Here is a 53,415-nt window from a genome sequence, read left to right on the forward strand (position 1 = left end):
GTTCATCCGTTTCTCAGCAACGGCGGGGTGTCCGGTTTAGCGGGGGCAACTCCAGAAACGGCCTTTTTTTCAACGCGCTGCTTGGGTTTTCTTGGACACCAACTTGGACGTATGGAACGGACGTCCTGGACGTCGAAGACCCACTTCCAACGGACTGCTAAGGACCGCACTGGTCTGATTGACGGGCAGCTATTTACCCCGTCAGAGGAGACCGGAATGAACGTCCTGGGCTGGTATGAATCGGGAGCACCGCAGGAGATGGCGGCCCCGAGGCGAAGCTCCCAGCATCGACTGTCCGCGAGAAGCCGAACGCGTTCCTGCACAGCAAACTTTACACGCTGTTGCAGGATAACAGGCTCCTGGAGTACCATGAGCCTACGTGTTCCATTTCTGCTCCCGCAACGGCCTGTGCAGCATGGACGACATAAGTCCGCGCCAACTCACCGAGCAGGTGCTCATGTTCCGACAGTGCAAAGACAAGAGAGAGAAGCTGAAGCAACTCGTTGAGTTACTGAAGCAGCATGAATTGGCTGCGCAAGCAAAACCCATCCAGAGACGGGATGAGCGTATTTATTGATTTAGAATACAGAATATAACTATTAAATTATAAAACAAATTTTGCAATTTAAATTCGGACACAACATGCAATACGCCTGCTTAATGCGCCTTTACATCAACACACGCCAGCACATACAGTGTCAAATGTTGTTTACATCTGTTGCATACCATCGAATGGTGAGGGCGTTGAAAGGTTCTCAAGACTTTCAGAGGTTTTATACTCTTGCCAAGCATGCATGATGCGGGCTACATATTTTACGGCAACGTCTCAATTCATTATTTACGAACTGCACTAATGCCGTCCAAGCCTGTGCGGATTTAAAGGGTTATTCTGGTGGCTTTAACATCCAAGACCTGCCAATCTCTGGTCTTTATGATCCTAATCGGTTGCTCCGCATGCCTTTCAGGCCTTGCGTACCGTGCATTGAATGCCTCAACGATCTCCTTTCGAGAAGGGGAGTCCCTATGGATGAATGGGCGCGAAGTCGAGGCGCTGGCCGCCTTTCGCCGTGCTGCCAACGCCGGAGCCCTTCGGCCAGGAATGGCCCTCAAGCTTGCCGCAGCAGCCTTTGCCGCAGGGGACAAAGCAACCGGGCAGTTCGTGCTTTCCCGCTTGATCAGCTCGGATGTTACCTTGACACCCGAGACCCTCAATGCCGTGGCCGGCGTCTTCGATCAATACGGCATGCCCCTGAAGGCCCTGAATGCACTGAACAGGGCGGGGGATGCCATCCTGCGGTCGGAATCCGCCGCCACCTATCTTGCGGACCTCAAGGCGCGTTCCGGGGACACCACGGGGGCGCAGCGGCTCTATCGGGCAGTGCTCGCCAGATACCCCGACAGCCTGACTCCGGCGCTGGGCCTGGCCCAGCTCCTGGCCTGGAGCGGCAGCACACAGGAGGCCGAGGCCCTTTGCCGCTCCGTGCTCACCCGTAACCCGGACGACCGGCAGGCCAGGATCGTCCTGGGCAGGGTTCTAACCGCCGCCGGACGCTTCGAGGAAGCCATCGTCGAATACCGCAAAGCCCTGGAGAAGACGTCATGACCGACCGCATGAAAAGGGCGTCTGGCCCGGCCGCGCTCCTTCTGGCTGTCTTGCTGCTCACGGCGGGGTTCGCTTCAGCCCAGACGCCCGTTGCGTCTCCATCGACGCCCCCGGCCGGCGTCGTGCAGTCCTCCGGCGACATACCCGACTGGATGGCCCGGCTGGAGCTGGCTCGGCTCCTGAGCTACGTCAAGCGGTATGGCGAGTCTGTGGACGAATACCGCAAGGTACTGGCCGCCAAGCCCGACATGACCGAGGCCAAGGCCGAACTGGCCAGAGTGCTCATGTGGAGCGGCAAGGCAGACGAGTCCCGGGCGCTCCTCGATTCGATCGCGCCGGGTGAACTCTCCGGCGAGGATAGGATGCTGATGGCGGACCTCTTCGTCATGCGCAAGGAGTACGGCAAGGCGGAGGCCATTTACCGCGAACTGCTCAAAACGACGCCGGACGATGCCGCCGTCAGGATGCGCCTGGCGGAGGTGCTCAGCTGGACCAAGCGCTACGGCGAGGCCATCACCCTGTACGAAAAGGTCCTGGAAGCGCTTCCCGGCGACGTTCAGGTGCGGCGCAGATACGCCCAGGTGCTCTCATGGGCCGGAAGGCAGCAGGACGCCATTCGGGAATACCGGCGTTCCTTGGGGCAATAAGGCGCGGCGCTCCATGATCTCCAAAGCGCTTTCCATCCGTAAGTCGCATGGATGCCATGACGGCGCTCCGGCTGGGACGCCCATGGCTCGCTGGATGCTGCGCAAGGCGCTTTGGCGGGCAGTGGTCCTTGCCGTCGCGGCCCTGGCGGTGCTGTGCTCCCTGCCGGAGGCGTTCGCCCAGCCCCCGAATCCTGCCCCGGCCGCAGGCGGCATGACCGATGCCGAAGCGCGCCTGGAGCTGGCCCGGCTGCTCTCCCGGCAGCAGTCCACGCTGGACCAGGCCGAAACCGAATACAGCCGCGCCCTGGCCTCGGCGCCTGGGGACGCCCGGATCATCCTGGAACTCGCCGAGGTCCTGGTCAGGATGCGCCGCTACCAGGAGGCGCTCAACCTGCTGGAGTCGCTCGCCCGGGCGGCCCGTCCCAGGCCGGAGGTTCTTGCCCTCCTGGGCGACATCCGGCTCTATTCGGGGGACGTCCCCGGGGCGGCCATGGCCTACGGCCGGGCTTACTCCGTCAGCCCGGCGCTGCCCGGGCTGGAGCTGAAGCTGGCACAGGCCTTGAGCTGGTCCGGCAAGCCGCGCGAGGCGCTGCCCCTGCTCGAACGACTGAACGCAACGCGGCCGGACGACGCCGATGTCGCCGTGCTGTTCTCCCAGGCCCTGGCCGCCGCCGGCAAGCGGGAGCAGGCCGCAAGGCTGGTCACCGCGCTCCTGGAGAAGACCCCCGAGGATGCGGGCCTCCTGCTGGCCGCCGCGGACATCCAGACGGAAGCGGGCCGCGCCCGGGAGGCCATCGGACTCTTCGAGCGCGCGCAACGCAATGATCCCACGGGAAAGGCCCGGGCGGCCCATGGCGACCGGTCCGTCACGTGGGGCGATTTCTACCGGGCCGAGGACGCGGTGCGCGCCGCCATCGCCGCTACGGGCACCACGCGCGAGCTGACCCTCAAGCTCGCTTCGGTGCTGACCGGGGCGCAGCGCTACGAGGAAGCCGCAGAGCTCTACGAGAAGCTGCTCGCGGAGCGCCCCGGCGACGATCAGGCGTTGGCGGGGCTCGCGCGCCTGCGTCTCCAGGAGAAGAACCCCGCCACCGCCCTGGAGCTGGCCGGGCGCATCTCCCGGGACGCTTCGGGATCCCTGGAGGCACTGCGCCTGAAGGCGCAGGCCCAGGCGGATTCGGGCAACCTGGACGCCTCCCTGAGCGCGGCGCGGGAAGCGGCCGGGAACCCCGGCGCGACATCCCGGGACTTCACGAAGCAGGGTGACCTTCTCCACCGCAAGGGGGACAAGGAGCAAGCCCGTGAGGCCTATCGCCGTGCCGCCACGATGGAGCCGCCCGACCCGTGGGCGAAGTGGCGGGCCTCCGGCGAGGAAGAGGCGGCGCTGCCATCCGACGCCGCGCAGTTGGCGGAGCTGGCCTCCAGGCTGAAGGAGGCGGGCCGCTTCGAGAAGGCCGGACAGTTTTACCGCAAGGCGCTGGCGCAGGATGCCGGTTGTTTCCCCGCCAGCCTGGGCTTGGCAGAACTGCTCGCGGCCACCGGCTGGCGCAGGGAAGCTCTGACGATTCTGGACCGGCTGGCCGGGGACTACCCCGGGGTGTCCAAGGTGCTCCTGACCAGGGCGCGCGTGCTGGGCTGGGCCAAGCGCTACGACGAGTCCCTGGCCGCATACGAGGCGCTGCACCGTCTGCGGCCCGAGGACCCCGTGCCCCTGCGCGAGGCGGCACGGGTCGCCTTTTGGGGCAAGATGCCCCAGCGCGGGGCCCGGCTCTATGCCGCGCTGGAAGACGGCGACTACCCTCGGAAAGTGCGGGAATCCGCCGCGCTGGAGCGGATCGCCAAAACGGAGGGGTTCGACAGCCGCTTCAGCGGCGCGATCAAAGCCAATGACACGCTCCTGGCCGCCGAACCCGGCAACCAGGAGGCCCTTTTCGACCGGGCCCAGGCGGCCTGCGCCCTGGGGCTTTGCGACCAGGAGGAGGCCACGTACCGCCGCCTGCTGGCGATCGATCCCCTGCACACGCTGGCGGGGCAGGCCATGGATCGCCTGCGCTGGCGCAACGCGCCTTCCCTCAGGACCGCCTTCTCCGTGTGGGACGAGGACGGCAAGGGGGGGCGTCTGGCCCAGATAACCCGCTACCGCTGGGACGTGGAAGCCACGCTTCCCGTGGAGGGCCACTTCTACCTGCGCGTGGCCCAGCATTTCTGGCTGGAAGACCCCAAGACGCCCCAGGAGGCCCAGCAGAACCAGGGGGGGCAGGGACAGGCCAGGCTGCCGGTCCGCCGTTTCGACGGCTCGTACTGGGCCGAGGGGCAGACGCTGGGAGCCGGAGGACGGCTGAACGAATGGCTTTCGGGCGACTTCGCCTTCACCAACAAGCAGTACTTCGACACCCGGCTGCGCCCCCTGTATTCGGGGCTGGCGCGCATCGAGGCCAATCTGCGCGACGTGGCGCGGCTCGCGGTCTTCTACCAGCGCACCGACGAGATAACCAACGACCTGAGCCTCGCCCAGGGCATCCAGATCGACAACTGGGGGGCGTCGTTGCGCCTGCAGCCCGTCCGGCGCGTGGAGCTGTCCTTTCAGGGCCGCCACCTGAACTACAGCGACGGCAACCAGGGCGCATACCTCCGCGCCGACGCCGGATTCACGCTCACCGACCATCCCCACGAGCTGAAGCTCACCGCCACCGGCGAATACCGCGACACCCGCGAGCTGAGCAAATACGTCTCCGTGGAAGGGACCCTCGTCACCATCATCCATCCCTACTGGACCCCGCAAAACTACTCCGCAGGGGCGCTGACGCTGGGCTGGCGGCACGATCTGTCCCGGGAATTCTTCTGCGGGGCGCGGCAGCATTTCTACGGCATCCAGGTGTCCGGCGGCACGGATACCGACAGGAACCCCTTCTGGCGGCTGGAGACGGAGTACGGCAACGACCTCACCGACAGATGGTCGGTCTCCCTCAAGGGGCTCATCCACCGCTCGCAGCAGTGGGACGCCCTGGGGGCGTGGACCGGCCTGACCTACAGGTTCTAGGAGACCGCGTGGCCAAGAAACCGGCGATACTCGCCCCCGTTGTCGGCATGGGGCTTCTGGCGTGCATGGTCGCAACGTTCTTGTACCTCATCGTGCGCACGGCGCTCTTCCTGGAGGCCGACTACCACTGGTACGAGAAGATCCTGGCGTTTTTCCTGCTGCTTGCCGAAATCTTCACCATGACCCACGCCTTCGGTTATTTCCTCAATCTCTTCCATGTGATCGCCAAGCCTTCCGGCCCCAAGTACTCCATGGAGGACGTCCCTCCCCTCGAGAGTTATCCGCCGGTGGCCATCGTCGTCTCCTCTTACCACGAGCCCCTGGACATCATCGAGGACACCCTCACCTGCTTTTACAACCTGACCTACCCCAACAAGCGCATCTATTTTCTCGACGACACCCGCTACGGCCTGTCCGGCCAGGATGCGGAAGCCATGGCCGCCTACCGCGCGGACGTGGACGCGTTGTGCAAGCGCATCGGCGTCAATTTGTTCCGGCGCAGATGGCACGGGGCCAAGGCGGGCATGATCAACGATTTCCTGGCCTTCCTCGAAGGGAGAGAGGTCGAGGGGTTCGTTTTCCACGGCTTCGAGGACGGCCCGAAGGATCGCGACGAGAAGTACATCATCATCTTCGACGCGGACCAGAACCCCTTCCCGGATTTCGTCGAGCCCATGGTGGCCTTCATGGAGGCCAACTCCAGGCTGGCGTTCATCCAGACGCCCCAATACTACACGAATTTCGAGTCCAACCGGGTTGCCAGGGCCGCCGGGCTCCAGCAGGCGATCTTCTACGAGTACATATGCGAAGGAAAAAGCATGCAGGACGCCATGTTCTGCTGCGGCACCAACGTCATCTTCCGCCGAGAGGCCCTGACGTCGGTGGGCGGCTTCGAGGAGCATTCGGTCACGGAGGATTTCGCCACGTCCCTCAAGTTCCATCTGGGGGGCTGGTCTTCGGCGTACCTCAACAAGGTGTGCGCCTTCGGCATGGGGCCGGAGGATCTGGGCGGCTACTTCAAGCAGCAGTTTCGCTGGGCGCTCGGCACGGTGGGGTTGTTCAGGGAAATCCTGGCGGGCTTTTTCCGCAATCCGCACAGGCTGCCGGCGGGCAAATGGTGGGAGTACTTCCTGTCCGGAACGCACTACTTCGTGGGCTGGGTGATGTTCATCATGATCCTCTGCCCGGTGCTCTACCTGTTCCTGGATGTGCCGAGCTTCTTCGCCAGGCCGGAAATCTACTTTTTGTTCTTCTTCCCCTACATACTGCTCACGTTCACGCTCTTCATCTACACGCTTACGAAGCGACGGTACGGCGTGATGGAAATGGGCGTGGGCATCGTGCTCCAGGCAATCACGTTCCCGGTGTACATGAAGGCCTCGCTCCAGGGGCTCCTCGGCATCCGGGGCAGCTTCGGCGTGACGCCCAAAGGAGGGAGCACGTCGCTGCCGCTGCACATGCTGTGGCCCCAGGTCCTCACCTGCATGGCGGCCGCAGGGGCCGTGACGTACGGGCTCAATCGCATCTATTACGAAGGCGAGCCCTTGGACGCCATCCTGGTCAACTGCCTGTGGTGCCTGTACCATCTGGCGATCCTCTCCACCGTGCTCTACTTCAACCATCCGGAGGAGCCGAGGCATGGCTGACCGCTGGAAGAAGCTCTGCTCCGTCCTGGCCGTGGCGGCCCTCCTGCTGCCCGCGCTGGGAACGCCGCGTTCCGCGCTCGGCGAAAGCCGGGTGCCCTTCGGTTTCGTGCTGGACGGCTACCCCATAGAAGCCGCCCGGTTGAAGGCCCTGCGCGAGCAGACGGGCGTGGACTTCGCCATGGTGACCTTCTTCCTGCAGTGGCCGCACGAGCCCTCGGGGGGTCATTTCCCCATGGACACGCTCAAGGCTGTCGACGGAACCGGGGCGCTGCCCTGCATCACCTGGGAGCCCATGACCATCCTGAACGGGAAGGAATCCGCCATCGACGCCAAGGACATCCTTTCCGGGCGCTACGATCCCTACATCGACCGCTTCGCCCGGGGCGCGAAGGAGTATGGCAGGCCGCTCTTGATCCGCTTCGCCCACGAGATGAACCTCGAACGCTACCACTGGGGAGGCCCGGCAGGCTTCTACGGACCCCAAAGCCCTGCCCTCTACCGCCAGATGTTCCGCCATGTGGCCCAGCGGTTCAGGGCGGCCGGGGCCACCAACGCGCTGTTCGCCTTCTGCCCGAACGCGGAATCCCTGCCTCACCCGGAGCGCGACAACGCCCGCTGGAACGTGGCCCGGGCCTACTATCCGGGGGACGACGTGGTCGACGTGGTCGGCATGGACGGCTACAACTGGGGAACGACCCAGACCAGAGACAGGCACGGCTGGAACAGCACGTTCCGGAGCTTCCCGGACATCTTCGGGCAGATGCGCGCGGAGCTAGCCGCCATGGCTCCGGCGAAGCCCATGATGGTGTTCGAGATGGCCTCTGCCGCCCAGGGCGGCGACAAGACGGCCTGGCTGCGCGAGGCGCTTGAGACCGCGGCGTCCTGGAATCTGGTTGCCCTCAACTGGTTCGAGGCCGACAAGGAAGTGGACTGGCGACTGGCGGCGTGCGCGGGCCCGGTATTGCCGGCGCTCCTGCGGGCGAAAACCGCGCAAGGCCCGTCCGGCGTTGCCGCAGCGCTCCAAGCGAGAAAACAATGACCGCAGATTCGGCCGCAATCTCCCGCAAGGCCACGGGCCCGGCGCGGGTGCTCGTGGTGGATGATTCCAGGACCATGCGCAACCTGATCCTGGAACTCCTCATGGGCCCGTTCGAATGCCTCCCGGCCACGGACGGCCTGGACGCCTTGGAGCAGTTCACGGCCTTCAAGCCGCATATCGTCCTGCTGGACCTGGACATGCCCCGCATGGGCGGCCTGGATGTCATCCAGCGGATAAGACAGGGGCTGGGAGATCACGACACCTTCATCATCGTCCTCTCCGGGCACGAGGAGAACGCGCTCAAGGCCGAGGCCCTGAACCGGGGCGCGAACGATTACCTCACCAAGCCGTTCCACCCGGAAGAGCTGAAGGCCCGGGTGGGCGTGGCGGAAAGGCAGGTGGCCCTCAACATCGAGCTTCGCGATGCGTACTCGCGCATTTCCGAGGAGATAGCCCTGGTCGCCACACTGCAAGGCCAGCTCCTGCCCAGCCGGGAGATCCAGGTCGAGGGGCTGGAGCTCACGAGCCTCTACCGTCCTTCGGGCCAGGCCAGCGGCGACTACTACGACTACTTCCCCCTGGAGGACGGGCGCATCCGGGTGGTCCTGGCGGACATCGCCGGGAAGGGGGCGCGGGCGGCGTTCCTCATGGCCATGCTCCACGTCTTCTTCCGGATGGGCAAGCAGGAGGGGCACTCCCTGGAAAAGACCGTGTCGCTCATCAACAACCATTTCATGGAGATAAGTCCCTCCGGCTGCGACTTCGCCACGCTGTTCACGGGGGACATCGACCTCGCCGCCGGAACCTTCACCTACATCAACGCCGGGCATTGCCCGGGGCTAATGCGCCAGCCGGACGGCGGCACGGCCCGGCTTGAGGCGCTGACCTACCCCCTGGGCTTCCTGCCGATCAGCTTCATGCCCGAGAGCGTGCCGTTCGAGCCGGGAGCCGGACTTTTTCTCTATTCCGACGGCATGTTCGAATGGGAGGTGGCCCCCAACAGGATGCTCTCCCTGGAGGAGTTCCTGACCCAGGCGGAAGACGCCTTTTCCGGGCCGGGGATGTTCCTGGACAAGCTCTCCGGCAGACTCAAGGCGCTGGCGGAATCCCCGCCCGTGTACCTGGACGACCAGACCGCCCTCTGGATCCGCAGGCCCGGGCCTCATGGCGCATGAACAAACAGCATAAAGGTATCTGCAGACATGGAAATCAAGGCGACGCTCACAGATGGGGTGCTGGTGGTCGAATTTCTCGGTCGCAGGCTGGACGCCTCCAACGCAGGGGGGTTCAAAAGCAGGATGGTCGACCTGATCAACCAAGGCAACTTGGTGTTCGCGCTGGACTTCAGCGGCCTGGAATTCATGGACAGCACGGGGCTCGGCGCACTCGTTTCCTGCTTGAAATCCCTCGGGGGCCAGGGTGATCTCGTATTGTTCGGGCTGAGCGAAGGCGTGCGCAAGGTTTTCGTCGTCACCCGCCTGGACAGGGGCGTCTTCAGGATCTTCCCCGGCAAAGAGGACGCGCTCCGGGCGCTCTCGGAGAAGGCGACATGATCCCGGGCGACGCGCGCGTCATCACCATCCGCATGGAGGCGAACCTGGAGAACGTGGCCCTCGCGGGGGCTGCGGCGTACGCCATCTGCGCGAGGGAGAGCTTCAGCCAGGACGAAGCGGCCCTGGTTGAGCTGGCGGTCTGCGAGGCGCTCAACAACGCCATCATCCACGGGCTGAAAATGGACCCGGGCGCATGGGTGGAGATGGAGGTGGCGGTGCGCTCCGGCCGCATCGCCTTCCGGCTGTGCGACTGCGGGGAGGAAATGCGCGAAGACATCTCCAGGCTCGGCCGGGATGCCGTCGATCCTTTGGCCACGGGCGGCAGGGGCGTCGCGATCATACGGGAGATCATGGAGACCGTCCGTTATGAACGCAGCGGGGGGAGAAACATCCTGACCATGGAAAAGGTTGTCCGCGAAGAACCGCTTCCCACCACATGAACACCCTCACCGACAGGCGTGAAGCCCGCCTCCCCATCGAGTCTATCATCTTGCCGTTTTTCGGTTCAAGGGCCTCGGACTATCAGCCTTTCGAGTACATCCTGCAGGACGTGAGCCCCGGAGGGGTGAAGATCCTCATCCCCAGCTGGGTGGCGGGCCGCGAGCGGATCAACAAAGGCGAGCGAATCAACCTGCACGTGCCCTTCGAGCTCGGAGGGAAGGTACTCTATTCGGGCTCCGTCGCCTGGCAAAAGCCCGACGAGGACGGGCAGGGACAGATCCTGGGCGTCACCATGGACCAGGGACGGCCGCTCAGCTACCCGGTCTTCTTCACGTCCGACTCGCGGCAGCTGGCTATCGATCTCAAGGGATTCTCCGCCAGCGGGCAGCTGCTGGCTAAGCTCGCCAAGGACGCGCTCCTGCTCAAGAAGGGCTGCCTTATCTATTTCAAGCATCTTTCCGCGTTCTTCTCCCGGCTCTCAGACCTGACCCGCGAGGAATATGAGGCGTTCCGCAGTTTTGTCTTCAATGACATCCTCGCCAGGACGCAAAAGAACGTGGGGTTCTTCACGGCGTTTCACGCCCATCTTGCGGAGTCGGGCGATTCTCTCGAAACCGCCTGCGCCAAGATGGACATCGCGGAGTTGAGGCAGGCCGTAGAGCCTGAGATGTACATCGAGCTTTTCACGGGAGTGTACGAGGGAACGTTCGCAATGCAGTATCTTTATGCAGTCAAGGAACTAGAGGGAAAACTGTTTCTGGCATACAACACAACCGTTATGGTGTATTGCAGCGTGTTGTAGCGTTGCCTCCAGTCTGATTTCCCCTCATCGTGTGAGGATCCTAGAGGACCCGGAGCGCCGCCATGAATACTTCTCCTACCTCCACACCCGGCATTCATTCTGGGAACATGAGGCGAGTGCGGCCTCGTTCCATATTTGTTTCAAAGGGATTCCTTTCCGCGTGCAGCATCTTTCTGGTGTGCCTGGCAATGTCCGTGCTGGGATGGCGCTACTCGCTCCAGACGTCGATGAACGAGGCCATGCAACGCTTCATATACAATGCCTCGGAGATTGAAGAGGCCATACGAAAGCGTCTCGAGGCCTATGAGCTGGTGCTCCAGGGCGGAGTCGCCCTTTTCGTCTCCGCCCATGACGTCGACGTGGCGATGTGGCAAAAGTATGTCAAAGAACTCATGCTGGACAAGCATTATCCTGGGATTCAGGGTATGGGGTTCGCCCATTATGTCACGGCAGAGCAAAAGCATGGATTCCTCGAAACAGTCCGCAAGTCCGGGCGCTCCACATACGACATACAGCCTTCCGGCGACCGGGACATCTACACTCCAATCCTCTATCTGGAACCGAACAATGCCCGGAACCAAAGAGCCGTGGGCTATGATATGTTCAGCAATTCCGTGCGCCGTACTGCCATGGAATTCAGCAGGGACACAGGGGAAACCTCCATTAGCAACAAGGTGAAGCTGGTCCAGGAAACGGACACTGACGTTCAGGCCGGATTTCTCATGTACCTGCCCTTTTATGCCCCCGGCGCCGCCTTGGACTCTCTCTCCGACCGTCGTTCAGCACTGCGGGGCTTCGTCTACAGCCCGTTTCGCATGAACAACTTCATGCGCGGCATCATGGGCAACCGGGAACTGGGCACGGGGCTGGAGATATTCGACGGGCAGGCCCTTGATGAAGCCGACCTCATGTTTGACAGTGATTCGTCACGAAACGCGCCCGCCGGAGAGCCACATCCGCTGTTTGAACACACTGTCCGGCTGACCATCTACAATCAGGTCTGGACGCTTCGTTTCAAGTCGACCCCCGTCTTCGCGACCACCATCGACAGGAAGATGCCCAATCTGGTTCTTGCAACCGGCTTGAGCATCAGCGTGCTCGTGTTCCTCATCGCCCTGTCCCTGGCGAGCACTCAGAATCGCGCGCTTCTCCTGGCCGACCAGATGACGGCCGCTTTTCGCGAGAGCGAGGAGAAGACGCGCCTCATCCTGGAATCCACGGGAGAGGCGATCTACGGAGTGGACGCAAACGGCGACTGCACCTTCTGCAATCCCGCATGTCTGCGCGTGCTGGGGTACTCCCAGGCCGAGGAACTGCTGGGGAGAAACATCCACGCGCTCATCCATCACACCCACCCGGGAGGGGAGCCTTACGACGTCCACGACTGCCTGATTTACCGTGCACTTATCGACGGCACGGGCAGGCACGTCGATGGGGAGGTGTTCTGGAGGCGCGACGGCACCAGTTTTCCCGTCGAATACTGGGCGTACCCCCAGGTGCATGACGGCGTCGTGGTCGGCGTCGCGGTGGCGTTCCAGGACATCACGGAAAAGAAGCGTGTGCGAGAGGAGCTTGAACGACTGTACGAACGCCTGGAACTGGCGGTTCAATCCGGTGAGATCGGCGTGTGGGATTGGGATGTGGTGAGCGGTACCCTGGTGTGGGACAAGAGGATGTACGCGCTCTACGGCATCCGGAAGGAGGACTTCAGCGGAGCGTATGACGCTTGGACGCACGGCCTGCATCCGGAGGATCGTGACGAAGCGGAGTCCGCGATCCGGATGGCCTTGAGCGGCGAAAAGGAATTCGACACCGAATTCAGGGTGATCTGGCCGGATGGCCAAGTCCATCATCTCAAGGCCTACGCCCGTGTGGTGCGCGATGCCGACGGACAGCCTTTGCGTATGGCGGGCGTGAATCTCGATGTCACCGCGCAGAAAATGTTCGAACAGGACCTGCGCGAAAGCGAGGAGAAGTTCAGGGCGATGAGCGAATCCTCCCACGACGCCCTGATCATGATCGACACCGACGACAAGGTGATGTTCTGGAGCGCCGCAGCCGAAAGGCTCTTCGGGTACACCAGGCAGGAGGCCCAGGGGCGGCGGATGCACGAACTTATCACATCCCCTGAAGACCAAGCCAAGGCCTACGCCGGCATGGCGGAATTCGCCCGCACCGGTACCGGACCGGTGATCGGCGGGATCAAGGAATTCATGGCGATCCGCAAAGGGGGAGGCCAAGTGCTGGTGGAACGGTCCGTGGCCTCCTTCCAGATGCGGGGGAAGTGGTACGCGGTGGGCTCCGTTCGCGACGTCACCGAACGCAGGAAGATGGAGCGGCTCAAGAAGGAATTCATCTCCACGGTCAGCCATGAGCTGCGCACCCCCCTGACCTCCATTCACGGCTCTCTCGGGCTCATCCTGGGGGCCATGTCCACGGGCCTTCCGGAGCAGGTCAAGAAGCTCCTCAGCATCGCCAGCAGCAACACCTCGCGGCTCATCGGCCTGATCAACGACATCCTGGACCTTGAGAAAATCGAGTCCGGGAAGATGCAGTTCACCATGGAACAGCTCGACCTGGAGGAGGCCGTGCGGACTTCCATCGAAGAGAATCAAGGGTATGCGGCGAAGTATCAGGTCCGGCTGGAGAGCCGCTTTCCCGGCGAGCGCCTGCTCGTCAAGGCGGACAGGGTCCGTCTGGCCCAGGTTATGGCCAACCTCATTTCCAACGCGGCCAAGTTCTCCCCCGAGAGAGAGGCCGTGGAAGTGGGGATCGCCCGTGCGGGCGGGACCGCCAGGGTCTGGGTGCGCGACAGGGGGCAGGGCATACCCGAAGAATTCAGGGACAGAATCTTCCAGAAATTCGCGCAGGCGGACTCCTCGGACACCCGCCTGCGCGGCGGCACCGGCCTGGGCCTCTCCATCACCAAGCTGATCGTCGAGTCCTTCGGCGGGACCATCGGCTTCGAATCGGAGACGGGCAAGGGCTCCATGTTCCATTTCGACCTTCCGCTCGCAGTCCCGGGGGATGCCTTGGCGTCGGAGGAGTCGCCCGCCCAAGAAGTCCGGCGGCAGGTCCACCCGGGAGGGGCCAAGCCTCGGGCGCTTCATGTGGAGGACGACCGGGACATCCGCGACGTGGTGGCCCTGGCCCTGAAGGAGAGTGTCGAAGTAACCCAGGCCGCGACGATTGCCCATGCGAGGGAACTCCTTTCAACCAACCGCTACGACCTCGTGCTCCTTGATATTGTGCTCCCGGACGGATCGGGCGTTGAACTCCTGGACGAGATCGGCGAGACTCCCGTACTCGTTTTCGCGGTCGAGGGCCTTCCGCAGGAGCTTCTGGGCCGCGTGAGGAACGTGCTGCTCAAGTCCAAGGCGGACAACGCCATGCTGCTTGCCGAAGTGAACAAACTGTTGGGGCGGCCCCCCGTCTGACGCCCTGGAGAGGCTACCATGGAATTGCATCGGATACTCATGGCGGAGGATGAGGCCGACATCGCTACCGTGGCCTCAATGGCCCTCGAGGCCGTGGGAGGCTTCACGGTGGAGGTCTGCACCAGCGGATCGCAAGCGCTGGAGCGGTTCGCGCTGTTCAAACCCGATCTCGTCCTGCTCGACGTGATGATGCCCGGTCAGGACGGGCCGACCACCCTGGCCGCGCTGCGGCGGCTTCCCGACGGCCTCGACGTTCCCGTGGTGTTCATGACGGCGAAGGTGATGCCCAACGAGGTTGAGGAGCTCATGGCCTTGGGAGTGCTGGGGGTCGTGGCCAAGCCCTTCGACCCGATGACCCTGTCCGACACGTTGCGCGGCTTGTGGGACAGGTTCCAGGCGTCACGGTGAGAGCCCCGCGCCGCTGAGGTGCGGTCGGCTCACCTCCCGGCGGTGTCTCCCGGACGCGTTGCGGGGGCTCACATTCCAGCAAAGGTCAGGCCGAAAAGGCTGATGTCGTCTCCCGGCTCCGCTCCGCCGCCGAATCGGTGAAGGGAAGCCCAGACGCCTTCGATCACCTCGTCGAGCGGTTTCCCCGCCAAGGCTCGCAACTCGTCGAGAAGGCGTGTCTCTCCGTATGGTTCTCCCCGGGGATTTTCGTAATCCGTGACGCCGTCCGTGTAGAGCACCACCACATCTCCCGGATCCAGCACGGCTTCGCCCTCCTCGAAGGGGACTGGGACGCCCAGACCGATCAAGGACCCTCCCTTGTCCAGCATGGTCAGCCCACCGGTTTTCTTCAGGAGAACCGCCGGGGGATGGCCCGCCGAACTGTAGACAAAGCGCCCCGTCGAAGTGTCCACCACCATGTAGAAGATGGTGAAGAACTGGTCGTATCTCTGCATGGGGAATTGTTCGTCCAGGCGGGCAAGCACCGTGGACGGCGGCACCGGGCGGGCCTCGTCCCGGAAGCGGGCGGAGAGGTCGAGGACGGTCCCGGCGTGGGGCTGAAGGGCCTGGAAGGCCGATGCCGCCACCAGGGCCGAGGGAACCCCGTGGCCGCTGACGTCCAGGATATAGAAGCTGACGTGTCCGCCGGGCAGTTCGATCAGGTTGAAGATGTCCCCCCCGAGGTTGAAGCTGGGCCTGAATTTCCAGGCGATGTCCACGGGGCCCGATCCGGCTTTCCGGTTGGGCAGCAGGCTATGCTGGATGCGCCCGGCCGCCTCAAGGTCCGCATCGATCCGGGCCTGCTTGCTTCTGAGTTCGGCGTTGGTCCGGCTGAGTTCTTCCGTAAGACTCTGGATTCTCAGCTGGGTGCGCACTCTGGCCAGCACTTCTCCCGGGTCGAAGGGCTTGGCGACGTAATCCGCCCCCCCGGCGTCCAGTCCGGCGATCTTGTCCCGGGCCTCTCCCTTGACGGAGAGAAAGATCACCGGGATGCCCATGAAGGCGGGGTCCTCCTTCATTTTCCTGCAGACGGCCAGGCCGTCCTGCCCGGGCATGACGATGTCCAGGAGGACCAGGGACGGAGGGGACCGGCGCATCTGGGAAATGGCGGCCTCGCCGTCCTCCGCTTCCAGGACCTCATGCCCGTCCGAGGAGAGCAGGAGCTTGAGGTATTCCCGGCTGTAGAAATCGTCGTCGACGATCAGGATCTTCTGGGACATGAAATCCTTCGCTGGCTGGTCATGACAGCCGGGAGGCGTACCCGCGCTGGATCTTGACCGTGTTGCGCCCGGCGTTCTTGGCTTCGTAGAGGGCCATGTCCGCGGCGGCGTTTAGGGCGAACTCGTCGGTGAAGTCTGGGTAAAAAGCCATCCCGCAACTGAATGTGGCCCGGACTTCGCCCCACGCGCCGGAATGGACGATGGCCGAGAATTCCTCGCGCAACGTATCCATGACCCTCCACGCGGCGGACTCGGATTCCACGTTGTGCAGCAAGACGGCGAACTCCTCGCCGCCGACCCTGCCGATCACATCCGAACGGCGCAGCCGTTGGGTAAGGAACCGCGAAAGGTTCTTCAGGACCACGTCGCCAGCGTGATGGCCGTAGGTGTCGTTGATCGACTTGAAGCGGTCCAGGTCCAGAATGGCCAGCGCGACGATGCCACGTGTGCGGCCGGCGCGCTCCAGGTCCAATTTAATCTGCTGCTTCATGTTGGTGTGGTTGAGCAGCCCCGTCAGGCCGTCCCGGATCATCATGGACCGGACGGCCCTGTAGCGCTTGATGCGGTCTCGCACGGAACGGATCAGGTCCTGCGGGGTTATAGGCTTGGTCAGAAAGTCGTCTCCGCCACGGCTCAGGGCAAGAAAGTGCGCGGCCTGTTCCGTCTCGCCAGAGAGGAACACGATCGGCAGGCCGAGGTGTTCAGGCTTCTGGCGGATGACCGCAGCAACCTCGGAGCCGGAGCACCCGGGCATGTAAATGTCCATCAGGATGAGGTCGGGCAGAAAATCGTCGAGAGTCTCCAGCACCTTCATGGGGTCCGAGAGCACTCTCGTGGCCATGCCATGGTTTTGCAGGATCAATTCATGTCGTTTGGCCACCAGTTCATCGTCATCGACGATGAGTACCCGGCCTTCCTCGGAATCCTCCTGGATGTCGAGGAATTCGAGGCGATCGAGCAAGCGGCTGAAGTCAACCGGCTTGACGAAAAACTCGCTGGCCCCGGCGCGTGCAGCCTCAAGCCTGGCTCCTATGTCTCCACGGCTGGAAAGAAAGATGAGGGAGGGGACGCACGCAGTGTGATCCTTGGCCAGGACGTTCACCATGACCCCGCCGGGGAACACATCGCAGTCGAGCAGTACGGCCAGCACAGGACCGGCCGTAAGCAGCCGGTCGAGAGCTTCCAGATTCTCCGCTCTCGTGCAGGCGTAGCCGAAGGGAACTAGGTTCGAGGACAGTTGCGCTGCGAGCGAGTCTTCGGCGGTGACCAAGACGATGGCTCGTCGCGGGCGGGGCTGCAGTCCCATGCGGTCAGGACTTTCCGGGGCTTTTTGCCCCGCATCATCCCGCTCCGATGCGTTGGACGGCGCGGGCGTGGATACGTGGCGCATCTCCCGAACAAGATTCAGGAAGAGTTCCTGGACACGTTCGAGATCATCCTGTGGTTTTGAGTCCTGCTTGTGCAGGAAGTCCTTGAGGCTGATCTCGAAGTCCCTGGCAAACGCGCTCAATCTGTCGAACCCGAACGAACCGCCAGACCCCGCCAGCGAGTGGACGTTGCGGTGCAACCTCTCGAGCACGTCGGGGTTTGCTGTTTCGCGAAAGGCTTCCCAATCTGCTGCGATGGCTTCGAGCTTTCCCTCTAGATCGGATGCAAAGCGTTCGCGCAACTTGAAGAGTTCCCGCTGGAAGGCTTCGATAGCATTAGTCATGTCATGAATTACTTTCAAATACTTTGTGGATTTATTACCTTTTCCACCAGGGGTTCGAGATGCACCATCAAACATGGACGCACGCCGCGTCAAGGCATGCAAGAACTTACGGATCGCCAGGATTCTACTCAAGGAACAGGCAGGGTCACTGCGATGGACCACATCGTGTCTAGAATCTCTGCCCCTCCTGGCACGGGTTGGCAGAAAAAGAAAGACCTAGCAAGATGTTTGACTCTGTCTGCCATGAGTGTCACTTTTGAAAATCGGGGTATTATGAATGAAACGTGCTAGCTCCCGCCCAAGCAAAATCTCGTCTAGGGTTCCACCGAGAGAAAGGGGTGGATTGCCCAAATGAGTGGGTACCCCGCCTGGTACCCCGCCCACCACATGTCCCAGGATGCATCTGCAAGCATCTCTGTACACAGGCAACCAGCCGAAATCATTGGGTGGTTCTGGCCCTGGCGAATTCTCTCACGCCGCTAGCATGGGTTCAAATCCCCTTGGAGACGCCAATGAATTATGAGACTTGCAGCAACACAGCCGCAAGTCTTTATTCTTCCCCACGCCCCTCCCCACACCCCCCGTCTTTTATATCATGGTGAGCATACATGTTGGGACAGGCAAAATGGTGTATGAGAGTCGGGTTGGCGGCTGGGTTTGTGGCGTTTCACCGTGCATGCGGGCCGATTCGGATCGATGCGCGCAAGGGGCCAAGGTGGGTTCCCTCTGGGCTCGATTCGCGGCGGGGCCAGGGTTACCGGGAGGGCGAGGGTCGGTAGGGAAGCGGTGGGGAAAATGATGGTTAGAGTCGCGGGCAGCGAACCCGGCCTGGCAGGGTCGGGAAGGCGAAGGGCAGGCCCACCCCTACCCCCGGGGCACCCGCAATTCGCACGGGTCCCATCCGCCTGGGAGAGGGGGCCTTTTCAAACACGGGTCAAATTTTGGCGAAAACCATGTCGAAACGGCCCGTCAGGATCGTGCTCCCCCAGTTCGGGTAGCGGGCCTGGGTCACGCCCTTAGGGCGCTTCCTGGCCGAAGCTGAAGCTAAAAGCGCCCGCCTTGCCGGTGCTGGCAGGCGGGCGCTTTCGTAGTCCCTCGGCTGGAGATTCCGAAGGCGCGCCGAACCATCACGTTGGTGACGGCCAGGAACAAGTACGTAGCGCGGAGGCCATCGTGCACGCCTCGGATGTTTCTCTCAGCCGCCACTTCTTTTCATTCCACCGGACTCGCCAGCGCCGCCGGTGGCCGACGATCCGGCGGGCGGCCCTGTCAGGGCTCGACGCTCCACGCTCCACAACAATGCCTAGCCAACCGTGGCCGTAGTCTTCGGAGCGGCGGACCTTCCACGAGACGCCTTGCACCTGGACCACCGCCAGCACCGCGCCCACCGGCTCCGGGGCGCAGCCGGTGGCGTGCTTTGTGCGCCATACCAACGACGCACCTGCCGCTGACTCATCGCGGGCTCCTTAATGGGCGCGGACCCCAGGGGCATGTAAGCCGTCATCGAGACGCCTCGACGGCCGCAAGTTCCTCTTGCTCCCACATCTACCCTCGCACGAAGTTGATGAGTTCGGGGTATCGCTCCTGGCACGCGGCCAACTCGGAAGTGTTGGCGAACCTGCCGATGTAGGAGTTCCATCCGAAGTAGAACCTATTCCGTATCCCGTGGCGGTGGTCGCGGGCGGTGGCCACGATGTTGATCCAGCCGGTGTCGCTGGACTCGATCTCTTGGTGAAAGTCCCAAGCCCGGCCGTCGTCCCCGTAGTGCACGTCGACCCATTCCCAACAAGCAGCGTCGAGAGTCTTCATGGCCTCTTCTCGACCTCGCGCGCCGGGTGCGCGAGGTTGAAGGATATCGTCTGGAAGGCAGACCACAACAGTGTTGGTGTGGTCCACGGTGTGGTCCCCGGAGGGGTGCGCGCGGCGCACCCGCATCCCCGTAGGGGAGCTTTTTGCGCACTGCGCGCATCCAGCACTGGCGCGGGTGCGCAGTCGTTTGCGCCAAAACAACGGTGCGCGCTGCGCGAATCGGACTGCGCACCCGCATGAATCCTCAATTTCAGCTCTGCGCACCCTCTGCTTTGCGCAAAGTGCGCGTGCGCGGGCTCTTGATCCCGATAGGCGAAAATTCGGCTCTCATGAATCATACTGCGTTCGTTTTTGAGAGCCGAAACGCTTCGGGGTCGTAGGGCAATGTTAGTCGTCATGCGCTGAGCCCGCCGCGTCAGGCGGTGGTCGGCTCCCCCGCAGCCTCGATGCACAGCGCACCGTGCTGGACGAATCGCAGCTTGCCCGCCTGCTCAAGCTCCTTGACCGCCTGTTCCAACGCACGCTGGCTGACTTTCGGGAGCCCTGCCCGAATCCAGGCCTTGGGCTGATCCCGGCAAAAGTCCCTCGCCCTGACGTGCTCGCCTCCGCGCCGAGAGATTTCGGCCAGGATCATCGCTTCCAGGTTGGCGGGCTCAGAATGAGTCTTGGCCACCGGGATGAAGGGGGCCAGTCCGCCGTCTTCGGTGCGTGTCAGGTAGACCTCGCGACCGTCCGCCGCGTAGCTGTTCTTCGCAACCCTGAGGTACGCGAGTTTTGCGCTCTGGCCGTACCCGAGAGCCTGGTACGATTTCACAGGCACCCCAACCATGCCGACGGCCGCCCGGGCGTTGTCGCAGAAGGCGCTTGCGCCACGCGCCGCAGTCGCTTCGGTGGCGCTCTTCCAGTGCGAACGATCCCGCCTATCAGCCGTCTGGCTGGCCTTGTTTGCATGGTGAAGGGCCACCACAGCACAGCCCGACACCCTGGAAAAGCGTTCCAGCAGGCTGATAGCCTCCGCTGCCAGGGCGTTGTCTGTCTCCGCACCGGGCAGGGCGCGCGACACCGTATCAATCACGACCAGCTTTGGGGCGATGCTCTCTACGGCGCTCAACGACTCCTCGAAGAACCGAGTCGGTTTCAGGCCCAAAGGGGTGGCGCGCGCAAGGGCCAGCCCCTCCCCGGCGAGGCTGCGAACGATGAGATTTTCACGGAACCGCCGCTCCACCGTTGTCCAGTCCTCCTCGGACCCAAAGTCAACGGCGTCCTGCCGCCGACTCTCAAACAACCGTTTTAGGTGGCAGTGGAGGACGTTCTCGGGGTTTTCGAAGTCCAGGTAGACGACAGGCCCTTGAGCACGAACGTCAAGAATGCCTCGGAGCAGCTGTAGGCCGGTCGCAACGCTCACGGCGAGGCTGAGCACCAGGGATGACTTGAGGCTGGCGTGCGGCCCGAACAGCAAACTTACGCAGTTTTCTGGGATGCATTCGGCCAGCATCCTTATTGTAGCGGCGATGGTGTCGAGGAACCTCCCTGCGCTAAACTTGGACCAGTCGTAGGATACGGGCTCGTGCGCCGCCTCGGGGGCGGATGCGAAGGCATCCAGCGCGTCGTCATCCTTGAAGGGTTCGATCAGAAGGCAGCGCCCGCCCGCCTCCCCCAAGGCGTAGCTGTAGGCATTCGCAACCTTTTGCGCCAAGTCTGCGTGGCTCCAGGGGGGGAGACACTTTCCGTTGTAGTTGTGTTCCAGGAGCGCCACGGCTTCTTCCTGCGTCGCGCCGTGGTCGCGCAGGATGCAAGCCACTTTGTAGGTGGTGGCGTCACCTCCAGAGCCTTCGATGGCCGGGGGCGCATCCTCCTCCAGCCAACGAACGAATTCGTCATGGTCCGATTTTCTAGGCCCCAGGAAGGACTGGTGCGACATGACTGCCGTGCGAGTTTGCCCGGCAGAAGCGTCCAGGGACAAACCTGGCGCTTCTTGAGCAGACAAGGCAGCGTTGACGGGCCGCAAAGACGCCCTGGCGGCATCCTTAATGCGCTCGAATTCAGCTTCCTCCTCGCCACTCAAGTCCGGGAAGCACACGCTGGTATCCAGGTAAGGCTGGTCATCGTTGAGGACTGTCGCGGCCGGGCGGCGCACGCAATAGCAGTGTTCCACTGCTTTCCTGGAGAACCAAGGACGCCCGGCGAAGATCTTTCGAGCTGCCTGGAACACTGTGGGATCCAGCAGGCTGTGCCGGATGACGCTCCCATTGGCGGAAGTCCGCCAACCCGCCTCGCCAGCCAAGACCAATCGTTTGAAGATGGCTGCCCCGGCCCGTTCCAGGTCGGCCGCCTCTTCTACCATGAGGTACAGGTGTTGACCTTGTTCCCCCCGAACTTCGGCCCACTCCCCTTGCCAGATATGACTTGATGCGCTGGAAGTCAGGACGGCGGGGGCGGTCGACAACCCGGGGAATACCCGGCAAAGCTTCTCCCAGAGTTCCTTGCGGCTCAGGCCGGGACCATCCTTGTCCAGCAAAAACAACCCAGGACCGCGTGGGCTGGCCAGGCACTCCTTCGTGACGGCGATAATGCCGTCCGCCTTGCCGTCGCGCCTGAGTCTAGCCAACCTCCGCTGGTATGTAACGGTGGCCGTCTCTCGGTCCGCTACCCCCAGGGTCAAAAACTGGGTCGGCTTGAGCTTGCTGAGCAGGAGGGCCAGCTCGGACGGGCGCGCGACGGATATTGTCTTGTAGATCCCGGAGGTCATTTTTCCGCCGGGTTTCCTCACAAGGCGGCTACCCTCGTCCAGGGCGTACCCTTTGGACACTGGGCCGTCTGTGGACTCGAACAGTCCGCAACGCGGCTCTTTGTTGACGTGGGGCTCCTGGGCTGGCAATATAGGAGTACGCGATTCCTGATTGCCCATGCCTTCGGAGCCTCCGACTTTCGCGTCGGGGGCTCTTCTCATTCCAAGCCCCCCCTACGCAGCCACCACAACGCGGTGACGGTCAAGGTACGAATCCAAGTCATCGCGGTGGTAACGGACGCTCTTACCCATGCGGATGTAGTTCGGGCCGCGCCGCTCAAAGCGCCACTTCTGGACGGTTCTCCGACTGACGCCCAGGTAACTGGCGGCGGCCGACTCACTGAGGATGTGGGATGTCATGAATCCTCCAAGGGGTTTCACCACGTCGCGTGATTGCGACGGATGAACCCTGGAGTACGAAAAAAGCGCGCGTGCAGGGCCGCGCGAGAAGACAAGGAAACCGCGTGCGGTTTTCTAGAGTTTTATGCCTTGAAGTCTGGATACATCATCCAGCAATCTCCGCACGGAATCATCGGAAACAGGACATCCCAAATCCTCCGTTCGACGGGCGAGTGCCGTCGATACCCCACGCTCGCCCAATTCAAGTCGTTTCGCGGCCTTCGGCTTGAGGGCCGCAGCGAGCACGACCAGATAGGTTTGTTCCTTCCGAGGCGCGTGAGGCCTCGCCCTGAGCTTGGCGATTTCTTCTCGGGCGGCTTCGAGTTCTTGACGGAGACTCGTTGACTCTTCTGCCTGCGGCCTCAGCCCGGCTGTTTCTTGGCGGGCAGACGCAAGGTCTAGGATGAGGTTGTGTTTCTCCGCTTCAAGCACTGCGATCTGATCATGGGCGGCGCGGAGGTCTGCTTCCAGGGCTTCGCGCAGGGCCTTCCCCTGCGCCCCTGCATGGGCAGTCACGTCTTCGGTCGCGTCCAACACCTTGCGAAGGTGGTCCCGGTCCTCGCGCATTTCCTCCAGCGCCGTGGCGCTGGCGACCAACTCCGGTTGCCCTGAGTCGCGCAAGCTCTTGATGGTTCGCTCGATCCGTTGAGAAGGCGTGAGCCTGGGTGCCGGAGAAACGGACGGTGCGCGGTCCTTCGACCGCCTGTAGTGGGCCAGCATTGCCCGTTCGTCGTCGGTCAGGTGGTCCTGTCCCTGGTCGTCAGCATTCATACGCACCCCCTGCGCGTTCCCCCTGTGATGAAATCCCCGGCCAACCCGTCAGGGGGTACGCGGCTTGTCGGGGCGGGGGATCAGCCCGCCCTTAGGCCGGGGAAGCATGAGGTCAGGCGTAGACTTGGCGGCAAAGCTCACGCACGGCAGGCGTCAGCATCGTGGCGGCGTTGCGGAGTGCGGGGCTCAGACCGCCATCAAAATCGAGGTTGCGTTCATGCCCCAAAGCCAGCGCGTTGATGGTCGCTTGCGCGGCGAGGATGCCATCCAATGCCCGCTTGGCTTCGGTGGTCGGGTTGATCTCGGTGGTGTTTTCAATCAAGGTTTCGTCAGCCATACAATTCCCTCCAGGGTTGATGGTCAGGCCGGGCCGGGCCGGGCCGGGAGTCGTGACCTCTCGGCCCGGTCGCGTTTATACTGTCGCGCCACCGTGGTGCGGCTCAGCCGTTGCGCTTGGCTTCCAGGTTCACCACTTTGCCAGCCTCACCCTGGCTGCTACTCAACCGGTCGAAGATTTCACCGGCCACGTCCGCCGCGCGGTGCAATGCGTCATCCCTCAGGTGGGCATAGCGTGCGGTCATGGCCGCGCTCTTGTGCGTCATGAGCTTTTGCAGGGTGTACATGTCCACCCTGCCGGAAGAGGCCAGCATGGAGGCGTAGACGTGACGCAGGCCGTGGAAGGCCCGGAAGTTCTTTGGGAGCCCGGCGCGGTCGCGGATGGCGTTGACGTGCCTTTGGATGAACACGCGCCGCCCCCCTGCCCTGCCAGGGAACACATATTCGGCGTCTCGCGGCATGGCTTCCAGCACTTCGCGGGCCGGGGCGCTCATCGGGATTTTCTCATCCTTGCCGCTCTTGGCGTCGGGCAGGTGGATGAAGCCGTTGCGAAAGTCTAGGTCCACCCAGCGGAGCTTGAGCATTTCCGACTTGCGGAGCCCCGAGAACAAGGCCAGTTTCATCATGGGACCGGCATGGGGGTGCGTGTCTTCGTCGATGGCCTTGAGGAGCGCCACCATTTCCTCGGGGGCTAGGTCTTCCGTCTTGAGGCTTTGGGCCTTGGGCAACTCCAAGGTGAAGCCCGGCCCTTCGCACAGGTTCTTTTTGCAGCCGTAGTTGATGATCCGGCGCAACAACTCCAGGACGTTCTTGACCGTGCCCGGCTTGCGGGTCTTGAGCAGCTTGACCCGGAGGCGATCCACATCCAGGGCGATGATCTGGCGGGGTTCCTTCGAGCCAAAGGCAGGGCCGATGAAGTTCTTGAAGCGGTTTTCGTCGGACACCAGACCCTTGAGCCCCGGCTTGCTGGCTTTGTATTCCTGCCACAAGCGCTCAATGGTCCAGCGGTTGGCCGCGGCATCCTTGGCAGCCTGCGCCTTCTCCCGGCGCACGGCGTTGGGATCGTCGTCACCCTGGATGCGGCGGGCGCGGATGGCGTTCGCCTTGGCCGGGGTCATGTCATCCCGGCGCTGTGCGCCGGCTTTCTCTTCGATCTGCCGTCCGTTCTTCCGGTAGATGATGAAGAACACCTTTTCCGGCCTCCCGTCAGCCCCCGTACCCAGCGTGTAGACCACCCCGGGGTAGCCCGTCTTGAACCGTTCCTGTCGTGGCATGTTCGCCCCCCTCCCCAGCATTTCCCCAGCACTATCCCCAGCACATGAGGGCGAAATACAGGGTACATGAGCGCAAATCAAGCACAATCAGCGCCTCGGGTGCGAAGAATTTTACACTTGTTTTCAAGCTAGTTGTGCACTTCTGTGCGTGCTGGGGAAAAGGGGGCGTAAACCGTGCGAGGGGCGTGATTCTAGTTCTCATAACCCGAAGATCGTGGGTTCAAATCCCACCCCCGCAACCAAGGGCACAAGGGCCGACGAAGCGATTCGTCGGCCCTTTTCCTTTAGCCCACCCACCCCGCTCCATCCTGGGGCCGGAACCAAGGGCAGACTGCCGAGTTGGTCTGAGCGCTTCACCACAGGACATGTCGGCTTGACTTTCCTCGCAACATGGACTCAGTTAAGAGTTGCAACAATTGGAGAACTGATCGCCATGAACAATGCAAAACAATTGTACGACGAAATCAACAATCTTCTGACCCAAAGCAAACTTGACGAAGCAGAGGCCATTGCAACCGAAGCAAGGAAGATGTTCCCTGGATACCACTCGATACACGAAAGACTTGCGTATGTTCAATTACGCAAAGGAAATCACCTTGATGCCGAACAAAATTACAAGGAAATCATCTCTAAATGTCCTGACAAGGTGCACCCATGGATTGGCCTGATAAATTCACTGCTGCTGCAAGGAAGAATCATCGACGCGGAGTACGTTGTTCGTGAGGCAACAACCCTGTTTCCGGAGGAATTCTCCGTCCTTGAGAGAACTGCACACGTGCAGCTTCGCAAGGGCATGTACAGTGAAGCCCAAAAGTCTTACGAAAGCATCCTCGACAGGTTTCCAGACAAGACACAGGCCTGGGTTGGCCTTACGAACGCTTTGCTGTCGCAAAACAAGATCAGCGATGCGGAGAGGGTTGCTGGCGAGGCAATCATTGTGTTTCCAGGCGAATTTTCTGTCCTGGAAAGATTCGCGCACACGCAGCAGCGCAGGGGAATGCACTGTTACGCTGAAAGAATCTTCAAGATCATCATCGAGCGATTTCCCGACAAAGCACCAGCCTGGATTGGCCTGACAAACTCCTTGTTGTCGCAAGACAAACTGAACGAAGCCGAAGGCGTGGCAGGCAAGGCAAAGACCCTGTTCCCAGACGACTTCTCTGTCCTGGAAAGATTCGCGCACATACAACACCGTAAAATGGTGTATCTTGATGCTGAAACGGCTCACAGGATGCTGTCCGAACGTTTCCCGGACAAAGTTCAGGCTTGGACAGGACTGACAAACGCTCTACTGGCGCAGAACAAAATGGATGATGCGGAGAGTGTGGCAAGAAAGGCTGCAGCTTTGTTTCCACAAGAGTTTTCCGCAATGGAAAGATACGCCCATTGCTGCCTGAAGAACAACAAGCTTGACGACTCTCGCAGGGCATACAGGAGCATCGACCGAACGCTCATGACTCCCGCGCAATACAATGACTATGCGTCCGCACTAGACAAGCTCGGTGAACATGAGGAAGCTAAAACAATCTACGGCTTGGCATTGAAAAATTTCGGAGACCACCATCTCCTGACCAAGGGCTTCTCGAATTTCTTGTCACGCATAGGAGACCATCAGTCACTGATGGATTTCATTGACAAGACATACATTGACCCGGAAAAAAAAACAGCGCTGGTCATCGGAAACTGCCAATCAGCCGCCATGTCCTCCATTCTGGAACTGCACGACGAGTTCACATCCGAATACTCGATCATCAAGGCCCTTCCGCCAATACAGGACATGTCCATCGAGTTGCAACACTTCGTGGCCGACATGCTGCTGCCGAGGATTGACCTTCTTGTCACCCAAAACCTCGTGAACCCACTCTTTCCACTGCAAACCAACGTCGCAAGGGGCACCGCGCGGTCAACGATCGTCTTTCCAACGTTTCATTTCGCAGGATATTTTCCGGACATGGTGCTCCTAAAGATAGACGACACCCCCCTGAGGGACGCCCATCTCACCAATTACCACTCGGCCCTGGTCATAACATCCTATATTGACGGGATTACCCCGGAGGAATGCGCCAGACGCCTAACATCCGGGGACTGGATCGAAAGAGGCTATGCTGCCTATCTCTCCTCTTTGTTTGAGGAACTACACCTCAGGGAAAGGCTATGGGATGTCAAATGCACGGACCACCTCTACCAAAACTACAAGAATGGAGTCTTATTCCATACATTGAACCATCCGAATGCATGCCTGCTTCACAATGCAGCCAATTCTCTTCTCGGAATCCTGGGAATGGGCAGACTCTCTCCGTCATCTGTCAATGCAACATCCGAGATCCTCTGCGATATTCAATGGATCGTCAACGACAACATTAGAGACGCACTTTCACTTGGCAACAATGGAAGCGGATGCTTCACGATCAATCGCGCCAAAATGTCTGCCATTGAATTCGTTCTAGCACACTATCAGCACTACGAATCTAACATTTCGACAGTGCAGGAGACCATAGCGACCTGTCGAAATGCCTTGTATAGCTGGCAAGAAGAAGACACGATGCGTACAGGAATTGTTGGCTGATCCCACGCAACCATGCGCGATGCGCTCATCACCGAATCTCTGTTCACACGACTCCAATTCTCCGCACACCGTTCATCTCGGAACCGTTGCCTCCGGCTCCGGGAGCGCCTGCCCGTACGCTGGCATGCCTCGCCGGTTGAGCGAATTGAGGGCTGCAATCGACCGGATTTGAAGGGGTTGATGGCGCAAAATTCCCATCGAAGCACACGGAAGAGGATGCAGCAAGGCTGGCAATCACTCCTTGAACCGATACCCCACCCCCGTTTCCGTGTGCAGGTGCCGGGGGCGGGCAGGATCAGGCTCGATCTTCTGGCGCAGCTTGTGGACGTGGATGCGCACGTAGTGTTCCTGCCCATGGCTGTGCTTGCCCCAGACCTCCTTGAGGAGCTGCCCGTGTGTGACCACCTTGCCCGCATGGCGCGCCAGGAAGGCCAGCATCTTGAACTCCGTGGGGGTCAGGTGAACCTCCTCGTCGCCCAGATGGACCACATGCGCCTCAATGTCGATGGACAGGTCCCCGAATCGGTAGCTGGCCGGGGGCGGGGCGTCCGCCGTTGCCCCGCGTCGCAGGAGCGCCCGAATCCTGGCCGCCAGCTCTGCCAGGCTGAAGGGTTTGGTGAGGTAGTCGCTCGCGCCCAGGTCCAGGGCGGAGACCTTGTCCTGCTCCCGGCCCCGCGCGGACACCACGATCACCCGCGCCCGGCTCCAGGGCGGCAGCGCCTGTATGATCTCCTCCCCGTCCATGTCAGGCAGCCCAAGATCAAGCAGGATGACCTCCGGCCCGTGGGATGACGCCAGGGCAAGGGCCTCGCGTCCGGTGCGCGCTTCAAGCACAGTGTAGCCTTCAGCCTGGAGAAAGGGCTTCAGGAAACGAAGGATGGCCGCTTCGTCGTCCACGACCAGGATGGTGGCGCCCTTGTTACTTGTCATGACTGGTCCTGGAGCGGGAGGGTCATGGTGAAGCGTGCCCCGGTGGGGGCGTTGTCGCGCGCCGTGATGCTTCCGCCGTGAGCCCGGATCACGGCCTTGCAGATGGCCAACCCCAGGCCGTAGCCCTCGGCGGCGTGCCCGGCGTCCCGCCTGTCGCCGCGCTGATAGCGCTCGAACAGCCTGGCGTGATCGCCCGGAGGCAGCCCCGGCCCGGTGTCGCGCACCTCGATCACGGCTTCGCCCCGGTGCGTGTCGGCCAGGATGGCGATGCCGGTCCCCGCCGGGGTGTATTTTGCGGCGTTCTCCAGAAGATTCAGGAACACCTGTTCCATGAGCACCTCGTCCATGGGGATGGGCGGCATGTCCGCAGGGACGTCCACCCGCACGGGGTGCCCCGCCAGGATGGACTCCAGCCGCGCGAGCGAACTGCCGATGACCTCCTCCAGCGGCACGGGCTTGAGTTCCGGCACCACGGCCCCGGACTCCAGCGCGGCGATGCGCAGCAGGTTGTCGGCCAGCCGCTCCAGGCGCGATGCCTCGGCGGCGATGTTCTCTTCCAGCGCGCGGCGGACTTCGGGGCTGGCGGATTGTCCAAGGGTCATGAGGCTCTCGGCGGAACCGGAGATGGCCGCCAGGGGGGTCTTGAAGTCGTGCGTCACCGTTGAAAGCAGGGCTGAGCGCAGCTTCTCGCGCTCGGCCTCCATGAGGGTGGCCCTGGCCTTTTCCTCCAGCCGGTCCACGTCCAGGGCCATGGCGGTCTGGTGCACGAAGGCGTCCAGCAGCCGCCTCCTGTCCGGCAGCAGCAGGGAATCGCGCGCCTCCTCGTCCAGCGGCTTAAGCCCGATCACCCCCAGAACCTCGTCTGTCCCCGGCAGCGGCAGGAAGAGGATGTCGGAATCCGCCAGTGTCTGGGTGGACAGTCCGGCAGGCTTCTCGTTGTCGAAAACCCACTGGGCCACGCCGTGGTCCTTGCTGGAGAGCAGTTCCTCGTCGCTTTGCATGAAGGCCGTCTCCAGCTTGCCGGATGCTCCGGGCAGCAGCACGAAGGCCTTGCAGCCGAACACGGCGGCGATGTGGTTTCTGGCCACCTGAACCAGACGGGCAGTGCCCCGGTTGGCGGCCAGGTGCCTGGAGAGGCCGCTCAACTCGGAGGCCTGCCGTTCCAGTTGGCCCGCGCTGTCCGCCTGGGCCTTGATGCGCGAGGCCATGCCGCTGATGACCAGGGCCACCAGGAACATGACCAGGAACGTGACCAGATAGGCCACGTCCGTCACCGCGAAGCTGAAACGCGGCGGCACGAAACAGAAATCGAAGGCCAGTACGCTCAATCCCGAAGCAAGGGCCGAGGCTCTCCGGGGCAGCCAGAAGGCCACCGCCATGACACCCACCAGATAGACCATGATCAGGTTGGCGAGCTCGAAATACGGGAACATGGCGAAGCAGGCCGCCGTGGAAGCCGCCACCACGCCCAAGGCGGCGGCATAGTCCTTCAGGCGGTGCCTGGGAGGGGCTCCTGGCTTGGCCGGGCGCTTCGTCCCGGTGTCCTGCCCCTTGATGACGTGGACGTCGATCTCCTCGGAAAGGCGCACCAGCTGATCCACGGGGCTGCCCCGCAGCAGGTCGGTGAAGCGCCGGTGCAAGGGCTTGCCCACCACGATGCGGGTGACGTTGTGCTGTCTGGCGAAGCCGACGATGAGCCGCGCCACGTCCCCGCCAGCCAGCACATGGGTCTGCGCGCCCAGTTCGCGAGCCAGGTTCAGGTTGGCAAGCGCCCTGCTGGTCTGCTCTCCGCCGGGCTGGTGCTGGATATACAGGGCGTGCCAGGGCGCGTGCAGGCCGTCGGCCAGGCGCTTCGCGGCGCGCACCAGGGTGGCCGAGGTGGGAGACGGCCCCACACACACCAGGATGCGCTCCGCCGTGGGCCAGGTGGTCTGGATGGAGTGCCCCTGGCGGTAGACCAGCACTTCGGTGTTCACGCGGTTGGCCGTGGAGCGCAACGCCAGCTCGCGAAGGGCGCTCAAGTTGCCGGAGCGGAAGAAATTCTCCCCGGCCCACTCGGCCTGCCTGGGCAGGTAGACCTTGCCCTCGTTCAGGCGCTGGCGCAGATCCTCGGGGGGCAGGTCCACCAGGATGACGGATTCGGCGCGCTCAAGCACGGCGTCTGGCACGGTCTCGCGCACGCGCACCCCGGTTATCTGGGCCACGATGTCGTTCAAGCTCTCCAGGTGCTGCACGTTCAGGGTGCTCCAGACGTTCAGCCCGTTCTCCAAAAGCTCCTCCACGTCCTGCCAGCGCTTGGGATGGCGCGAGCCTGGGACGTTCGTGTGGGCCAGCTCGTCCACCAGGATGAGCGCCGGACGCCGGACCAGGGCCTCGTCCAGGTCGAACTCTTCCAGCAGGTGGCCCTTGTAGTCGATCCGTTTGCGTGGCAGGGCGGGCATTTCGTAGAGCAGGGCTTCGGTGTCGTCGCGCCCGTGGGTCTCGACGATGCCCGCCAGAAGGTCCAGCCCCTCGGCCATCTTGGCGCGCGCGGCCTCCAGCATGGCGTAGGTTTTGCCCACGCCGGGGGCCATGCCGAGGAATATCCTCAGCTGACCCCTGCGTTTGCCTTCCTCCTCACGCCTGACCATGGCCAGCAGGGCGTCGGGGTCCGGGCGTTGATCCTCGTCTCGCATGGTGTCGTCCTACTCCTTGTCGGCCGAGGCATCCAGGGCAAGATTGATCTCCAGCACGTTCACGCGCGGCTCACCCCAGAATCCCCACAGGGGGCTTTGAGTGTGCCTGGCGACCAGGGCAGACACGCTGTCGCGGGAGAGTTTCCGGGCCGTGGCCACCCGGTCGACCTGGTAGGCGGCTGCCTGGGGGCTTATGTGCGGGTCCAGGCCGCTGCCCGACGCCGTGACAAGCTCCATGGGGATGGGAGCGTCCCCATGCGCGGCCTTGAGCTTCGCGGCGCGCCCGGCCACGGCCTCGGCCAGGACGGGGTTGGACGGCCCCAGGTTGGAGCCGGACGAGGCCCCGGCGTTGCAGGCGTGCGGCGAGGTGGCCGAGGGCCTGCCCCAGAAGTGGCGCGGCGACTCGAAGGGCTGTCCGATGAGCGCCGATCCCGCCGGTGTTGCCGGGCCTGACTGTGTTGCCGGGCCTGCCGGGGAGGCATGGCCGGACTGGCCCGGGATCAGGCTGCCCGAGGCCTGGGCCGGGAACAGCGCCTTGCCCGCGCCGGTCATGGCCAGGGGGTAGGCCAGCCCGGTCAGGAGCGTCATCCAGAAGAGCATCAGAAACGCAGGCTTGAGCTGCTGGGCGAACATCGTGAACATTTCAGGCTCCTGTGGCGCCCGTGAAAACACAACCCTGTTGCCACGGGATAATCATTGGTTGTTTTATTTTCCGCTACGCCCAACCCAGGGCTGAGATGATGGCGTCTATGAGCTTGATCCCCGCGAAGGGCACAAGCAGCCCCCCCAGCCCGTAAATGAGCAGGTTTCGCCGCAGGGCCATGGCCGCCGGGGCGGGCACGTACTTCACACCCTTGAGCGCCAGCGGAATGAGCACCACGATGATGAGGGCGTTGAACACCACGGCGGAAAGCACGGCGGACTTGGGCGTGGCGAGTCCCATCACGTCCAAAACCCCCAGCTGCGGGTAGATGCCCGCGAACACCGCCGGGATGATGGCGAAATACTTGGCGATGTCGTTTGATATGCTGAAGGTTGTCAGCGAGCCGCGCGTCATGAGCAATTGTTTGCCGATGGCCACCACTTCCAGGAGCTTGGTGGGGTTGGAGTCCAGGTCCACCATGTTCCCGGCCTCCTTGGCGGCCTGGGTGCCGGAGTTCATGGCCACGCCCACGTCGGCCTGGGCCAGGGCCGGGGCGTCGTTTGTGCCGTCGCCGGTCATGGCCACCATCTTGCCCTCTGCCTGGTACTGGCGGATGCGGGCCAGCTTGGCTTCCGGCGTGGCCTCGGCCAGAAAGTCGTCCACGCCCGCCTCGGCAGCGATGGCTGCGGCAGTGAGCGCATTGTCGCCGGTGACCATGATGGTCTTGATGCCCATGGAGCGAAGCTCGGCGAAGCGCTCCCGGATGCCGCCCTTCACGATGTCTTTGAGCCATATGGCCCCGAGCGGTCTGCCGTTCTCGGACACCAGCAGCGGCGTGCCGCCGGATTTGGCGATCTCATGGATAAAGGGATCGATTTCCTTGGGGATGCGCTGGCCGGAGTGCTCGGCCAGGGCAATTATGGCGTCGGGCGCGCCCTTGCGGATCAGGCGCTCCGGCAGGTTCACGCCCGACAGACGGGTCTGGGCGGTGAAGGGCACAAAGGTGGCCCCCAGTTCGTGCAGGTCGCGCCCGCGAATGCCGAAGCGCTCCTTGGCCAGCACCACGATGGAACGGCCCTCGGGCGTCTCGTCGGCCAGCGACGCCAGCTGGGCCGCTTCGGCCAGCTCGCGCTCGTCCACGCCAGGAACGGGCAGGAAGGCCGAGGCCTGCCGGTTGCCCAGGGTTATGGTGCCGGTCTTGTCCAGGAGCAGCACGTCCACGTCCCCGGCGGCCTCCACTGCGCGGCCCGATGTGGCTATGACGCCCGCCTGGACGAGGCGGTCCATGCCCGCGATGCCGATGGCCGAGAGAAGCCCCCCGATGGTGGTGGGAGCCAGGCACACGAAGAGCGCGGCCAGGGCGGTGATGGTTACGGCCTGACCCTGGCCGGAGAGCGCCACGGCAAAGGCAGACATGGGGCGCAGCGTCACGCAGACCACCAGAAAGATGAGCGTCAGCGAGGCCAGCAGGATGTTCAGGGCGATCTCGTTGGGGGTCTTGCGGCGTTTGGCCCCTTCCACCAGGGAGATCATGCGGTCCAGGAAGGTCTCGCCGGATTCGGCGGCCACCTTGACCACAAGCCAGTCAGAGAGAAGCCGCGTCCCGCCGGTGACGGCACTGCGGTCGCCGCCCGCCTCGCGGATGACCGGGGCGCTCTCGCCGGTTATTGCCGACTCGTCCACGGAGGCGATGCCTTCCACGATATCGCCGTCCGAAGGGATGGTGTCGCCCGCTTCCACCAGCATCAGGTCGCCCCGGAGCAGGCTCTTGGCGGGAACGGTGACGAAAGGCGAATCGCGGCGCGGGTGCACCAGCTTCCTGGCGGCCACGTCCTGGCGCAGGCCGCGAAGCGCCGCCGCCTGGGCCTTGCCGCGACCCTCGGCCATGGCCTCGGCGAAGTTGGCAAACAGCACCGTGGCCCACAGCCACGCGGACACGGAGGCCACGAACCCGAAGGGGGCCTCGCCCTGTCCCAGAGAGGCCTGCACGGCCAGCAGCGTGGTCAGGATGCTGCCCACATAGACCGTGAACATCACGGGGTTGCGGGCCTGTCGGGCCGGGGAGAGCTTTCGCGCGCAGTCCGTAAGCGCCTGACGCACGATGGCCGCATCGAACAGAGGCCGTTTGTTCTTGTCTTTGGACATCTGGGTAAACCTCGTTATTTCGGCGGATACAGGGCCAGATGCTCGGCAACCGGGCCGAGCGCCAGGGCGGGCACGAAGGTGAGCGCGCCCACCACCAGCACCACGGCCATGAGCAGCCCCACGAAGATGGGGCCGTGCGTGGGCAGGGTTCCCGGGCCTTCCTGCAGCCGCTTCTTGCCAGCCATGGACCCGGCCAGGGCCAGCACGGGGATGATGAGCCAGTAGCGCGACACGAACATGGCCACGCCTCCGGCGATGGTCCAGAAGGGCGAGGTGGCGGTGAGCCCGGCGAAGGCGCTGCCGTTGTTGTTGCCCATGGACGAGAAGGCGTAGAGCATCTGGCTGAATCCGTGGGGGCCAGGGTTGGAGACGGCGTCTGGCGGACCTGCCACGGCGGCCAGGGCCGTGCCCATCAGGCACAGGAAGGGAGGGATGAGGATGACCAGCGCCGCCATCTTGGTCTCGAAGGGTTCGATCTTCTTGCCCAGGTACTCCGGTGTGCGCCCCACCATGAGCCCGGCCACGAATACGGCCACCACGGCGAAGACCAGCATGCCGTACAGTCCGGAGCCGACGCCGCCGTAGACCACCTCGCCAAGCTGCATGAGCAGCATCGGCCACATGCCGCCAAGGGGCGTAAAGCTGTCGTGCATGGCGTTCACCGAGCCGTTGGACGCGGCTGTAGTGGCTGCGGCCCACAGGGCGGACCCCGCCACGCCGAAGCGCAGTTCCTTGCCCTCCAGGCTGGGAACGGACTCCACGCCCATGCCTGCAAGCGCTGGATCGAGGGCGGATTCGGCCTGAAGCGTCAGAAAGGCAAACCCTGCGAACAGGATGGTCATGGCCGCGAGAATCGCGAACCCCTGGCGCCTGTCGCCCACCATCACGCCAAAGGTGTGGCACAGCGCTGCCGGGATGAGCAGGATGGCCAGCATCTCCAGCAGGTTGGTGAGCGGCGTGGGGTTCTCGAATGGATGGGCGGAGTTGACGTTGTAGTAGCCTCCGCCGTTGGTGCCCAGCTGCTTGATGGCCACCTGGGAGGCCACGGGGCCGAGGGCGATGCTCTGCCTCGCCTGTGTCGCCTGTTCCGTCCTGGGCTTTCCGCCCTCGTCCAGGACCGGCTTGCCCGTTTCGTCCAGCACGGGCTTGTCGATGCTGGCGGGTTCCAGGAAGTCGGCGGTTGCCGAGCCTTCCAAGGTCTGGGGCACGCCCTGCCACATGAGCGCAAGGCTCAACGCGACGGACAGCGGCAACAGCACATAGAGCACCGAACGGGTGACGTCGCGCCAGAAGTTGCCCAGCCTGTCGGTCTCGCGGCGAGACAGCCCCCGGATCAGGGCGGCCATCACGGCCATGCCGGTGGCTGCGGACAGGAAATTCTGCACAGTGAGCGCCAGCATCTGGGTGAGATGGCTCATGGTGGACTCGCCGCCGTAGGCCTGCCAGTTGGTGTTGGTGGCGAAGCTCACGGCGGTGTTGAAGGCCACGAAGGGGTCTACAGCTGGCAGTCCAGCCGGATTCAGGGGCAGCGCGCCCTGGAGCCGCTGGAGCGCGTAGACCGCCAGGAGGCCCAAAGCGTTCAGGCCCGCCATGGACAGGGCGTAACCCTTCCAGTCCATCTCCTGGCGGGCGTCCACGCCGCACAAACGGTACAGCAGACGCTCCACGGGGCCGAACGCGCGGTCCAGGCCGCAGGGCTGGTCCTGGTAGACGCGGGCCATGTAAAGGCCCAGCGGCCAGGAGGCGGCCAGCAGCAGAGCGACGAAGAACACGTGGTGAAACAGGCTGTTGGCGTTCATTCGAACCACTCCGGCTTGCACAGCGCCGCCAGCAGGTACACAAACAATACGGCGGCAAGGGTGAGCGCGAGACTGTCCATGGTTATTTCCTTTCCAGGCTGCCAAGCAGGCCTATGAGGCCGAACAGGCCGAAGACCAGGGCCAGGGTGAGCGATACGAAGAGAATGTCCATCGCAACCTCCGATGAGTGTCGATGGAGAGTGAAGTAGTCAGGATGATGTAAAAATAGTGTAAAGAGATAGCCGGGACGAGTTAAGATTCTGTTTGCTTGGACCCACGCACTGCCTGGCCCTTCTGGTTGTGGCGCTCCTTGCCGGCACGCTCCGCTCCCAGGACGACAAGAAGCAGCTGGCCGACCCGGCCTTCACCAAGGCATCCAGACCCGCCGTGTCCTTCAGGCGCGACGAGCACAACCGGAAGGCCAAGCTCGAAGACTGCAGGGCCTGCCATCACGGCGTGGGCAAGGACGGCAGGATCGACCCCAAGGCCCACTCCTCGGGCACGAAAGGCTCCGAATGCCACACCGCGGCCGGAGGCGGGAAGGGCATGCCGCTCATGCGGGCCTTCCACCGTCATTGCGGCGACTGCCACGAGGCCAAAGGCGTCGGGCCGGTGGCCTGCGGCGAATGCCACCCGAGGAATCCCGCACAATAGAGCGGCGCGTCCGCAGCCCCCCCCGCGCGCCCGGAGCAGGTCCCGGGCGTGCGGACGGCGCGTGAAGAAAACCGGAGAACGCGGACCCTCCTGCGCGCCGGAGCTGCTTCGGGCCTGGGGAGGCGAGGGTCCATTGTGTCCGCGGACCCTCCTGCGCGCCGGAGCTGCCCCGAAGGCGCGGGGGGGGACACGCGGCGAAGGACGGCCCCTGTCGAGGAGCGGGAACTGATCGGACGGGTTTCGCCCCGCCGGGCGAGTTCACGGTGTCGGAGACAATTGGGGGCACCCGTCCGATTCAGGAAAGGCGTACGCCCGGGGACGCCGGCCCGGTGCGGCCGGCGTCGTTCTCCGATGGCGCCGGTCAGTCCTTGCCGATGCTCACTTCCAGGTAAGCCGAGGAGTCCTTGCCCCTGTCGAAGAACAGGAGGTTGCTTCCGGCCCGGTCCTGGAACGGCGCTGCGTAGCCTGCGGTCTTGCCGTCGAGGTTCGCGGCGTAGTTGTCGTACTTTTTGGAATCCGACTGGGCCTTGGAGAACACCAGCCCCTGGCCCACGGCGCTGTCGCCCGGGGAGACGGTCTTGCCGTCGGAGGTCTTGCCGCCCCACCAGTGGGCGCTGGAGAGCTTGCCGATCTCCGTGCCCCCGAGCTTTGTGGCGCTGCCCACGAAGCCCCAGTCCAGCCCGGCCAGCAGGTCTCCCACGATGTAGCCGTAGATGTCGTTGTTGATGCCGTTGAAGGTCTTGCTCTTGCCGGTGTTGTCGTAGTTGCTCACCGTGTAGGAGGGGTTGGCCCCGTAGACGCCCGTGGCGGCGTTCAGGTCCGTGAAGTTGATGGTGATGGTGCTGCTCTTGATGCTGTCGCCGCTGCCGCTGATGCTGGCGTTGCCGGACCCGTCGAACGTCACGGTGAACTTGTACTGTTGCGCCTTGAGCGAGGCCTCGCTGGGCTTGTCACCCACGCCGTTGAAGTAGTTCTCCAGGGTCGCCGTGGGCTTGTCGGTCTTGAGCCAGGACCAGTCGTGGTAGAGGCTGCCGTCGTTGTGTGGCGTGAGCACGCGCTTGAAGTCTCCCGAGAGGGAACTTCCGATGGACCCTTCCTTGTAGACCGCCGAAGACGACGTGGCCGCGCTGGATGCGGCCTTGGCCAGGTCCGTGCCGCTCACGGTGGTTTTCTGGGGCGAATTGGTGGCGCTCTTGGACGCGTTGACCGCTTCCATGCTCAACGGGATCGAGAGGTCGTCGATGTAGGAGAGGTCCACGTTGATGGTGTTGCCCGAAATGGTGGGCTCCAGGTACTGGTAGCGCGTGTTCCTGTTCTTGTCCGAACTGTTCCCGGGGTCCGGGAATCCGCCGGAATAGTCCATGGCGTTGCCGTAGCTGATGTAGATCCTTCCGCTGTTGAAGCTGTTCACCATCACGGCGGGCACGTCGCTCGGCACGCCCACGCCGACGGATTTCGGCTTGTCCTTGTCCTTGGCGTTGTCCGTCAGCTGGGACATCGAATAGGAGGTGTTGGTCTTGAGCGTCTCCTTGCCGCCGGCGTCGTCGTAGTACCATCCGTCGATGCTCCCTCCGTTGTTGAAGAAGGAGACGAACACCTTGTCCGGGTCCGCTCCCGAGGGGAGGTTGAACACGATGGGAACTTCGGACTTCGCGACGCTGGCCGTCAGCAGGAACGCCAGGAGAAACGCCGCGACGGCACTTCTTGATGGCTTGGACATACCCTCCCCCCTCATCGGAATGGTTCGCCGCACGTCTTTATTGCGGCACGAACTGTTCGTGCCTTCTTGCGTCATACGGAATCCGGGGGGAAATGCAACGGCGTTGTCCGGAAAAGGGCTCACGCGCCCGGTGTCCGGCGGGCCGCTAGATGCCCATGATGTTGTAGCCCGAGTCCACGAACACGGTCTGCCCCGTGGTGCCCGAGGAGAGGTCCGAGGCCAGGTAGAGGGCGCAGCGGCCGATGTCCTCCAGGGTGATGTTGCGCCGCAGGGGCGACTTGTCCTCGATGGCCCCCAGGATGCTCCTGAAGCCCGGAATGGCCGCCGCCGCCATGGTGCGCACGGGTCCGGCGCTCAGGGCGTTCACGCGCACGCCGCGCGCGCCCAGGTCCACGGCCAGATAGCGCACGCAGCACTCCAGGCTGGCCTTGGCCACGCCCATGGCGTTGTAGTTGGCCACCACGCGGCCCGCGCCGTAGTAGCTCATGGTCATCACCGAGGCTTCGGGCGCGAAGAGATCCTCGAAGGCCTTGCACAGGGCCACCAGGGAGAAGGCCGACACGTCCAGGGCCACGTGGAAGCCCTCGCGGCTGGTGTCGATGAAGCGGCCCGCCAGATCCTCGCGGTTGGCGTAGGCGATGGAGTGCACCAGAACGTCCAGGCCGTCCCAGTGCCCGGCGATCTCCCGGCGGATGCGCCCGATGTCCTCGTCGGAGGTGACGTTGCACTGCACCACGAAGTCCGCCCCCAGCTCCTCCGCGATGGGCAGGATGCGCTTGCGCACCGCGTCGCGCGAGTAGCTGAGCCCGATGCGGCAGCCCTGGTCCGCGAAGGCCTTGGCGATGCCGTAGGCGATGCTGCGGTTGTTCACCACCCCGAAGATCAAGGCCCTTTTTCCGCTGAGCAGCATGGCGCTCACCTCCTGACGCGGTTCCCGGAAGACGGGTTTCCACCGCTCTAGCCCAAAACGGGCCGACCTGCCAGACGTTCCCGCCCCTTGCCTTCCGGCCCCTTCGGCCGTTAGATTCCCCGGAGAACGGCGTCCGCGCGCGGGCGCGTCGCCCGCAGGAGCGGCCCTGACGGCAGGCCCGGCGAGGCGGCGAACGCGGGCGCATCAGGAGAGCTTCATGCGCGTGCACGGTCGATCAACGTCCTTCGGCTCCGGCGGCGACCCGCGCGGGCGCGAGCGCTCCGAGCGCTTCCGCAGGGCACACAAGCCGGGCCAGAAGGTGCGCGGCACGGTGGTGGAATGGCAGGGCGAGGGACTGGCCTGGGTGGAGATCGACGGCCACCGCCTCCTGGCCCAGGTGTCGCCCGACGCCCGCCTGGGGCTGGAGCGGGGCTTCCTGATCGTGAGCCTCGCCCCCGAGATCGTGCTGCGTGAGCTCCCGGCCCGCACGTCCGGGCTGGACGTGGTGGTGTAGCCGTGGCCCTCATGATCGGCACGCCCTGCTACGACGGCAAGGTCACCCTGGCCTACATGCGCTCCGTGCTGGGGCTACTGGACGCCCTGGCCGGGGCCGGGGTGCAGGCCTCCTTCCAGACGCCCTCCCACGAGAGCCTGGTGACCCGCGCGCGCAACCACGTGGCCAACGCCTTCCTGCGCGACGCGGAGTGCTCCCACCTGCTCTTCATCGACGCCGACATCGGCTTCGAGCCCGAGACGGCCCTGCGCTACCTCAAGGCGGACCGCGACGTGGTCTGCGGCATCTACCCCGTCAAGCACCTGGACGTGGGGAAGCTTCGGCGCATGCCCCGGGGGCTGCCGGATGCCCAGGCCGAGGCGGCGTCTCTCAAGTACACCGTGAAGTTCAAGCCCGGCTGCAAGGTGGACGCCCTGGGCCTGGTGGAGGTGGAGTACGGCTCCACGGGGTTCATGCTCATCCGGCGGGGCGTGCTGGAACGCATGAGTCAAGCCTACCCGGAGCTGACCTACCGCAACAGCTACGTGAACGCCTCGCGCGACGACGTGGACAACTACGCCTTCTTCGACACCATGATCGACCCGGAAACACGCGACTACCTCCCCGAGGACTACGCCTTCTGCAAGCGCTGGACGGCCCTGGGCGGGACCATCCACGCCGACGTGGCCAGCCGCTTCACCCACCTGGGCGGCCACGCCTACGAGGGGGACTTCCCGGCGTATTTGACCAACCTGGGGGAGGACGGGTCAGGCCAATGAAAAAGGCCGGTCGCGGGACCGGCCTTGGAGATCGAAGAATCGCGGGGACTAGAAGGGCACGTCGTCCATGCCCGAGGCCTCGGAGGGGAAGGCCGGGGCCATGTCCTCCTCGCGGGGCTGCTGGCGCTGGCCGCCCTGGCGGCCGCCCTGGGCGCGGTTGCCCTGCTGCTGGGGCGCTCCGCCGCCGCGGCGCTCGCCGCCCTGGCCGCCTCCGTAGCCGCCCTGGCTCCCGCCGTAGCCGCCTTCGGAAGGCGCGTTGTCCACGCCGCCGCCCTTGGAATCGAGGAACTGCACGGTGTGGCCCGGCGCGGTGACGATCACTTCCGTGAAATACTTCTTCTGTCCCTGCTGGTCTTCCCAGGAGCGGGTGCGCAGGGTCCCTTCCACGTAGATCAGGCGGCCCTTGCTCAGGTAGTTGCCGCAGAACTCCGCCGAGCGGCCATAGACCTTCACCGAGTGCCATTCGGTGGCTTCGACCTTCTCGCCGTCCTTGTTCCGGTAGGATTCGGAGGTGGCCAGGCGCAATTCCGCCACCGGCTGTCCCGAGGGGAGATAGGTCAGCTTGGGGTCCTGCCCGAGCCTGCCGATGAGGATCACCTTGTTCACGTTGCCGGCCATATGCCCTCCGTGGGGTGTAGCGCGCAAAGCCGCGTCGCGTCGTGTTTTCGTGCGTTGACGCAGGAGCTTGCCGCGCCCTGCGATCATCCAGTCGATATCGTGCGCGCGAAACGTCGCGCGCAGGAGCTTATCCTAACGGTAACCGGCCCGGTCTTCAAGGTCGTCCAGGGCCTCTTCGATCTCTTCGCTCAGACGCTGGGCCGCCTCGGGCTTCCAGGTGGCCAGGGCCTCGTTGAAACGCTCAACGAGCGCCTCGGCCTTGGCCAGCCCCGGCCCCACGCGTTCGGCCACGCCCGGGGAGACCTCCCCGGCCGCGAGGCGCGCGCGCAGGGTGTCCACCAGTTCCAGCACGCCGCGCCGGGCAGGAGCGTAGTCGTGCCCCGGCGGATAGGCCAGATGGGAGAGGATGGGCCAGGTTTCGTCCACCTTCCCGGGGTCGGTGGTGGCGGCGCTTACGCGCACCTGGAGCAGCTTGCCCATGGAAACCTCCTCGGGGACACCCCGGTTGCGGTGACGCGGCCAGCCCCGTCAGGCCCGGACGAACCCGCGTCGGCAGCCCGGGCCGGCCTTGAAGCCAGGCCGGCAGCCCTCTGCGGACGCCCCTACTCCTGTTCTTCCCAGTCGGACTGGACGCGGTTCACCACGTCCTGGATGACGCCCATCTGGTCTTCCGGGCAGACGCTGATGAGGGGCGCTCCGGCGTCCACGTTCTGGTCGTGGGAGAAGTAGACGTCGTAGATGATGCCCTCGGGGCCGGAGTAGTTCAGGGGCTTCTCGCGCTTCATGCGCGAGACGATGAAGAGGTCCATGCCGTCCTTGACGCGGATGGAGCGGCAGCCCGACACCTTGACCTTCTTGTCCACGTCCGGGGCGAAGTAGTACTTGGCGCGTTCGGGGGCCTCGAAGAGGTGGAGCACCTGCTTGAGGATGGCCTGGGTGACCTCCTCCTTGGTGAGGAAGTGGCGCAGCACCAGAAGCGGCGTTCCCGCCTCGACGAACCGGCCGTCCAGGTGGGAGTGCACCTCGCGCACCTGTCCCTTGCGCTGGCAGTGGATGGGCTTGGCGTTGCGCTCGCGGGTCACGGTGGCCAGGAGGGTTCCGGGCTTCTCGCGCCAGGTTCCCGAGGGACCCAGCACGCGGGTCTCTCCGGCGGTGGTCTTGAAGGAGACCACGCCGCAGTGCGGCGCGCAGACCACGGCCTCCTCGTAGGGGGAGGCCTTGAACTGTTCGAGGATGGCTTTCACGTCCTTCACGGCGGTCCCCTTAGCGGTAGTAGAGGTTGCGGCCGCCGATGGTCTGGAAGGCCTGCACCAGGTTGTTGCGGATTTCCCTGCGGTCCCAGATGCCCTGGATGTGGCCGCGGGCCAGGGCGTTGTAGGCCAGGTGGTAGTCCGGGGGGATGTCCGTGCCGGTGGTCTCCTTGATCACGCCGGGGCCGGCGAAGCCGATGTTGGCCGAGCGCACGGAGAACTGGTAGGGCGAGCAGCCCAGGAAGCTGGCCACGGGGCCTGCGTAGGAGTAGGTGTCGTAGAGCACCATGTAGAGCCCGCCCGCCTCGATGTAGCGACGCACGGCCATGGTCACGCGGGGCATCTGGATGACGCCGTTGGTGCCCTCCTGGATGCGGATGCCCGCCGTTCCGTGCACATAGGCCAGGAAGGGATAGTGCTTCTTGCGCGCGCGAGAGAGCGCCCGGATGAACTTCTCGCCTTCGGCCGCGCCCACCGTGCCGCCCCGGAAGGGGGCCGCCAGCAGGCCGACCACCACCTTGATGCCCTCGATGGAGGCCTCGTAGGTGATGCAGGAGCTCTTGAGCTTGAGCTTCGTCTTGGCGTCGTCCAGCTTCTTGTCGAAGCCGGGGTAGCTCAGGGGGTTGGCGGCCTCCACCTCGGCGTTGAACTCGGAGACGGAGTCGCGGTCCAGCACGTTGTGGGTGAACCACTGGTATTCCATGGGGAAGTGGTGCCCGCAGTACTGGCAGACGCCCGCGAAATCGCCGAAGAGGTCCGGGGCCCAGAGGTCCAGGCAGCCGTGGGTGGCGGCGTTGGGGCAGGTGACGGCCTTGTCCTCGCGGGTCTTGGGGCTCACGTAGACGCTGTTGCCGTCGCCGTCCAGGCAGATGCCGTCCTCGGCGCAGGAGAGCTCGGTGAGCTTCTGGATGGTCTGCGTGTCCACCTTGCGCGCCCCGCCGGTGGAGCGGAAGGGCCGCAGGAGCTTGTTGGCCACCAGGCGCACCTCGGCCTCGGCCTCCTCGCGCAGCTGTTGGAGCTTGGTTCCGTAGGCGCGGAGGAACTCGTAGCGCAGGTAGGAATAGGTGGACCAGGAGAGCTGGCGAAGGGAATCGGCCATGCGCCGCGACACGGGCGTCTTGTCCTGGTAGGCCTGCTGGGCCATGTCGCGGAACTTGCGGTAGCGCCGCCAGACCAGACGCTCGGCCGCGCTCTCGTCCAGCGACCAGCGCACGAAGAAGGCCTCGGCGTCGGCCAGGTGGGCCTTCTTGCGGCGCTTCACGGCCATGGCGCGGATGAAGTTCATGCCCTTCACGGAGAGGAAGGCCTCGTCGGTGGCGAGCATCATCTCCTGGCGCAGGCGCTTGAAGAAATCGTAGTGGTGGGGGCGCGCGCCCAGGGGGGGTTCCTGGATCACGCGGTCCACGTAGCCCATGCGCAGGTTGTCCGCGCCGGTGATCTTGAGCCGCGAGGCCACCTCCTCGATGAGCTCCACCGGGGCGCGCTGGCCCTGGCGGATGCCCGACTCGATGGCCGCCGCGCCCTCGGGCGAGATGACCGAGTAGTAGCCGTGGGAGAGCATGAGCCGGGTGTCGGCCAGGGCGATGGCCTCGGCCCCGCCGGAGCCGCCTTCGGAGATGCAGGCGATCACGGGCACGCGCAGGGCGGCCATCTCGTAGAGGTTGCGGGCGATCTGCTGGGCCGCGCCGGGGTAGTCCTCCACGGGGAAGGCCCCGGGGGTGAAGACGTAGGTGTGGATGGGGATGTTCTCGGTCTCAGCCACCTTCATGTACTGCAGCGCCTTGGCGTTGCCCCAGGGCTTCACGGAGCCGCCGTTGCGGAACTCCTGGCCGTGGCCCTTCTCCTGGCCGATGACCATCACGGGCTGGTTGTGCACCTTGTCGCCCTGGCGGCGGGTGATGTAGGCCCGGGCGATGAACATGGAGGGGTCGATGGAGTACTCGTCCTGCCCGCCGATCTCGGTGTAGTTGTCGTAGCAGAACTCGAGGATGTCCTTGAGCGTGATGCGCTGGGGGTGGCGCACGATGCGCACGCGGTCCATGGGGGTGAGCTCGGGGTCGAGCTTCTGCTCCACAAAGCCGAAGAGGTCCTCCAGCTGGGCCAGGAGCTTCACTTTGTCGGAGAGCTTGGCGTCCTGCTCGCCGGAGCGCAGCCCGGCCAGCTTGGCGGAGAGAAGGGCCACGTCTTCGGGACGGCGCGTCCCGAAGACATCCTGGATGTACTGGAGCCTGGCTTCAAGCTCCTGGATGCTTTTTTCGATGTCCATGGGTTGGTTTTCTCGGATGTCTGGCCCGTCGGCCTAGAACACCAGGATATCGCGGGTTTTCTCCCGCAGGAAAGCGATGTTGGACTTCATGGGAGCCCCGGCCTGGTCCTGCCCTTCGAGCGCGAGGCCGTCGAGGTACTGCACGCCCCGGGCCTTGGCCTCTTCAAGGTTCTTGCCCCAGATGATGGCCAGGGCGAGGTTGGGGTCGAACTCGGTGGGGATGTCGTAGGGCTTGTCCCGGGGGATCTGCGAGTGCAGCTCGGCCCAGGAGAAGGCCGGTGGGCCGAAGCGGTCGATGCGGCCCACCCAGGGGGTGAAGCGGTTGGCGGGGTCCTCGGCGATGATGCGGTACTCGATGCCGATGCCCTCGAAGGTGATGTCGTCCTGGGTGAAGCCCATGGGGTCGCCCAGGCCCATGCGGATCTGCTCGCGGATGATGTCCACGCCGGGCTTGCCCTTGATGCGGGCGATGGCGGCGGAGACGCCGTTTTCCACCTGGATGCGGGTGTTCACTTCCATCAGGAAGGGCTGCCCGGCGGGGGTGACGATCCATTCCCAGGTGCCCACGTTGTCGTAGCCCACCTCGCGGGCGATGGAGAGCGAGTGGGCGGTGATGTCCGCGAGCACCTTGGCGGCGTCGAAGGAGTACTTCACCTGGTCCGGGGCGAAACCGGGGGCGATCTCCACGCGCTTCTGGCGTCCGGTGGACTGGATGGTGCAGTTGCGGGTGCCGAAGTGGGCCACGTTGCCGTGGCGGTCGGCGGCGATCTGCACTTCCAGGTGGTTGAAGGTGAGGATGCGCTGCTCGATGAGCACGCCCTCGTCGTGGAACTGGCGCTTGGAGTAGTTGCGGATGCGCCGGTAGACGGTCTTGAAGTGGTCCAGGTTCTGGACCTCCTCGATGCCCATGCCGCCGCCGCCCGCCGAGGCCTTCACCAGCACGCGGGCGTTGTCGATGCCCTGCTCGGCCTGGAAGCGGAAGAGCGAGTCGGCGATCTCCTCGGCTTCCAGCTCGTCGTAGACGGGGCGGTCGGAGCCGGGCACGGTGGGCACGCCCAGGGAGCGCGCCAGGCGCTTGGTGTTGATCTTGTCGCCCAGGGTGCGGATCACAAGCCAGCTGGGGCCGATCCAGATCATGGGGCGCGTGCGTTCGCTGACGCGCCGGGCGAACCGGTAGTCTTCGGCGAAATAGCCGTAGCCGGGGTGCACGGCGGTGGCCATGGCGTGGTCGGCCACGGCCATGAGTTCGTTGGCGTCGTGGTAGGAACTGATGCGCACGGCCTCGCCGCCCAGTTCGCGGGCCATGGACACGTGCCCGGAGGCGTGGTCTTCCCGGGTGAAGACGCAAACAAAATCCAGGCCCAGTTTGCGGCAGGCCTGGATGATTCGCTGGGCGATCTCGCCCCGGTTGGCCACCAGCACCTTATGTTTGGTTGTCGTCGTCAATGTGGCTCCCGCCGGTTTTCTGCTTCGCGATGAGGTACTTCTGGACCTCGAGCACCAGCTTGTCCAGGTGTTCTTCCTGTCGCCGGGTCAGGTCCTTGAACTTGAGCCCCGCCATGGCGCCCTTGCGCCGGGCGACCTGGGCCTTGAGGCTCCTGATGAGGGTGCGCCCCTTCACCTGGATGTCCAGGACCAGCTCCGTCTGCTCCGCGAGCGCGCCTCCGGGGTCGTCCAGGGAGACGCCCCCGGCGCTGATGTCGTGCACGGGGAATGAGCGCTCCAAGGGAAGCGTCCAGGCCGTCATGTCCGGGAAACGAGCGCGGAAGGTCTGGCGGTTGGCCTCCTTCTCGGTCTCGTAGGTGAACATCAGGTCGTTCTTCATCCCTCAACCTGCACTTCCATGACGAAATCCAGGCGGCGGTTCCTGGCCCGGTTCGCCTCGCTCGTGTTGGGGAGCAGCGGTTCTAAATCAGCTAACCCGGTGGATGTCAACCTGTTCGCGGGCACGCCCTGGGACAGGAGGAAACGCAGGGCCGACACGGCCTGGAGGGAGGAAACCTCCCAGTTGTTGCGCAGACGCGCCTGGGGGGGCGGCGGCGTGTCGTCGGTGAAGCCCTTGATGTGCACGCGCTGGTCCGGGTGGCGGGCCAGGAAATCCTTGACCAGGAGCAGGCGCTGCTTCCCGGCGTTGGTGAGCTGCGTCACGTCGCTGGCCTCGAACATGCCGTCGGAGGGCACGGAGACGGTCATGCGCGAGCCCTGGAGGGTGGTCTTGAAGGTGGTTTCGCCGCGCCCCTGGAAGTAGGCGGTGAGGTCCTGGTAGACTTGGCGCTGGCGCATGATGAGCTGCTCGCGCAGGCTCAGCTGTTCGAGCACCTTCTCCTCCATGGACTGCGCGCCGGGCGTCTTCTTGAACGGAGCCTTCTCGGATTTGAGCCGCTGGCGCACGCTCTCCAGGGTCTCCGAGACGTTCTCGGGCTTGAGGGTGGCCAGGGAGAAGAGAAAAATGAAGAAGCACAACAGCAGCATGGACATGTCCGCCATGGTGATCTGCCACACCTGGGGGATGTCCTCGTGCTCGTCGTCTTCGTCGAGGCGGCCCTGGTCATCTGCCAACGGTGCGCTCCTTGGGCGGCACGAACGAGGAAAGCTTGTCGCGCACGAGCAGGGGGTTGTTGTTCTGCAGGATGCAGCGCGCGCCCTCGAAGATGATCTCCAGGTTGAGCACCTCCTGGTAGGTGCGCGCGCGCAGCTTGGCGGCCACGGGCAGGAAGAACAGGTTGGACAGGAGCGCCCCGTAGAACGTGGTGAGCAGGGCCACGGCCATGGCCGGCCCCAGGCTCTTGGGATCGTTCAGGCGTCCCAGCATCTGCACCAGGCCGATGAGCGTGCCGATGAGCCCGAAGGCCGGAGAGAACGTGCCCAGGGACCTGAACACCGTCTCGCCGATCTGGTGGCGGCGTTTGAGGGAATGGATCTCGATGCGCAGGGTGTCGTGGATGAGTTGCGGCCCGGCGCTGTCGGCAATGAGCTTGCAGGCCTTCTTGAGCACCACGTTGTCCGTTCGGATGTTCTCCAGGGCGAGAAGGCCCTCGCGCCGCGAAATCTCCGCGATGCGCACCATGACGTTCACCACTTCCTGGGCCGTCACCTTGCGTGAGGAGAAGATCTTGAAGAAGGCGTTGAAGGCCTGTAACACTTCCTCGATGGGGTGGCTCACGCAGAGCGCGGCCGTGGTTCCTCCGAGGACGATCATGGCGCTGGGGCCGTCGAGAAACTGGAGGAACGAGCCCCCCATGATGATGGCGCCCACCACCAGGCCCAGGCCCGTGGTCAGCCCCAGAAGCGTCGCGAAATCCATCAGGTCACCTCTACTTCCCCGACCCCAACCCGCAAGGCCAGACACACATGCAGGAACGCGACACGGCGCAGGAACGCAACACGGCGGAGAACGCGGCGGCCTTCCTGCGCGCCAGGCTCCCGGAAGGCTTCCGGCCCAGGGCAGCCATGGGGCTGGGCACGGGGCTGGGCCGCGCGGCCCCGTCCCTGGAGATACTCGACCGGCTGGACTATCGGGACATCCCGGGCTTCCCCCGCTCCACCGTGCCGGGGCATGCTGGGCAGCTCCTGGCCGCGCGCCTGGCCGGGACGAGCGTGCTCGTCTGGAGCGGGCGCTTCCACCTCTACGAGGGCTACACCCCGGCCCAGGTGTGCCTGGGGGTGCGCGTTTCGGCCCTTTTGGGGGCCGGCGTCCTGGTGGCGGCCAACGCGGCGGGCTCTCTCAACCCGCTCCATAAAGTAAAGGAGTTACTGGTCATCTCCGACCATGTCAATCTGACGGGCCTAAGCCCCCTCACCGGCCCCAACGTGGACGCCTGGGGGCCGCGCTTCCCGGACATGAGCCGGGCCTACAGCACGCGCTTGGCCGAGGCGGCCGGGCGGGCCGCCCTGCGCCTGGGCCTTCGCCTGGAGCGAGGCGTCTACGCGGGCGTGACCGGCCCCCAGCTGGAAACCCCGGCCGAGACGCGCATGCTGCGCCTGCTCGGGGCCGACGCCGTGGGCATGTCCACGGTGCAGGAGGTCATCGCGGCGCGCCACATGGGCCTGGAGGTGCTGGGGCTCTCCTGTCTGGTGAACCAGAACCTGCCCGACTGCATGGCGGAGGTGACCCTGGAGTGCGTGCTGGACGCCGCATCCGAGGCCTGCGTCAAGCTCTGGCGGCTCCTGGAGGCCGTGGCCCCCGAATTGTAGCCTCCGTCGGTCTGGCCTGCCCCTCTGCCGGGGAGCGCGGGCCGATCGTCTTCCGATCGGTCGGTCCGCGCTCCCCGGCAGAGGGGCAGGCCAGACCGACGGAGAAACCGACGCCCAGGACCAGGCACGCGGGCCGGACGAACCGGCCGTGAATCCCGCGCGTCCGCTCTACTCCCGCACCCCGATGAGGCCCCGGCGGCCCAGCTCCCGCAGGAAGGCCGCCACCGAAAGCTCGGCCTCGCGGGCGGGCACGCCGTAGCGCTCGCCCAGGGCCAGGGCCATCTCCTTCACCGTGCGATCGCCGTCGATCAAGTCCCAGCAGAACGTGCCCAGCTCGTCCAGTTCCAGCTTTTTCTGCAGCGGCGTGCCGTCCCAGGCCCCCACGCGCCGGGCCAGGCCCGCGAACCACGGCCGGTAGGCCGACAGATACGTCAGGCGCGCCAGGCCGCCCTCCAGGCGTTCCTCGCGCACCATGCGGTTGCGCGCCGGACGCATGGCCAGGCGCTCCTCGCGCCCCGGCTCCTCGGGGGCGGGCGGCGGAGGCTTACGTTTCCAGGGCCACATACCTGCCGCACACCTCCTCCAGCTCCTCGCGGGTCATCCTCCGGCGCGTGCGCGCGGCCAGCGCCAGGATGCGCGAGCGGTCCGCACGCCAGACCACGCCCGACACCGGCCGGGCCGCCTCGAAACATCGCGCCAGCAAATCCCCCGTCAACCGGACGAACATCCCGGGCGCGGCCGCCCTCCAGAACGCCGCCGGGCTGCCGGTCAGATATCCCGGCCTGAAGTCCCCGCGCTCGCCGAAGGCCTGGGACAGTACCTTCCCCGCCCAGCCCTCCAGGGTCTGGCCCCGCAGGATGGCCTCGGCCGGGGCGAAACGGTGGAACTCCACGGTCTCGCCGCGCCCGGCGAAAGAAAGGCGGTAGTGCCCCAGCTTGAGGTCGAAGGCCTTCAGGCGCAGGCCTGCCGGGGCCTCCCCGGCCACGTCGTAGAGGCGAAAGGTCCCGTGCGGAAGGTTTTTCACGGAGGCGAGAGCCTGGGTCCACGGCAGGGCGGGCTCCCCCTCCCGGGCGTGGGGCGCGGCCAGCACCGCCAGGCCCGATCCGGGCGGGGCGAAAAACACGGCGTCCGGCCCCCTGCCCGAGCCCGTGCGGCAGGCCCAGGCCCCCTCCCCCAGCGCGCGCAACGAGGCCTCCAGCACCCCTGCGGGGCGCTCCTCGCGCGCAAGCACCCCGCGCCGCGCCAGGCGCTTCAGGGCCTTTTCCGGGACGGTCCCGGGCTTCAGGCGCTGCCAGCGCAGGGTGAGCCGGGGGCCCGAGCCGTCCTCCAGGCGCAGATAGCCCAAGCCCACGCGGGCGGGCTCCCACGCGGAAGGGACCGCAAGGCCAAGCCCGTCCCAGGCGATTTCCCGGAGAGCGCTCATGCGATCACGACGTGGGTCACGTCCGGCGGACAGGCCAGACGCACCGGCAGCCCGGCATAGCCCAGGCCCGCCGAGACGACCATGCGCCGACCGTCCACCGCGCCCAGGCCCGGACCGATGCGGCGGTCGGCCTGGTTGATGGCCGCGCCGATCACGGGCAGGCGCATCTGGCCGCCGTGGGTGTGGCCCGAGAGGGTGAGCCACGGGGCCAGGCCCTCGGGAACGCCCAGGGCCAGCTGGGGGTTGTGGGCCAGCATGAGCGTGACGGCGGGGTCCTGGCCTTCCAGGCAACGCCAGGAGAGCCCGGGCTCGTAGGCGTCGCGCAGGCCCGCCAGGGTGAAGCGGCCCCAGGGACCGGCAAGGGGCACGGACTCGCCGCGCAGCACCCGCGCCCCGCATCCGGAGAGGAAGCGGGCCACGCGCCCGCCGTCCACGTAGATGTCGTGGTTGCCCAGCACCGCGAAGACGGGGGCCACGCGGGCCAGTTCGCGCAGGAAGTGCTCGGTCTCGGCCAGGTGTTCCAGTTCGTATTCCACCAGGTCGCCGCCGAAGAGCACGGCGTCGGGAGCGAAGGCCTCCACATGGCGCAGGGCCTGCGCCAGGTGCGCCTGGGGCAGGAAGAACCCGGCGTGGAGGTCCGTGACCAGGCTCAGGCGCAGCTCCCGGCCCCGGGGCGCGTCGGGGTGGCGCTCAAGCAGGATCTGCCGCTCATCCACCACGGTTTCTCCGGCGGAGGATTCGGCCAGCGCCTTGGTGCAGGCGGCCCCGGCGCAGGCCAGAAGCCCCCCGGCCAGCAGGCGGCGGCGCGCGGGCAGATGCGGCACGGCGGCGCGGCGCAGGGAGACCCGCAGGGCCAGGCCCAGGGTGAGCGCCGCGAAGACCGCCAGCACGCACAGATAGTAGAGGAGCAGGTACTTGGAGTGGGCCACGCGCACCAGGGGGAAAAAGCCCGCCGCGCCCAAGGCGAAGGCGACCCAGGCCGCCAGCCAGATGCGGACCGCCGCCGCGTCCAGGGCCGCGCGGTGGCGGCGCAGGAGCCAGAAGCCCCCGAACACGGCCGCCAGGGCCGCCGGGAGGATGAGGAGCGCGAGGGGGTGGACGCCGCGAAAGCCGAGAAGGGTCATGGAGCAACCTCGAAGGGGGTCACGGGGCCTCTCTGACAGACTTGGCCCCGGCTGTAAACAGCCGCCCCACCCGCCCATGGAAAGAACCGATTCGGGCAGCCTGTTCAAAAAACTCGCTGGCAAGGCGCTGGGAAAAGCCAAGCCCGAAGCGTAGTCCCCCTACGTGAGGGTTTGGTTTTTTCCAGCAACGCGGCCAGCGAGGATTTTTCAGCAGGCTGCTATCCGCCGCCGCGCAGGGCCTCGATGGGGTCCAGGGCGGCCGCGCCGCGCGCTGGCTTGAGCCCGAAGATCAGGGCGATGGCCAGGGCCGAGGCCAGGCCCATGGCGAAGAGCTTGCCCGAGAGGCGGATCTCCAGCACTCCCAGGCCCGCCAGGAGCTGGCCCATGGCCACGCCCAAGGCGATGCCCACGAAGGCCCCGATCAGCGTGAGCAGCACCGCCTCGGCCAGGAACTGCACCGTGATGGCCGTGGAGGTGGCCCCCAGGGCCTTCTTGAGCCCGATCTCCTCGCGTCGTTCGCTCACCGAGAGGAAGAGCAGGTTGGCCAGCACGAAGCCGCCCACCAGCATGGCCGCCCCGGCCGTGATGCCCAGGAAGACCATGATGCCCCCGGTGATCATGCTCAGAAACTTGAGCACCTCGCTGGCGGAGATGATGGAGAAATCGTCCGAGTCCTCGATGCGCAGGCCGTGGTTGTGGCGCAGGAGCGAGCGCAGGCCGTCGATGTGGGAGTCCATGAATTCGGGTTCGAGGAACTTCACGCGCAGGGCGCGGAAGTAGTTGCGCTCCAGGTGGAAGCGCTGTGTCAGCGTGGAAATGGGCATGATGAGGCGGTCGTCCACGGAGCTTCCGCCGCCGCCGGGCGCGAAGCCCCGGTAGGAGAGCCTGCCCACCACCTGCACGGGCAGGTCCTGCACGAGGATCACCTTGCCGATGGGCGATTCGTCCCCGAAGAGTTCGCGCGCGGGGTTGTCGCCGATGAGGCAGACCTTGGCCGAGTGCTTCACGTCCTCCTCGGTGAGGTCGCGCCCTTCGGCCAGGGGCCAGTTCCAGGCCTGGGCGTAGTCGCCGGTGGCCCCGACCACCACGGGGGTGACCATGTTGCGGTTGCCGTTGCGCAGGGTCACCTGGGATTTGGAGCGCATGGGCACCACCAGGTAGGCCCCGGGCAGGGAGCGCTCGATGGAGAGGGCGTCGGCCCAGGTGAGGGTGAGGGTGCGCTGCCCCACCGCGCGCGTCTCGATGTTGCCGCCGAAGACGAGCACGGCGTCGGGGCCGAACCACTCCACGATCTCCAGGGTCTTGCGGCGCGCGCCGTCCACCGAGGCGATAATGATGGTGAGGGCCGCGATGCCCAGGGCCACGGCCAGGATCACGAAGACCGAGCGCAGCTTGAAGGCCCACAGCGCGCCCCAGGCCATGCCCAGCACGCGCCGCATGCGCGCCGCCCGGGCCAGGGCCTCACGCGATGCGGCCGTCGAGAACCAGGACGCGGCGCTTGGCATGGCTGGCGGTCTCCTCGTCATGGGTGACCACGACGATGGTCTTGCCCTGGGCGTTCACCTGGGCCAGCAGGGCCATGATCTCGGCCGAGGTGGCGGAGTCGAGCTGGCCGGTGGGCTCGTCGGCCAGGATGAGGTCGGGATCGTTGAGCAGGCTGCGGGCCAGGGCCACGCGCTGCTGCTGGCCGCCGGAGAGCTGGGAGGGCTTGTGGCGCATGCGGTCGCCCAGGCCCACCTGCTCCAGGAGGTGCGCGGCGCGCTCCCTGAGTTCTTGGCCGGGCCTGTCGCCGTAGAGCCCGGGCAGGAGCACGTTGTCCAGGGCCGAGGCGTAGGGGATCAGGTAGAAGCTCTGAAACACGAAGCCGATGAGCCGGTTGCGCAGGCCCGAGAGGGCGTCGTCGTCCAGTTGGGAGACGTCCTGCCCGCGCAGGAGGTAGCGCCCGGAGCTGGGCCGGTCCAGCAGGCCGATGATGTGCAAGAGCGTGGACTTTCCCGATCCAGAAGGGCCCTGCAGGGCCACGAACTCGCCCGCGGCGATGTCCAGGTCCACGCCGCGCAGCACGTGGGTCTCCACGTCGCCCAGATGGTAGGTTTTGGCGGCCTGCTCCAGGCGGATGAGAGGGACGTCTTCCATGGGCGGGGACTCTGCCAGATCGGGACGGCGAGGTCGAGAGGTTCGCGGCCAAGCAAAAAGCTGGCGGCGTCCCAGACCAAAAGTCCGAGGCGCCAACAGGTTGCCATGTCGCAAGAGATCCGGCGGG

45 protein-coding genes are annotated in these 53,415 nt (G+C 64.8%); 17 read left to right on the plus strand and 28 right to left on the minus strand.

Annotation, left to right across the window (positions count from 1 at the left end; all coding sequences use genetic code 11):
- Positions 1–415 precede the first annotated feature (415 nt).
- From ACV4UX_RS01935 to ACV4UX_RS01990, 12 genes are all read left to right on the plus strand, one after another.
- On the plus strand, positions 416–577 hold the full coding sequence (locus tag ACV4UX_RS01935) for a hypothetical protein (RefSeq protein ID WP_491591646.1): 162 nt from the start codon (positions 416–418) through the stop codon (positions 575–577).
- A gap of 639 nt (positions 578–1,216) precedes the next feature.
- Positions 1,217–1,603, plus strand: a complete 387-nt coding sequence (locus ACV4UX_RS01940) for a tetratricopeptide repeat protein (RefSeq protein ID WP_491591647.1) — start codon at positions 1,217–1,219, stop codon at positions 1,601–1,603.
- The gene (locus ACV4UX_RS01945; RefSeq protein ID WP_491591648.1) at positions 1,600–2,250 is read left to right on the plus strand and encodes a tetratricopeptide repeat protein; all 651 of its coding nucleotides are present in this window, start codon (positions 1,600–1,602) and stop codon (positions 2,248–2,250) included. The genes ACV4UX_RS01940 and ACV4UX_RS01945 overlap by 4 nt, the downstream gene beginning before the upstream one ends.
- An 82-nt stretch (positions 2,251–2,332) precedes the next feature.
- Complete coding sequence (locus ACV4UX_RS01950; protein ID WP_491591649.1) at positions 2,333–5,290, plus strand: tetratricopeptide repeat protein; 2,958 nt, start codon at positions 2,333–2,335, stop codon at positions 5,288–5,290.
- A gap of 8 nt (positions 5,291–5,298) precedes the next feature.
- Positions 5,299–6,936, plus strand: coding sequence for a glycosyltransferase family 2 protein (locus ACV4UX_RS01955; protein ID WP_491591650.1), 1,638 nt, complete (start codon positions 5,299–5,301; stop codon positions 6,934–6,936).
- The gene (locus ACV4UX_RS01960) at positions 6,929–7,975 is read left to right on the plus strand and encodes a glycoside hydrolase family 26 protein (protein WP_491591651.1); all 1,047 of its coding nucleotides are present in this window, start codon (positions 6,929–6,931) and stop codon (positions 7,973–7,975) included. The genes ACV4UX_RS01955 and ACV4UX_RS01960 overlap by 8 nt, the downstream gene beginning before the upstream one ends.
- Positions 7,972–9,150 carry a PP2C family protein-serine/threonine phosphatase gene (locus tag ACV4UX_RS01965; RefSeq protein ID WP_491591652.1) on the plus strand — a complete coding sequence of 393 codons (1,179 nt, stop codon included), beginning with the start codon at positions 7,972–7,974 and terminating at the stop codon, positions 9,148–9,150. Before ACV4UX_RS01960 ends, ACV4UX_RS01965 begins: the two co-directional genes overlap by 4 nt.
- 27 nt (positions 9,151–9,177) lie before the next feature.
- Positions 9,178–9,528 (plus strand): STAS domain-containing protein, encoded by a 351-nt coding sequence (locus ACV4UX_RS01970; protein ID WP_491591653.1) that lies wholly within the window; start codon positions 9,178–9,180, stop codon positions 9,526–9,528.
- The gene (locus ACV4UX_RS01975; RefSeq protein WP_491591654.1) at positions 9,525–9,968 is read left to right on the plus strand and encodes an ATP-binding protein; all 444 of its coding nucleotides are present in this window, start codon (positions 9,525–9,527) and stop codon (positions 9,966–9,968) included. Before ACV4UX_RS01970 ends, ACV4UX_RS01975 begins: the two co-directional genes overlap by 4 nt.
- Entirely contained in the window at positions 9,965–10,771 is an 807-nt protein-coding gene (locus ACV4UX_RS01980; RefSeq protein ID WP_491591655.1) for a PilZ domain-containing protein, read from the plus strand. Before ACV4UX_RS01975 ends, ACV4UX_RS01980 begins: the two co-directional genes overlap by 4 nt.
- A gap of 188 nt (positions 10,772–10,959) precedes the next feature.
- On the plus strand, positions 10,960–14,208 hold the full coding sequence (locus ACV4UX_RS01985; protein WP_491591656.1) for a CHASE domain-containing protein: 3,249 nt from the start codon (positions 10,960–10,962) through the stop codon (positions 14,206–14,208).
- Between the two features lie 18 nt (positions 14,209–14,226).
- Entirely contained in the window at positions 14,227–14,616 is a 390-nt protein-coding gene (locus ACV4UX_RS01990) for a response regulator (RefSeq protein WP_491591657.1), read from the plus strand.
- A gap of 68 nt (positions 14,617–14,684) precedes the next feature.
- Here ACV4UX_RS01990 and ACV4UX_RS01995 read toward each other — a convergent pair whose 3' ends face one another.
- The 8 genes from ACV4UX_RS01995 to ACV4UX_RS02030 form a co-directional block, all read right to left on the minus strand.
- Positions 14,685–15,875, minus strand: a complete 1,191-nt coding sequence (locus ACV4UX_RS01995) for a PP2C family protein-serine/threonine phosphatase (RefSeq protein WP_491591658.1) — start codon at positions 15,873–15,875, stop codon at positions 14,685–14,687.
- 19 nt (positions 15,876–15,894) lie between these two features.
- Complete coding sequence (locus tag ACV4UX_RS02000; protein ID WP_491591659.1) at positions 15,895–17,586, minus strand: diguanylate cyclase; 1,692 nt, start codon at positions 17,584–17,586, stop codon at positions 15,895–15,897.
- Between the two features lie 1,545 nt (positions 17,587–19,131).
- Positions 19,132–19,395, minus strand: coding sequence for a hypothetical protein (locus tag ACV4UX_RS02005; RefSeq protein WP_491591660.1), 264 nt, complete (start codon positions 19,393–19,395; stop codon positions 19,132–19,134).
- Between the two features lie 415 nt (positions 19,396–19,810).
- On the minus strand, positions 19,811–22,144 hold the full coding sequence (locus ACV4UX_RS02010; protein ID WP_491591661.1) for an AAA family ATPase: 2,334 nt from the start codon (positions 22,142–22,144) through the stop codon (positions 19,811–19,813).
- Between the two features lie 213 nt (positions 22,145–22,357).
- Entirely contained in the window at positions 22,358–22,543 is a 186-nt protein-coding gene (locus ACV4UX_RS02015; protein WP_491591662.1) for a helix-turn-helix transcriptional regulator, read from the minus strand.
- Between the two features lie 114 nt (positions 22,544–22,657).
- The gene (locus ACV4UX_RS02020) at positions 22,658–23,353 is read right to left on the minus strand and encodes a hypothetical protein (RefSeq protein WP_491591663.1); all 696 of its coding nucleotides are present in this window, start codon (positions 23,351–23,353) and stop codon (positions 22,658–22,660) included.
- A gap of 112 nt (positions 23,354–23,465) precedes the next feature.
- Entirely contained in the window at positions 23,466–23,690 is a 225-nt protein-coding gene (locus tag ACV4UX_RS02025) for a hypothetical protein (RefSeq protein WP_491591664.1), read from the minus strand.
- Between the two features lie 103 nt (positions 23,691–23,793).
- Positions 23,794–24,963, minus strand: a complete 1,170-nt coding sequence (locus ACV4UX_RS02030) for a tyrosine-type recombinase/integrase (protein WP_491591665.1) — start codon at positions 24,961–24,963, stop codon at positions 23,794–23,796.
- A gap of 433 nt (positions 24,964–25,396) precedes the next feature.
- Between ACV4UX_RS02030 and ACV4UX_RS02035 the strand changes: the two genes are divergently transcribed.
- On the plus strand, positions 25,397–27,529 hold the full coding sequence (locus ACV4UX_RS02035) for a WcbI family polysaccharide biosynthesis putative acetyltransferase (RefSeq protein WP_491591666.1): 2,133 nt from the start codon (positions 25,397–25,399) through the stop codon (positions 27,527–27,529).
- 234 nt (positions 27,530–27,763) lie between these two features.
- Here the strand turns inward: ACV4UX_RS02035 and ACV4UX_RS02040 are convergent, their stop codons facing one another.
- The 5 genes from ACV4UX_RS02040 to kdpA all read right to left on the minus strand — a co-directional run bounded on the left by ACV4UX_RS02040 (position 27,764) and on the right by kdpA (position 35,721).
- Entirely contained in the window at positions 27,764–28,459 is a 696-nt protein-coding gene (locus ACV4UX_RS02040; RefSeq protein WP_491591667.1) for a response regulator, read from the minus strand.
- On the minus strand, positions 28,456–31,134 hold the full coding sequence (locus tag ACV4UX_RS02045) for an ATP-binding protein (RefSeq protein ID WP_491591668.1): 2,679 nt from the start codon (positions 31,132–31,134) through the stop codon (positions 28,456–28,458). The genes ACV4UX_RS02040 and ACV4UX_RS02045 overlap by 4 nt, the downstream gene beginning before the upstream one ends.
- A 9-nt stretch (positions 31,135–31,143) precedes the next feature.
- Positions 31,144–31,776 carry a potassium-transporting ATPase subunit KdpC gene (kdpC, locus tag ACV4UX_RS02050; protein WP_491591669.1) on the minus strand — a complete coding sequence of 211 codons (633 nt, stop codon included), beginning with the start codon at positions 31,774–31,776 and terminating at the stop codon, positions 31,144–31,146.
- Between the two features lie 73 nt (positions 31,777–31,849).
- Positions 31,850–33,922 carry a potassium-transporting ATPase subunit KdpB gene (gene kdpB, locus ACV4UX_RS02055; RefSeq protein WP_491591670.1) on the minus strand — a complete coding sequence of 691 codons (2,073 nt, stop codon included), beginning with the start codon at positions 33,920–33,922 and terminating at the stop codon, positions 31,850–31,852.
- 14 nt (positions 33,923–33,936) lie between these two features.
- The gene (gene kdpA, locus ACV4UX_RS02060) at positions 33,937–35,721 is read right to left on the minus strand and encodes a potassium-transporting ATPase subunit KdpA (RefSeq protein WP_491591671.1); all 1,785 of its coding nucleotides are present in this window, start codon (positions 35,719–35,721) and stop codon (positions 33,937–33,939) included.
- A gap of 264 nt (positions 35,722–35,985) precedes the next feature.
- Here kdpA and tmcA point away from each other — a divergent pair, with 264 nt between their 5' ends.
- Complete coding sequence (tmcA, locus tag ACV4UX_RS02065; RefSeq protein ID WP_491591672.1) at positions 35,986–36,375, plus strand: acidic tetraheme cytochrome c3 TmcA; 390 nt, start codon at positions 35,986–35,988, stop codon at positions 36,373–36,375.
- A gap of 361 nt (positions 36,376–36,736) precedes the next feature.
- Here the strand turns inward: tmcA and ACV4UX_RS02070 are convergent, their stop codons facing one another.
- Positions 36,737–38,095, minus strand: a complete 1,359-nt coding sequence (locus ACV4UX_RS02070; protein ID WP_491591673.1) for a beta-1,3-glucanase family protein — start codon at positions 38,093–38,095, stop codon at positions 36,737–36,739.
- 145 nt (positions 38,096–38,240) lie between these two features.
- Complete coding sequence (locus ACV4UX_RS02075; RefSeq protein ID WP_491591674.1) at positions 38,241–39,005, minus strand: enoyl-ACP reductase FabI; 765 nt, start codon at positions 39,003–39,005, stop codon at positions 38,241–38,243.
- A 217-nt stretch (positions 39,006–39,222) separates the two neighbouring features.
- Between ACV4UX_RS02075 and ACV4UX_RS02080 the strand changes: the two genes are divergently transcribed.
- Together ACV4UX_RS02080 and ACV4UX_RS02085 are read left to right on the plus strand one after the other, a co-directional pair.
- Entirely contained in the window at positions 39,223–39,519 is a 297-nt protein-coding gene (locus ACV4UX_RS02080) for a hypothetical protein (protein WP_491591675.1), read from the plus strand.
- Positions 39,520–39,530: 11 nt separating this feature from the next.
- On the plus strand, positions 39,531–40,277 hold the full coding sequence (locus ACV4UX_RS02085; RefSeq protein ID WP_491591689.1) for a hypothetical protein: 747 nt from the start codon (positions 39,531–39,533) through the stop codon (positions 40,275–40,277).
- 48 nt (positions 40,278–40,325) lie between these two features.
- On the opposite strand, the gene ACV4UX_RS02090 is transcribed toward ACV4UX_RS02085, so the two are convergent.
- The 8 genes from ACV4UX_RS02090 to ACV4UX_RS02125 all read right to left on the minus strand — a co-directional run bounded on the left by ACV4UX_RS02090 (position 40,326) and on the right by ACV4UX_RS02125 (position 47,715).
- Positions 40,326–40,895, minus strand: coding sequence for a single-stranded DNA-binding protein (locus ACV4UX_RS02090; protein ID WP_491591676.1), 570 nt, complete (start codon positions 40,893–40,895; stop codon positions 40,326–40,328).
- A gap of 132 nt (positions 40,896–41,027) precedes the next feature.
- Positions 41,028–41,375, minus strand: coding sequence for a formin-like protein 18 (locus ACV4UX_RS02095; RefSeq protein ID WP_491591677.1), 348 nt, complete (start codon positions 41,373–41,375; stop codon positions 41,028–41,030).
- Positions 41,376–41,497: 122 nt separating this feature from the next.
- Positions 41,498–42,148 carry a biotin attachment protein gene (locus ACV4UX_RS02100; RefSeq protein WP_173086838.1) on the minus strand — a complete coding sequence of 217 codons (651 nt, stop codon included), beginning with the start codon at positions 42,146–42,148 and terminating at the stop codon, positions 41,498–41,500.
- Positions 42,149–42,158: 10 nt separating this feature from the next.
- Positions 42,159–44,411 (minus strand): carboxyl transferase domain-containing protein, encoded by a 2,253-nt coding sequence (locus ACV4UX_RS02105; RefSeq protein WP_491591678.1) that lies wholly within the window; start codon positions 44,409–44,411, stop codon positions 42,159–42,161.
- Positions 44,412–44,444: 33 nt separating this feature from the next.
- Complete coding sequence (locus ACV4UX_RS02110) at positions 44,445–45,857, minus strand: ATP-binding protein (protein WP_491591679.1); 1,413 nt, start codon at positions 45,855–45,857, stop codon at positions 44,445–44,447.
- Positions 45,835–46,236 (minus strand): PilZ domain-containing protein, encoded by a 402-nt coding sequence (locus tag ACV4UX_RS02115; protein WP_491591680.1) that lies wholly within the window; start codon positions 46,234–46,236, stop codon positions 45,835–45,837. Before ACV4UX_RS02115 ends, ACV4UX_RS02110 begins: the two co-directional genes overlap by 23 nt.
- The gene (locus ACV4UX_RS02120) at positions 46,233–46,970 is read right to left on the minus strand and encodes an OmpA/MotB family protein (protein WP_491591681.1); all 738 of its coding nucleotides are present in this window, start codon (positions 46,968–46,970) and stop codon (positions 46,233–46,235) included. The genes ACV4UX_RS02115 and ACV4UX_RS02120 overlap by 4 nt, the downstream gene beginning before the upstream one ends.
- Positions 46,960–47,715, minus strand: coding sequence for a motility protein A (locus tag ACV4UX_RS02125; protein WP_491591682.1), 756 nt, complete (start codon positions 47,713–47,715; stop codon positions 46,960–46,962). Before ACV4UX_RS02125 ends, ACV4UX_RS02120 begins: the two co-directional genes overlap by 11 nt.
- A gap of 47 nt (positions 47,716–47,762) precedes the next feature.
- On the opposite strand from ACV4UX_RS02125, the gene ACV4UX_RS02130 reads away from it, so the two are divergent.
- Positions 47,763–48,605: a purine-nucleoside phosphorylase gene (locus ACV4UX_RS02130; protein WP_491591683.1), complete on the plus strand. Its 843-nt coding sequence runs from the start codon at positions 47,763–47,765 to the stop codon at positions 48,603–48,605.
- Positions 48,606–48,773: 168 nt separating this feature from the next.
- On the opposite strand, the gene ACV4UX_RS02135 is transcribed toward ACV4UX_RS02130, so the two are convergent.
- From ACV4UX_RS02135 to ACV4UX_RS02155, 5 genes are all read right to left on the minus strand, one after another.
- Positions 48,774–49,169: a PqqD family protein gene (locus ACV4UX_RS02135; RefSeq protein ID WP_491591684.1), complete on the minus strand. Its 396-nt coding sequence runs from the start codon at positions 49,167–49,169 to the stop codon at positions 48,774–48,776.
- Positions 49,150–50,028: a hypothetical protein gene (locus tag ACV4UX_RS02140; protein ID WP_491591685.1), complete on the minus strand. Its 879-nt coding sequence runs from the start codon at positions 50,026–50,028 to the stop codon at positions 49,150–49,152. Before ACV4UX_RS02140 ends, ACV4UX_RS02135 begins: the two co-directional genes overlap by 20 nt.
- Positions 50,025–51,152 carry a metallophosphoesterase gene (locus ACV4UX_RS02145; protein ID WP_491591686.1) on the minus strand — a complete coding sequence of 376 codons (1,128 nt, stop codon included), beginning with the start codon at positions 51,150–51,152 and terminating at the stop codon, positions 50,025–50,027. The genes ACV4UX_RS02140 and ACV4UX_RS02145 overlap by 4 nt, the downstream gene beginning before the upstream one ends.
- A gap of 218 nt (positions 51,153–51,370) precedes the next feature.
- Positions 51,371–52,657: an ABC transporter permease gene (locus ACV4UX_RS02150; RefSeq protein WP_491591687.1), complete on the minus strand. Its 1,287-nt coding sequence runs from the start codon at positions 52,655–52,657 to the stop codon at positions 51,371–51,373.
- Complete coding sequence (locus ACV4UX_RS02155; RefSeq protein WP_491591688.1) at positions 52,614–53,288, minus strand: ABC transporter ATP-binding protein; 675 nt, start codon at positions 53,286–53,288, stop codon at positions 52,614–52,616. Before ACV4UX_RS02155 ends, ACV4UX_RS02150 begins: the two co-directional genes overlap by 44 nt.
- Between the last annotated feature and the right edge of the window lie 127 nt (positions 53,289–53,415).

The sequence above is a fragment of the Fundidesulfovibrio sp. genome (genome assembly GCF_058402725.1).

What these genes read in the sequence shown, in the direction of transcription:
- ACV4UX_RS02080 (WP_491591675.1), top strand. Translation starts at nt 39,223, where the DNA reads ATGCGCGTGCACGGTCGATCAACGTCCTTCGGCTCCGGCGGCGACCCG.
- ACV4UX_RS02075 (WP_491591674.1), bottom strand. Translation starts at nt 39,005, where the DNA reads ATGCTGCTCAGCGGAAAAAGGGCCTTGATCTTCGGGGTGGTGAACAAC.
- ACV4UX_RS02025 (WP_491591664.1), bottom strand. Translation starts at nt 23,690, where the DNA reads ATGGCTGACGAAACCTTGATTGAAAACACCACCGAGATCAACCCGACC.
- ACV4UX_RS01965 (WP_491591652.1), top strand. Translation starts at nt 7,972, where the DNA reads ATGACCGCAGATTCGGCCGCAATCTCCCGCAAGGCCACGGGCCCGGCG.
- ACV4UX_RS02010 (WP_491591661.1), bottom strand. Translation starts at nt 22,144, where the DNA reads ATGACCTCCGGGATCTACAAGACAATATCCGTCGCGCGCCCGTCCGAG.
- ACV4UX_RS02040 (WP_491591667.1), bottom strand. Translation starts at nt 28,459, where the DNA reads ATGACAAGTAACAAGGGCGCCACCATCCTGGTCGTGGACGACGAAGCG.
- ACV4UX_RS02000 (WP_491591659.1), bottom strand. Translation starts at nt 17,586, where the DNA reads ATGACTAATGCTATCGAAGCCTTCCAGCGGGAACTCTTCAAGTTGCGC.
- kdpC (WP_491591669.1), bottom strand. Translation starts at nt 31,776, where the DNA reads ATGTTCACGATGTTCGCCCAGCAGCTCAAGCCTGCGTTTCTGATGCTC.
- ACV4UX_RS02115 (WP_491591680.1), bottom strand. Translation starts at nt 46,236, where the DNA reads ATGAAGAACGACCTGATGTTCACCTACGAGACCGAGAAGGAGGCCAAC.
- ACV4UX_RS02125 (WP_491591682.1), bottom strand. Translation starts at nt 47,715, where the DNA reads ATGGATTTCGCGACGCTTCTGGGGCTGACCACGGGCCTGGGCCTGGTG.
- ACV4UX_RS02090 (WP_491591676.1), bottom strand. Translation starts at nt 40,895, where the DNA reads ATGGCCGGCAACGTGAACAAGGTGATCCTCATCGGCAGGCTCGGGCAG.
- ACV4UX_RS02140 (WP_491591685.1), bottom strand. Translation starts at nt 50,028, where the DNA reads ATGAGCGCTCTCCGGGAAATCGCCTGGGACGGGCTTGGCCTTGCGGTC.
- ACV4UX_RS02045 (WP_491591668.1), bottom strand. Translation starts at nt 31,134, where the DNA reads ATGCGAGACGAGGATCAACGCCCGGACCCCGACGCCCTGCTGGCCATG.
- ACV4UX_RS02105 (WP_491591678.1), bottom strand. Translation starts at nt 44,411, where the DNA reads ATGGACATCGAAAAAAGCATCCAGGAGCTTGAAGCCAGGCTCCAGTAC.
- ACV4UX_RS02020 (WP_491591663.1), bottom strand. Translation starts at nt 23,353, where the DNA reads ATGAATGCTGACGACCAGGGACAGGACCACCTGACCGACGACGAACGG.
- ACV4UX_RS01935 (WP_491591646.1), top strand. Translation starts at nt 416, where the DNA reads ATGGACGACATAAGTCCGCGCCAACTCACCGAGCAGGTGCTCATGTTC.
- ACV4UX_RS01970 (WP_491591653.1), top strand. Translation starts at nt 9,178, where the DNA reads ATGGAAATCAAGGCGACGCTCACAGATGGGGTGCTGGTGGTCGAATTT.
- ACV4UX_RS02130 (WP_491591683.1), top strand. Translation starts at nt 47,763, where the DNA reads ATGCAGGAACGCGACACGGCGCAGGAACGCAACACGGCGGAGAACGCG.
- ACV4UX_RS01995 (WP_491591658.1), bottom strand. Translation starts at nt 15,875, where the DNA reads ATGTCCCAGAAGATCCTGATCGTCGACGACGATTTCTACAGCCGGGAA.
- ACV4UX_RS02070 (WP_491591673.1), bottom strand. Translation starts at nt 38,095, where the DNA reads ATGTCCAAGCCATCAAGAAGTGCCGTCGCGGCGTTTCTCCTGGCGTTC.
- ACV4UX_RS01990 (WP_491591657.1), top strand. Translation starts at nt 14,227, where the DNA reads ATGGAATTGCATCGGATACTCATGGCGGAGGATGAGGCCGACATCGCT.
- ACV4UX_RS02035 (WP_491591666.1), top strand. Translation starts at nt 25,397, where the DNA reads ATGAACAATGCAAAACAATTGTACGACGAAATCAACAATCTTCTGACC.
- ACV4UX_RS02015 (WP_491591662.1), bottom strand. Translation starts at nt 22,543, where the DNA reads ATGACATCCCACATCCTCAGTGAGTCGGCCGCCGCCAGTTACCTGGGC.
- ACV4UX_RS02135 (WP_491591684.1), bottom strand. Translation starts at nt 49,169, where the DNA reads ATGTGGCCCTGGAAACGTAAGCCTCCGCCGCCCGCCCCCGAGGAGCCG.
- ACV4UX_RS02095 (WP_491591677.1), bottom strand. Translation starts at nt 41,375, where the DNA reads ATGGGCAAGCTGCTCCAGGTGCGCGTAAGCGCCGCCACCACCGACCCC.
- ACV4UX_RS02155 (WP_491591688.1), bottom strand. Translation starts at nt 53,288, where the DNA reads ATGGAAGACGTCCCTCTCATCCGCCTGGAGCAGGCCGCCAAAACCTAC.
- ACV4UX_RS02145 (WP_491591686.1), bottom strand. Translation starts at nt 51,152, where the DNA reads ATGACCCTTCTCGGCTTTCGCGGCGTCCACCCCCTCGCGCTCCTCATC.
- ACV4UX_RS01950 (WP_491591649.1), top strand. Translation starts at nt 2,333, where the DNA reads ATGGCTCGCTGGATGCTGCGCAAGGCGCTTTGGCGGGCAGTGGTCCTT.
- ACV4UX_RS02005 (WP_491591660.1), bottom strand. Translation starts at nt 19,395, where the DNA reads ATGAAGACTCTCGACGCTGCTTGTTGGGAATGGGTCGACGTGCACTAC.
- kdpB (WP_491591670.1), bottom strand. Translation starts at nt 33,922, where the DNA reads ATGTCCAAAGACAAGAACAAACGGCCTCTGTTCGATGCGGCCATCGTG.
- ACV4UX_RS02085 (WP_491591689.1), top strand. Translation starts at nt 39,531, where the DNA reads ATGATCGGCACGCCCTGCTACGACGGCAAGGTCACCCTGGCCTACATG.
- ACV4UX_RS02030 (WP_491591665.1), bottom strand. Translation starts at nt 24,963, where the DNA reads ATGCCACGACAGGAACGGTTCAAGACGGGCTACCCCGGGGTGGTCTAC.
- kdpA (WP_491591671.1), bottom strand. Translation starts at nt 35,721, where the DNA reads ATGAACGCCAACAGCCTGTTTCACCACGTGTTCTTCGTCGCTCTGCTG.
- ACV4UX_RS01975 (WP_491591654.1), top strand. Translation starts at nt 9,525, where the DNA reads ATGATCCCGGGCGACGCGCGCGTCATCACCATCCGCATGGAGGCGAAC.
- ACV4UX_RS01980 (WP_491591655.1), top strand. Translation starts at nt 9,965, where the DNA reads ATGAACACCCTCACCGACAGGCGTGAAGCCCGCCTCCCCATCGAGTCT.
- ACV4UX_RS02150 (WP_491591687.1), bottom strand. Translation starts at nt 52,657, where the DNA reads ATGCCAAGCGCCGCGTCCTGGTTCTCGACGGCCGCATCGCGTGAGGCC.
- ACV4UX_RS01985 (WP_491591656.1), top strand. Translation starts at nt 10,960, where the DNA reads ATGTCCGTGCTGGGATGGCGCTACTCGCTCCAGACGTCGATGAACGAG.
- ACV4UX_RS01960 (WP_491591651.1), top strand. Translation starts at nt 6,929, where the DNA reads ATGGCTGACCGCTGGAAGAAGCTCTGCTCCGTCCTGGCCGTGGCGGCC.
- ACV4UX_RS01945 (WP_491591648.1), top strand. Translation starts at nt 1,600, where the DNA reads ATGACCGACCGCATGAAAAGGGCGTCTGGCCCGGCCGCGCTCCTTCTG.